This window comes from Pseudomonas sp. ZY71, from assembly GCF_036542145.1.
GTDB lineage: Bacteria > Pseudomonadota > Gammaproteobacteria > Pseudomonadales > Pseudomonadaceae > Aquipseudomonas > Aquipseudomonas koreensis_A.
Genome location: NZ_CP144274.1, coordinates 3,960,706 through 4,018,376, shown reverse-complemented (window position 1 = coordinate 4,018,376; position 57,671 = coordinate 3,960,706). Strand labels below are relative to the sequence as shown.

The 57,671-nt window shown below is 61.5% G+C and carries 29 protein-coding genes (2 of these 29 only partly in view); 19 read left to right on the top strand and 10 right to left on the bottom strand.

Annotation, left to right across the window (positions count from 1 at the left end):
• On the bottom strand, positions 1-307 hold the start of the coding sequence (gene gloB, locus VY732_RS17715; RefSeq protein WP_116029760.1) for a hydroxyacylglutathione hydrolase. Its footprint begins 461 nt before the window's first position; the window shows 307 of its 768 coding nt (coding positions 1-307); the start codon lies at positions 305-307; its stop codon lies beyond the left edge, outside the window.
• 66 nt (positions 308-373) lie between these two features.
• Here gloB and VY732_RS17710 point away from each other — a divergent pair, with 66 nt between their 5' ends.
• The 5 genes from VY732_RS17710 to VY732_RS17690 all read left to right on the top strand — a co-directional run bounded on the left by VY732_RS17710 (position 374) and on the right by VY732_RS17690 (position 5,697).
• A complete protein-coding gene (locus VY732_RS17710; protein ID WP_007910573.1) occupies positions 374-1,132 on the top strand; it encodes a class I SAM-dependent methyltransferase in 759 nt (252 codons plus the stop codon).
• A 91-nt stretch (positions 1,133-1,223) separates the two neighbouring features.
• Positions 1,224-1,694 carry a ribonuclease HI gene (gene rnhA / locus VY732_RS17705; RefSeq protein ID WP_007910572.1) on the top strand — a complete coding sequence of 157 codons (471 nt, stop codon included), beginning with the start codon at positions 1,224-1,226 and terminating at the stop codon, positions 1,692-1,694.
• A 216-nt stretch (positions 1,695-1,910) separates the two neighbouring features.
• Positions 1,911-2,669 carry a DNA polymerase III subunit epsilon gene (dnaQ, locus tag VY732_RS17700; RefSeq protein WP_331691330.1) on the top strand — a complete coding sequence of 253 codons (759 nt, stop codon included), beginning with the start codon at positions 1,911-1,913 and terminating at the stop codon, positions 2,667-2,669.
• Positions 2,670-2,812: 143 nt separating this feature from the next.
• Positions 2,813-5,068 carry an Orn/Lys/Arg decarboxylase N-terminal domain-containing protein gene (locus VY732_RS17695; RefSeq protein WP_331691329.1) on the top strand — a complete coding sequence of 752 codons (2,256 nt, stop codon included), beginning with the start codon at positions 2,813-2,815 and terminating at the stop codon, positions 5,066-5,068.
• A 14-nt stretch (positions 5,069-5,082) separates the two neighbouring features.
• Complete coding sequence (locus tag VY732_RS17690; protein ID WP_077572390.1) at positions 5,083-5,697, top strand: GNAT family N-acetyltransferase; 615 nt, start codon at positions 5,083-5,085, stop codon at positions 5,695-5,697.
• On the opposite strand, the gene VY732_RS17685 is transcribed toward VY732_RS17690, so the two are convergent.
• Both VY732_RS17685 and VY732_RS17680 read right to left on the bottom strand, forming a co-directional pair.
• Entirely contained in the window at positions 5,663-6,556 is an 894-nt protein-coding gene (locus tag VY732_RS17685; RefSeq protein WP_331691328.1) for a LysR family transcriptional regulator, read from the bottom strand. The two genes, VY732_RS17690 and VY732_RS17685, sit on opposite strands and share 35 nt — an antisense overlap.
• A gap of 85 nt (positions 6,557-6,641) precedes the next feature.
• Entirely contained in the window at positions 6,642-6,872 is a 231-nt protein-coding gene (locus VY732_RS17680; RefSeq protein WP_007910567.1) for a hypothetical protein, read from the bottom strand.
• A gap of 184 nt (positions 6,873-7,056) precedes the next feature.
• On the opposite strand from VY732_RS17680, the gene VY732_RS17675 reads away from it, so the two are divergent.
• A complete protein-coding gene (locus VY732_RS17675; protein WP_077572393.1) occupies positions 7,057-7,614 on the top strand; it encodes an NADPH-dependent FMN reductase in 558 nt (185 codons plus the stop codon).
• 153 nt (positions 7,615-7,767) lie between these two features.
• Entirely contained in the window at positions 7,768-9,051 is a 1,284-nt protein-coding gene (locus VY732_RS17670) for an arsenic transporter (RefSeq protein ID WP_016987132.1), read from the top strand.
• A 130-nt stretch (positions 9,052-9,181) separates the two neighbouring features.
• Here the strand turns inward: VY732_RS17670 and VY732_RS17665 are convergent, their stop codons facing one another.
• A complete protein-coding gene (locus VY732_RS17665; protein WP_212621693.1) occupies positions 9,182-10,132 on the bottom strand; it encodes a DUF1853 family protein in 951 nt (316 codons plus the stop codon).
• A 115-nt stretch (positions 10,133-10,247) separates the two neighbouring features.
• Between VY732_RS17665 and VY732_RS17660 the strand changes: the two genes are divergently transcribed.
• From VY732_RS17660 to pepN, 6 genes are read left to right on the top strand one after another with little or no spacing between them, the layout of a single operon-like run.
• Positions 10,248-11,138, top strand: coding sequence for an NAD(+) kinase (locus tag VY732_RS17660; RefSeq protein WP_003224174.1), 891 nt, complete (start codon positions 10,248-10,250; stop codon positions 11,136-11,138).
• Complete coding sequence (locus VY732_RS17655) at positions 11,138-12,109, top strand: metallophosphoesterase (protein WP_007919225.1); 972 nt, start codon at positions 11,138-11,140, stop codon at positions 12,107-12,109. Before VY732_RS17660 ends, VY732_RS17655 begins: the two co-directional genes overlap by 1 nt.
• Positions 12,106-12,975, top strand: a complete 870-nt coding sequence (locus tag VY732_RS17650) for a rhomboid family intramembrane serine protease (RefSeq protein WP_331691327.1) — start codon at positions 12,106-12,108, stop codon at positions 12,973-12,975. Before VY732_RS17655 ends, VY732_RS17650 begins: the two co-directional genes overlap by 4 nt.
• A gap of 34 nt (positions 12,976-13,009) precedes the next feature.
• On the top strand, positions 13,010-13,270 hold the full coding sequence (locus VY732_RS17645) for a YeaC family protein (RefSeq protein ID WP_007919229.1): 261 nt from the start codon (positions 13,010-13,012) through the stop codon (positions 13,268-13,270).
• Complete coding sequence (locus VY732_RS17640) at positions 13,267-14,097, top strand: DUF2797 domain-containing protein (protein WP_007919231.1); 831 nt, start codon at positions 13,267-13,269, stop codon at positions 14,095-14,097. Before VY732_RS17645 ends, VY732_RS17640 begins: the two co-directional genes overlap by 4 nt.
• 10 nt (positions 14,098-14,107) lie before the next feature.
• Positions 14,108-16,765 carry an aminopeptidase N gene (gene pepN / locus VY732_RS17635; RefSeq protein WP_331691326.1) on the top strand — a complete coding sequence of 886 codons (2,658 nt, stop codon included), beginning with the start codon at positions 14,108-14,110 and terminating at the stop codon, positions 16,763-16,765.
• A 281-nt stretch (positions 16,766-17,046) separates the two neighbouring features.
• On the opposite strand, the gene katG is transcribed toward pepN, so the two are convergent.
• The gene (gene katG / locus VY732_RS17630; RefSeq protein ID WP_331691325.1) at positions 17,047-19,317 is read right to left on the bottom strand and encodes a catalase/peroxidase HPI; all 2,271 of its coding nucleotides are present in this window, start codon (positions 19,315-19,317) and stop codon (positions 17,047-17,049) included.
• A 278-nt stretch (positions 19,318-19,595) separates the two neighbouring features.
• On the opposite strand from katG, the gene VY732_RS17625 reads away from it, so the two are divergent.
• Positions 19,596-19,982: a hypothetical protein gene (locus VY732_RS17625; protein WP_077572408.1), complete on the top strand. Its 387-nt coding sequence runs from the start codon at positions 19,596-19,598 to the stop codon at positions 19,980-19,982.
• Positions 19,983-20,096: 114 nt separating this feature from the next.
• On the opposite strand, the gene VY732_RS17620 is transcribed toward VY732_RS17625, so the two are convergent.
• Entirely contained in the window at positions 20,097-22,307 is a 2,211-nt protein-coding gene (locus VY732_RS17620; RefSeq protein ID WP_331691324.1) for an LTA synthase family protein, read from the bottom strand.
• Positions 22,308-22,725: 418 nt separating this feature from the next.
• Between VY732_RS17620 and VY732_RS17615 the strand changes: the two genes are divergently transcribed.
• Together VY732_RS17615 and VY732_RS17610 are read left to right on the top strand one after the other, a co-directional pair.
• On the top strand, positions 22,726-23,742 hold the full coding sequence (locus tag VY732_RS17615) for an ABC transporter substrate-binding protein (protein WP_116029632.1): 1,017 nt from the start codon (positions 22,726-22,728) through the stop codon (positions 23,740-23,742).
• A gap of 126 nt (positions 23,743-23,868) precedes the next feature.
• Positions 23,869-24,366, top strand: a complete 498-nt coding sequence (locus VY732_RS17610) for a hypothetical protein (RefSeq protein WP_331691323.1) — start codon at positions 23,869-23,871, stop codon at positions 24,364-24,366.
• Between the two features lie 79 nt (positions 24,367-24,445).
• Here VY732_RS17610 and VY732_RS17605 read toward each other — a convergent pair whose 3' ends face one another.
• The 4 genes from VY732_RS17605 to VY732_RS17590 all read right to left on the bottom strand — a co-directional run bounded on the left by VY732_RS17605 (position 24,446) and on the right by VY732_RS17590 (position 27,910).
• Positions 24,446-24,925 carry a copper chaperone PCu(A)C gene (locus tag VY732_RS17605; RefSeq protein WP_331691322.1) on the bottom strand — a complete coding sequence of 160 codons (480 nt, stop codon included), beginning with the start codon at positions 24,923-24,925 and terminating at the stop codon, positions 24,446-24,448.
• Complete coding sequence (locus tag VY732_RS17600; RefSeq protein WP_008079652.1) at positions 24,925-25,530, bottom strand: SCO family protein; 606 nt, start codon at positions 25,528-25,530, stop codon at positions 24,925-24,927. The genes VY732_RS17605 and VY732_RS17600 overlap by 1 nt, the downstream gene beginning before the upstream one ends.
• Positions 25,531-25,687: 157 nt before the next feature.
• Positions 25,688-27,082, bottom strand: a complete 1,395-nt coding sequence (locus tag VY732_RS17595; RefSeq protein ID WP_331691321.1) for an efflux transporter outer membrane subunit — start codon at positions 27,080-27,082, stop codon at positions 25,688-25,690.
• Positions 27,083-27,115: 33 nt separating this feature from the next.
• Positions 27,116-27,910 carry a helix-turn-helix transcriptional regulator gene (locus tag VY732_RS17590; RefSeq protein WP_077572420.1) on the bottom strand — a complete coding sequence of 265 codons (795 nt, stop codon included), beginning with the start codon at positions 27,908-27,910 and terminating at the stop codon, positions 27,116-27,118.
• 488 nt (positions 27,911-28,398) lie between these two features.
• Here VY732_RS17590 and VY732_RS17585 point away from each other — a divergent pair, with 488 nt between their 5' ends.
• From VY732_RS17585 to VY732_RS17575, 3 genes are all read left to right on the top strand, one after another.
• Complete coding sequence (locus VY732_RS17585; RefSeq protein WP_331691320.1) at positions 28,399-34,809, top strand: amino acid adenylation domain-containing protein; 6,411 nt, start codon at positions 28,399-28,401, stop codon at positions 34,807-34,809.
• A 259-nt stretch (positions 34,810-35,068) separates the two neighbouring features.
• Positions 35,069-48,091: an amino acid adenylation domain-containing protein gene (locus VY732_RS17580; protein WP_331691319.1), complete on the top strand. Its 13,023-nt coding sequence runs from the start codon at positions 35,069-35,071 to the stop codon at positions 48,089-48,091.
• A protein-coding gene (locus tag VY732_RS17575) for a non-ribosomal peptide synthase/polyketide synthase (protein ID WP_331691318.1) crosses the window boundary here: on the top strand, positions 48,088-57,671 show its 5' portion. The gene runs 8,245 nt beyond the window's last position; the window shows 9,584 of its 17,829 coding nt (coding positions 1-9,584); the start codon lies at positions 48,088-48,090; its stop codon lies beyond the right edge, outside the window. The genes VY732_RS17580 and VY732_RS17575 overlap by 4 nt, the downstream gene beginning before the upstream one ends.

Here is a 57,671-nt window from a genome sequence, read left to right as displayed (position 1 = left end):
CCCAGCCGAGCACGCTGACTGTGTCGTTGTCCTTGAGCGCCACATCGCGCCCCGGAATGCTTTCGCTGGCCGGACCGTAGACTGTCGCGCCGCTCGCGGCTTTCAGGCGTTCGACGCCGCCGACGTGATCATGATGGTGGTGGGTGATAAGGATATCGCTCAGCACCCAGCCTGGATGCGCTTCGAGCCAGGCCTGCACTGGCGCGGCATCGCCCGGGTCGACCACCGCGCAGCGCTGGGTGCGGTGATCTTGTAACAACCAGATGTAGTTATCGGTGAACGCGGGCAGGGCACTGATCTGTATCATCGTCGGAATTCGCCAAGCGGAAAACATTGGCGCATCTTAGTAGTTCCTGGCGCTTTGGAGAATGCGATGAGTGATAAAGCGTTCGCACAGGCTGATCCTGACTGGCTGGCCCTGATCGGTGCAGCCCGTGAATGGCTGTCGGGCCCGCTCGGGCAATTTCTGCTCGATGAGGAGCGGCGCATGCTCGAAGACGAGTTGGGCCGGTTCTTCGGCGGTTATCTGGTGCATTACGGGCCATCGGCCGAGACCCCGCCGGCGGCGCCGCAAGTGCAGCGCAATGTGCGTCTTGGCGCGCCGTTGCCGGGCGTCGAGATTGTCTGCGAAGAGCAGGCCTGGCCGCTGAGCGAGCACGCCGCCGACGTGGTAGTGATGCAGCACGGTCTGGATTTCTGCCTGTCGCCCCACGGGTTGCTGCGTGAAGCAGCGAGCAGCGTGCGCCCCGGCGGGCATTTGCTGATCATCGGCATCAACCCGTGGAGCACCTGGGGCCTGCGCCATGTATTCGCCCATGACGCCTTGCGCCAGGCGCGCTGCATCTCGCCGTCACGGGTTGCCGACTGGCTCAATCTGCTCGGCTTCGCGCTGGAGAAACGTCGCTTCGGGTGCTATCGTCCGCCGCTCGCGTCGCCCAAGTGGCAGGCCCGCCTGGCCGGCTGGGAACGCAAGGCCGGTGACTGGCAACTGTCGGGCGGCGGCTTCTATTTACTGGTTGCGCGCAAGATTGTGGTCGGGCTGCGACCCTTGCGTCAGGAACGGCGCGAGCCGATGGGCAAGCTGATTCCGCTGCCGATGGCCAAGGTCAACCGCCGTCGCATTGAACCGTAAACCTTCTTTTATTCGCGGCCGGACTTGTTCCGGCCGTGGCCATCGTCGATCCGTGATTGGCGAGGCAGGCATTTTTTCTGGATAGAGTGGCATGAGCGAAAGCGTTGAAAGCGTCGACACCGTAGAACTGTTCACTGACGGCGCCTGCAAGGGCAACCCCGGCCCGGGCGGCTGGGGCGCCTTGCTGGTGTGCAAGGGCGTCGAAAAGGAACTGTGGGGCGGCGAAGCCAACACCACCAATAACCGCATGGAACTGCTCGGCGCGATCCGTGGCCTCGAAGCCTTGAAGCGCCCGTGCGAAGTGCTGCTGGTGACCGACTCGCAATACGTGATGAAGGGCATCAATGAGTGGATGGCCAATTGGAAGAAGCGTGGCTGGAAAACCGCAGCGAAAGAACCCGTGAAAAACGCTGATCTGTGGAAAGAACTGGACGAGCAGGTCAACCGCCACAAGGTCACCTGGAAATGGGTGCGTGGGCACATTGGCCATCACGGTAACGAGCGGGCGGACCAGTTGGCCAACCGCGGGGTGGATGAGGTTCGTGGCTACAAGCAGAGCTGATTTCGCTTCTCAACCGTGGTGCGGCCATTCGCGAGCAGGCTCGCTCCCACAGGGAAATGCATTCCAGACCTGATGTATCTTCCTGAATTGGAATGCATTCCAATGTGGGAGCGAGCCTGCTCGCGAAGGGTGCGACACGGTCCACCTGAAACACCCCGCCGAGCGTGCTAACATCCGCGTTTTTTGCAAGATCGACCCGTTGAGAGCTGAACACTGATGGCCACCAGATCCGTTGTACTCGATACCGAAACCACCGGCATGCCGGTGACCGATGGTCACCGGATCATTGAAATCGGTTGTGTTGAACTGATCGGCCGACGCCTCACGGGCCGGCATTTTCACGTTTACCTGCAGCCGGATCGCGAGAGTGATGAAGGCGCCATCGGCGTTCACGGCATCACCAACGAATTCCTGGTCGGCAAGCCACGGTTTGCCGAAGTCGCCGATGAGTTCTTCGAGTTCATCAAGGGCGCGCAGCTGATCATCCACAACGCGGCGTTCGACGTTGGCTTCATCAACAACGAATTCGCTTTGATGGGCCAGCAGGATCGCGCTGACATCACCCGGCACTGCTCAATCCTCGACACCCTGATGATGGCCCGGGAACGTCACCCGGGGCAGCGCAACAGCCTCGATGCGTTGTGCAAACGTTATGGCGTCGACAACTCCGGCCGTGAACTGCACGGCGCCTTGCTCGACTCGGAGATTCTCGCCGACGTCTACCTGACCATGACCGGTGGCCAGACCAGCCTGTCGCTGGCGGGCAATGCGTCAGACGGTAATGGCACGGGCGATGGTGCGGACAACTCGGCGACCGAGATTCGTCGTTTGCCGGCGGATCGCCAACCAGCGCGAATCATTCGTGCGACGGAGGAGGAGCTGGCGGCGCATCTGGTGCGGCTGGAAATTATTGCCAAGTCTGCCGGTGGCCCGGCGCTGTGGACACAGATCGCCGAAGCCGACGCACAGGCTTGAGAGACCAAAAGATCGCAGCCCAGGCTGCGATCTTTGCTTTTGGCGGCATGAAGCCAACTGGCCACCCTCGCCACTTTCGCTGCAACCCTCTACCCTGAGTGCATTGGCAGATTCAAACCTGCCGCCTCAGGACACTGAGCCTCATGTACAAAGATTTGAAGTTTCCGGTGTTGATCGTCCATCGCGATATCAAGGCCGACACGGTCGCCGGTGACCGTATCCGTGGCATCGCCCGGGAGTTGGAGCAGGAAGGGTTCAATATCGTTTCGGCCATCGACTACACCGAAGGGCGGTTGGTCGCGTCGACCCACCATGGCCTCGCGTGCATGCTGATTGCCGCCGAGGACGCCAGTACGAACTCGCATCTGTTGCAGAACATGGCCGAACTGATCGGGCTGGCGCGGGTGCGTGCGCCGGATCTGCCGATCTTCGCCCTCGGCGAGCAAGTCACCCTGGAAAATGCCCCGGCCGATGCCATGGCCGAGCTCAATCAACTGCGCGGCATTCTCTATCTGTTCGAAGACACCGTGCCGTTCCTCGCCCGGCAAGTGGCGCGGGCGGCGCGCAAGTATCTGGATGGCTTGCTGCCGCCGTTTTTCAAGGCACTGGTGCAGCACACCGCCGATTCCAATTATTCCTGGCACACCCCCGGTCATGGTGGCGGCGTGGCCTATCACAAGAGTCCGGTGGGGCAGGCGTTTCACCAGTTTTTTGGTGAAAACACCCTGCGTTCGGATTTGTCGGTGTCGGTGCCGGAACTCGGTTCGCTGCTCGACCACACCGGGCCCTTGGCCGAAGCCGAAGAGCGCGCGGCACGCAATTTCGGCGCCGATCACACCTTTTTCGTGATCAATGGCACCTCGACCGCCAACAAGATTGTTTGGCATTCGATGGTCGCGCGCGACGATCTGGTACTGGTCGATCGCAACTGCCACAAGTCGGTGTTGCACGCGATCATCATGACCGGCGCGATTCCGTTGTACCTGTGCCCGGAGCGTAATGAGCTGGGGATCATCGGGCCGATTCCGCTGAGCGAATTCAGCCGCGAATCGATTCAAGCGAAGATCGATGCCAGCCCGCTGACCAAGGGCCGTGCGCCGAAAGTCAAACTCGCCGTGGTCACCAACTCGACCTACGACGGCCTCTGCTACAACGCCGAGCTCATCAAGCAAAGCCTCGGCAACAGTGTCGAAGTGCTGCATTTCGATGAGGCCTGGTACGCCTATGCGGCGTTTCACGAATTCTTCGCCGGGCGCTACGGCATGGCCACTTCGCGCAGTGACGACAGTCCGCTGGTATTCACTACCCATTCCACGCACAAACTGCTCGCTGCCTTCAGTCAGGCGTCGATGATTCATGTGCAGGACGGCGGCGCGCGGCAACTCGATCGCGATCGTTTCAATGAAGCGTTCATGATGCACATCTCGACCTCGCCGCAGTACAGCATCATCGCCTCGCTGGACGTTGCCTCGGCCATGATGGAAGGCCCGGCCGGGCGTTCGCTCTTACAGGAAACCTTTGATGAAGCGCTGAGCTTCCGCCGCGCGCTGGCCAATCTGCGCCAGCACATCGCCGCTGATGACTGGTGGTTTTCGATCTGGCAGCCACCGGGCGTCGAGGGCATCGACCGCGTACAGACGGAGGACTGGTTGCTGCAACCGAATGCCGACTGGCACGGTTTTGGTGAAGTCAGTGACGATTACGTGTTGCTCGATCCGATCAAGGTCACGCTGGTAATGCCGGGGCTCAATGCCGGTGGCGCGCTCAGCGAGAAGGGCATTCCGGCGACGGTGGTGAGCAAGTTCCTTTGGGAGCGCGGCCTGGTGGTGGAGAAGACCGGGCTGTATTCATTTCTGGTGCTGTTCTCCATGGGCATTACCAAAGGCAAATGGAGCACGCTGCTCACCGAGTTGCTGGAATTCAAGCGCAGCTACGACGCCAACGTGCGCCTCGACACCTGCCTGCCGTGCGTGGCCCAGCAAGACACCGCGCGTTATCGCGGCATGGGCCTGCGCGATCTTTGCGATCAATTGCACGCCTGCTACCGCAGCAATGCCACGGCCAAACACCTCAAGCGCATGTACACCGTGCTACCGGAAATTGCCATGAAACCGGCCTACGCCTACGATCATCTGGTGCGCGGCGAAGTCGAAGCGGTGCCGATCGATGAGCTGGAAGGGCGCATTGCAGCGGTGATGTTGGTGCCGTACCCGCCGGGCATTCCGCTGATCATGCCCGGCGAACGCTTTACCGAGTCGACCCGCTCGATCATTGATTACCTGAAATTTGCTCGCACGTTCGATAGCAGCTTCCCCGGTTTTGTCGCGGATGTGCATGGATTGCAGCACGAAGACGAAGGCAATGGACGGCAATACACCGTCGATTGCGTCAAGGAATGAGGACTTTTCCCAGTATGCAACCGGTCATGAATCCGAAATACCCAGGGCTGTCGGTGCGTGTCGCCGATGAAGGCTTTGCGCCGTATATCTGGGGCAGCGACTTCAGCTTCGAAGTCGCGGCTTATGGCGCGGCCGTGATTGGCCAGCCGGTCGAGCAATGGCGGGTGACGCCGATCGTGCCTTATCGCAAGTGCTACGGCATCGATCCGGAGGAGTTCAGCGCCTTTCACAACGCGCCGGACAGCGCGATTTTCATGGCCTATCTCGACGATGAGCCGGTCGGCCATCTGGTGATCAGTACCAACTGGAACGGTTTTGCGCACATCGATGAGCTGGCGGTGCACGCGCCGGCGCGTCGGCATGGTGTGGCCAAGGCGCTGCTCGATGTCGCGCAGTTCTGGAGCCGCAAGAAAAAACTGCCGGGGATCATGCTCGAAACCCAGAACAACAACCTCGGCGCCTGTCGGTTGTATGAGCGCTGCGGCTACGTGATTGGTGGCGTGGACCAGTTGCGCTATCGCGGCATTGATCCGAACACCGCCGAAGTGGCGCTGTTCTGGTATCGATTGTTCGATAACCCGCTGGAAAACCCGCTCAGCTCGCCAGCATCGCCTCGGCTTGTTCCGTGATGATCGTCAGTAGCGTCTGAATCGCTGATGACGGCGCGGAGTGCTTGAAGGTCAGGGCATAGAGGCTGATCGGCACGGCCGGTGACAGCGGGCAAACATCCAGCCCGGCGGCGCGCGCGCCCAGTGCAGTGAACGGGTCGACGATGGCCAGGCCTTCGCCGGCCTCGACCATGCTGCGCATCATCTGATGGGTTTGCACCCGGGTCTGGATGCTCGGTGCCGGGTGCAGCGCATGGAGTTTGTTTTCCAGCGCCGGGCTCAGTGGGTCCTGGCCTTCGAGGCCGACCATGGCCTGACCGGCCAGATCCTGTAGGGAAATGTATTTCTGTTTGGGTTGCAGCCAGCCGTGGGGCGCGAGCAATTGCAGCTTGCCCTGGGCCAGTGGCCGGCAATCAATGTCGGGGTGTTCAGGATCGTGCAGGCTCAAGCCGAGATCGCTTTCGCGCAATAACAGGCTGCGGACGATGTCGCGGGTCGGCGCACTGAGCAGGCTGCACGGCGCATCGGGCAGACGTCGGCGCAGGGCAGCAAGGCTTTGGGGCAGTAATTGTTGCGCCAGCGGCGGGGTGCCGATGATGCGCAAGGGTGGGGCGAGGTATTGCTTGAGACTGCTGGCCAGCCGTTGCACCGGCTCCAGCGCTTCATAGACATGGGCGATTTCGACCTGCAACGCCCGTGCTTCGGGCGTCGATTGCAGGCGTCCGCGCACGCTGGCGAACAGCATGAACCCCAACTGACTCTCGGCTTCGCGCAAACGCTCTTCGACCTCGGCCACCGGCAACTGCAGCCATTCGGCGGCGGTGCCCAGGTGACCGGTTTGCAAGAGCGCCTGAATCACTTCGATATGACGTAAACGCATGCGTGAAGTCCATGTTCAGCAGGTGGGGTCAGTGGCTGAATCCTACCCCAAGTCTGCGCATATGACTTCTGCTCATAACGGTCGGTTATGAAGCGACCGTTGGCTCGGGTTCGCGAGTCAGGGTGATACCTGACTGGACCAGGAGAAACTCGTTCTCGCTGACCTTGTTGACGCGATCGCCAATCGCCAGTTTGTAAATCGGCTCCGAGCCAGTGGAACCGTCTGCCGACGGGTTGGATTCCTGGAACTCATGCACGGAATAAACGCGGCCTTCCGCATCTCTTGCATGGAACTGACCGACGAGTACTGCTGCCATCTGCTTAGAACCTCTGGAGATAAAACGCTTGATTTGCGGCTTGGTAGACCGCCATCAAGGCCTGTAAGTTTTCCTACAGGAAAAAAATAATCAGCACCCGGGAATTTGCCAACGTGTGCTGGTGGAATCGTCACCGAATCATCTATAACTACTGGCTCCTCCCACGGACCATCGAGAGTCTTCCATGAGCAATGTCTACAACGTCGCTGTAGTGGTCGGTAGCCTGCGCAAAGCATCGATCAACCGCAAGGTCGCCCTGGCACTGGCAGAGCTGGCCCCGGCCAACCTCAAGCTTGAGATTGTCGAAATTGGCGATCTGCCACTTTATAACGAAGACATCGACGGTGATTCACCGCCGGCAGCCTACAGCACTTTCAGGCAAAAAGTGGCGTCATCCGACGCGGTGCTGTTTGTTACGCCCGAGTACAACCGTTCGGTGCCGGCGCCGCTGAAGAATGCCATCGACGTCGGTTCGCGGCCTTATGGCAAGGCTGTCTGGAGTGGCAAACCGGGGGCAGTGATCAGTGTATCGCCCGGTGCCATTGGTGGTTTCGGCGCGAATCAGCATCTGCGCCAGTCGTTCGTGTTTCTCAATGTGCCGTGCATGCAGCAGCCGGAAGCGTATCTGGGCGGGGCGGGTTCGGCGTTTGATGAGGCCGGCAAGTTGAGTGAAACGGTGAAACCTTTTCTGCAGAGTTTTATCAATGCCTACGGACAATTTGTAGAACAACACAAGAAGTAACCTGTACACGGAACAATGTAGGCCTTCGCCTGCTCGCGATAGCGGTGTGTCAGTCGACCAATTGGTAACTGACAGTCCGCTATCGCGAGCAGGCGAAGGCCTACAGGTTTTGTGTTGGCTTCATAACCCCATTTCAATTTAAGGCTGTTGCGGATGCTCGCTGCGTCACTGATTTTCCTGCTGACCATCACCCTTGTGATCTGGCAACCCAAAGGCCTCGGCGTCGGCTGGAGTGCGACGCTTGGCGCCGTGCTGGCGCTGATCTTCGGCGTTGTGCACCTGAGCGATATCCCGCTGGTGTGGCAGATCATCTGGAATGCCACCGGCACTTTCGTCGCGCTGATCATCATCAGTCTGTTGCTCGACGAAGCCGGTTTCTTCAACTGGGCGGCGCTGCATGTGGCGCGCTGGGGACGCGGTAGTGGGCGCAAGCTGTTTGCCTTCATGGTGCTGCTCGGCGCGTTGGTGTCGGCGCTGTTCGCCAATGACGGCGCGGCGCTGATCCTCACTCCAATCGTGATTTCGATGTTGCTGGCGCTGCGCTTTTCCCCGGCGGCGACGCTGGCCTTCGTCATGGGCGCGGGGTTTATCGCGGACACCGCGAGCCTGCCGCTGGTGGTGTCGAACCTGGTCAACATCGTCTCGGCGGACTTCTTTCACATCGGCTTCAACCGCTATGCAGCGGTGATGGTGCCGGTGAACTTCGTCAGCGTCGCGGCGACGCTGGGCATGCTGCTGTGGTTTTTCCGTCGCGACATTCCAGCGGCGTACGACCCTGAGCAACTCGAACATCCGGAAACCGCGATCCACGACAAAGCCACGTTTTATGCCGGCTGGGCGGTGTTGGTGATTCTGCTGATCGGTTGCTTTGCGCTGGAGCCGCTGGGCATTCCGATCAGTGCGATTTCCGCCGTGTGCGCCGCGCTGTTGCTGGGCATCGCCGCCCGCGGGCACAAGATTTCCACGCGCAAGGTGATGAAAGAAGCGCCGTGGCAGATCGTGATTTTCTCGTTGGGCATGTACCTAGTGGTGTATGGCTTGCGTAATGCCGGGCTGACCGGGTATCTGGCCGGTTGGCTGGATGTCTTCGCCGGTCATGGTGTCTGGGGCGCGGCCATGGGCACCGGGGTGCTGACGGCGTTGCTGTCGTCGATCATGAACAACTTGCCGACGGTGTTGATTGGTTTGTTGTCGATCGATGCGAGCCAGGCGAGTGGGGTGGTCAAGGAAGCGATGATTTATGCCAATGTGATTGGCAGCGATCTGGGGCCAAAGATTACCCCGATTGGCAGTCTGGCCACGTTGTTGTGGCTGCATGTGCTGGAGCGCAAGGGGATTCACATTGGCTGGGGGTATTACTTCCGGGTCGGGATTGTGTTGACGGTGCCGGTGTTGTTGGTGACGTTGGCGGCTTTGGCTTTGCGGCTTTCCCTTTAGACCGAGGTGACCCTATCGCGAGCAGGCTCACTCCTACAGGGGAATGTGTTGCCTCTCCCAATATTTGAAATGCGGTCCAAATGTGGGAGCGAGCCTGCTCGCGAAGAGGCCGGGTCAGGCACTGAAATTTTCAGGCCTGGCCGGGGACATTCGGCCAAAGATCCGAGACCAGAAACAACCGCTCAGCCTCTTCCCATTCCCCCTGCGCATTCTCGATCAGGCGCACCATCAACTGCGCCGGGGCCAGCGGTTCCAGATCCTCCAGCCACATCCGTAAATGCTCCAAAGTCCAGGTCTGATCAGCCGGGTAATGCGCCGGTGCCAGCCAGGCATGCCGGGGCAGGGGTTGCCAGCGTCCGGCCGGGCGTTGCGCGACAAACGCCGGCCAATCCTTCTGATGCAACCAGCTCCCGCGCAGATGCTGCGGATGCGCACCGTTCGGTGATTCAGCCTGCCCGGGCCACGGGTACAGCAAATAACCACCGAGCCACAGCTGCGCGCTGAACACCTCGATATCCAGCGCCGCCAGCACTTCGCGGCTTTCCGGGCGCGCCGAGATCGGCAGTTGATGTTCGGCCAGATGCGCCAGTTTGCGATCGAGCCGATCATGGCAACCAGGCCCCAGCCACTGCGCCGCATTACGGCCGTCGCCATTCTGCGGGCCGAGGTAGAGCTTGATCGCCAGTTCGAGGTGATGCACACCGTCGCGGTCACGCAACAACATGTCCAGTTCACCGAGAGTGTGGCCCTCGCGACGGATCGGCAGATTGGCGGCAATCAGTTCAATGCCCGGCGCATGCTCCACGGCAAACTGCCACAGACGCTCGTAATACAGGCCCAGCCGCCGTGTGCGCGCCTGCGACAACCAATGCAGCAAGCCATAACTGTCGCGGTCGAGCTGGCGCAGCCAGTGTTCCAGTCGCTCTGGATCGTGCACCCAATCGCTGCCCGCCAGCGGATGGCGCTGCGGCCACGGCGTAGTAGCAAGCATCGGCGGGGCGAGGATCACCCACGCCAGATCACGCACTTCCGGGTGGCGTAATTGGTGGGGCAACTGCAGCAAGTCGGGAAATAGGATCATCTTGCGAGCATAGCCTTAAACACGAGCACACCCTTGAGGCTGAAAGGATTTTGTCTAACCGGCGCTTTCGCCCATAATCGGGTTTTTCGCGTTTTCGATTGTCCGCAGAGGTCCCATGGAGCAATTTCGTAATATCGGCATCATCGGTCGCCTGGGCAGTTCCCAGGTGCTGGATACCGTCCGCCGACTGAAACGGTTTCTGCTCGATCGTCACCTGCATGTGATCCTCGAAGACACCATCGCCGAAGTGCTGCCGGGCCACGGCCTGCAAACCTCGTCGCGCAAGATGCTCGGCGAAGTCTGCGACATGGTCATCGTCGTCGGCGGTGACGGCAGCCTGCTCGGCGCCGCTCGGGCGCTGGCCAAACACAATATTCCGGTGCTCGGTATCAACCGTGGCAGCCTGGGTTTTCTCACCGATATTCGCCCGGACGAACTGGAAGTCGAAGTCGCCAAGGTGCTCGACGGCCACTATCTGGTGGAAAACCGCTTCCTGCTGCAAGCCGAAGTGCGCCGCCATGCCGAGGCCATCGGTCAGGGCGATGCGCTCAACGACGTGGTGCTGCACCCGGGCAAATCGACGCGGATGATCGAGTTCGAGCTGTACATCGACGGCCAGTTCGTCTGCAGCCAGAAGGCCGACGGCCTGATCGTCGCCACACCGACCGGCTCCACCGCGTACGCGTTGTCTGCCGGCGGGCCGATCATGCATCCCAAGCTCGATGCCATTGTGATCGTGCCGATGTACCCCCATATGTTGTCGAGCCGGCCAATTGTGGTCGATGGCAACAGTGAGCTGAAAATCGTCGTGTCGAAAAACATGCAGATTTACCCGCAAGTCTCCTGTGACGGGCAGAACCATTTCACCTGCGCGCCGGGCGACACCATCACCGTCAGCAAAAAAGCGCAGAAGCTGCGGCTGATCCACCCGCTCGACCATAACTACTACGAAGTCTGCCGCACCAAGCTCGGCTGGGGCAGCAAGCTGGGCGGTGGAGGCGACTGATGCTCGATCCCGCGCGCAGTTATGACCTGATTGGTGACGTGCACGGATGCGCCCTGACCCTCGAACACTTGCTGGACCGTCTCGGTTATCACAAACAGGGCGGGGTCTGGCGGCATCCATCGCGCATGGCCGTGTTCGTCGGCGACATCATCGACCGTGGCCCGCGCATTCGCGAGGCGCTGCACATCGTCCACGACATGGTCGAGGCCGGTCAGGCCTTGTGCATCATGGGCAACCACGAGTTCAACGCACTGGGCTGGAGCACCCCAGCGCTACCGGGCAGCGGCAAGCAGTTCGTCCGCGAACACACGCCGCGCCACGCACGTCTGCTGCACGAAACCCTGACCCAGTTCGAAGACCATCCCGGCGACTGGCACGATTTCCAGCGCTGGTTCTATGAGCTGCCGTTGTTTGTCGACGCCGGGCGTTTCCGCGTCGTCCACGCCTGCTGGGATGCTGGCCTGATCGAACCGCTGCGCGCGCTGTTCCCCAACGGTTGCATCGATGAACACTTCCTGCAGGCCTCGGCGGTGCCGGACAGTTTCGCTTGCACCGTGTTCGACCGTCTGTTGCGCGGCACCGATATGCGCCTGCCGGATGGTCTGACCATGACCAGCGGCGATGGTCTGGTGCGTTCGTTCTTCCGCACCAAGTTCTGGGAAGACGATCCGAAGACCTACGGCGATATCGTTTTCCAGCCGGATGCACTGCCAGACCCGGTGGCGCAGAAGCCGCTGACCTCCAGCGAAAAAAACAACCTGCTGCGCTACGGCGTCGACGAGCCGTTGCTGTTCGTCGGCCACTATTGGCGCAGCGGCAAACCGGCGCCGATCCGCCCGAATCTCGCGTGTCTGGATTACAGCGCGGTGCTCTACGGCAAACTGGTCGCCTATCGTCTGGATCAGGAAACCCGTCTGGATCCGCATAAATTTGTCTGGGTCGATGTCGAGCGGCCGGAGGTGCTGCAATGAGTGCGGTAGCGGTATTGCGTCTGCCGTTGGCGGTGGACTTGAGCGGTTTCGTCAAACTGCTGCAACGCATGCAGGTCCCGCATCGGGTCAGCGAAGAGGCCGGCGAACAGGTGCTGTGGGCACCGGCGGAAATCAGCGACGACGTGCGCTCGCTGTACGAGCGCTTCCCGGCGGGTGATCCCGATCAGCAAATGGACATTCCCGTCGCGCCAACCTTCAAGCGGCCGAGCTTCGCCGAGCAACTGAAATACGCCAAGGCCACCGGGTTCATCCTGTTGCTGTGCCTGATCGTTGGCGGGCTGACCTACCTCGGTGAGAACCTGCAAACGCTGCGCTGGCTGACCTTCCTCGATTTTCAGGTAGTCGGCGAATACATCCATTTCACGTCGTTGGCCGATAGCCTCGCGGCGGGGCAGTGGTGGCGGCTGGTCACGCCGATGCTGATCCACTTCGGCATCCTCCACCTGGCCATGAACGGCATGTGGTACTGGGAGCTGGGCCGGCGTATCGAGTCGCGTCAGGGCAGCATCAACCTGATCGGCCTGACGCTGCTGTTCAGCCTCGTTTCCAACTACGCACAGTTTGTCTGGAGCGGCGCGACCTTGTTTGGCGGTCTGTCCGGCGTACTTTACGGTTTGCTCGGGCATTGCTGGATTTTCCAGCTGCTGGCGCCGAACCCGGCCTATCGCCTGCCGCGCGGCGTGCTGGTGATGATGCTGGTGTGGTTGCTAGTGTGCATGTCCGGGCTGATCTCGATGATCGGTTTCGGCGAAATCGCCAACGCCGCCCATGTCGGCGGGTTACTCATCGGATGCTTCACCGGTTTGTTGGGTGGTTTGTATAACCGCCGTAAACTGGCCGTCTGAAATTTTTCTGTAGATTAAGAGCACGGAGACCCTGATGTCCTCTTTTAACGACATGATCAACAACATTACCCCGGACATCTACGAGAGTCTGAAACTGGCCGTGGAAATCGGCAAATGGTCGGACGGTGGCAAGCTCACCGCCGAACAGCGCGAACTGTCGCTGCAGGCGATGATCGCCTGGGAAATCCAGAACCTGCCTGAAGACCAGCGCACCGGTTACATGGGCCCGCAGGAATGTGCATCGAAGTCGATCGAAGTGCCGAACATCCTGTTCAAGTCGGATGCCATCCATTGATCGAGATTGGCCGCGGTGCAATCAGCAAAATGTCGGCGCGTCTGGACGGGCCGAATGTGCAATACGCGTTTCGTCTGGATGACGTCGAGGTGCCGGTCAACCCGTTGATCGGCACCACGGTGCGTCTGGAATACCTGGGGGCGATCCATTGCACCCATTGTGGGCGTAAAACCAAGACCAGTTTCAGTCAGGGCTACTGCTACCCGTGCATGACCAAACTGGCGCAGTGCGACCTGTGCATCATGAGCCCGGAGCGCTGCCACTATGACGCCGGCACGTGCCGCGATCCTGCGTGGGGCGAGCAGTTCTGCATGACCGATCATGTGGTTTACCTGTCCAACTCGTCTGGCATCAAGGTTGGCATCACCCGTGCAACGCAACTGCCGACCCGCTGGATCGATCAGGGCGCGTGTCAGGCCTTGCCGATCATGCGCGTTTCGACGCGGCAGCAGTCGGGCTTCGTTGAAGATTTGTTCCGCAGCCAAGTGGCCGACAAAACCAACTGGCGTGCATTGCTCAAGGGCGATGCGGCAGCGGTGGATCTGGCGCAGGTGCGTGACCAGTTATTTGAAAGCTGCGCCGAAGGCCTGCAAGGTTTGCAGGAGCGATTCGGCCTACAGGCAATTCAGACCATTGCCGATGTCGAACCGCTGGAAATCCGCTATCCGGTCGAGCAATACCCGGCCAAAATCGTCAGCTTCAACCTGGACAAGAACCCGATTGCCGAAGGCACGTTGTTGGGCATCAAAGGCCAGTACCTGATCTTCGATACCGGCGTGATCAATATTCGCAAGTACACGGCTTATCAGCTCGCCGTGCATCAATAAGGACTCCAGCATGCGCACCGAACAACCGAAGATGATTTACCTCAAGGACTATCAGGCGCCCGAGTACCTGATCGACGAAACACACCTGACCTTCGAGTTGTTCGAGGATCACAGCCTGGTGCACGCGCAGTTGGTCATGCGCCGCAACCCGGCGCGTGGCCCGGGCCTGCCGCCGCTGGTACTCGATGGCCAGCAGCTGGAATTGCTCTCGGTGACGCTGGCCGATCAAGAACTGTCTGACGGCGATTACCAGGTCACCGAAAACCATCTGACTCTGCAGCCGACCAGCGAAACCTTCACCGTCGACACCAGCGTCAAGATCCACCCGGAAACCAACACCGCGCTGGAAGGCCTGTACAAATCCGGCACGATGTTCTGCACCCAGTGCGAGGCCGAAGGCTTCCGCAAGATCACCTATTACCTCGACCGCCCGGACGTGATGAGCAAGTTCACCACCACCGTGGTCGCCGAGCAGCACAGCTATCCGGTATTGCTCTCCAACGGCAATCCGATTGCCAGTGGCCCGGGCGAAGACGGCCGGCACTGGGCAACCTGGGAAGACCCGTTCATGAAACCGGCGTACCTGTTCGCGCTGGTGGCCGGTGACTTGTGGTGCGTCGAAGACACCTTCACCACCATGACCAACCGCAACGTCGCGCTGCGCATTTACGTCGAGCCGGAAAACATCGACAAGTGCCAGCACGCGATGACCAGCCTGAAGAAGTCGATGCGCTGGGACGAAGAGGTTTACGGTCGCGAGTACGATCTGGACATCTTCATGATCGTCGCCGTCAACGACTTCAACATGGGCGCGATGGAGAACAAAGGCCTCAACATCTTCAACTCCAGCGCCGTACTGGCCCGCGCCGAAACCGCCACCGACGCCGCGCATCAGCGCGTTGAAGCGATCGTCGCTCACGAATATTTCCACAACTGGTCGGGCAACCGCGTGACCTGCCGTGACTGGTTCCAGCTGTCGCTGAAAGAAGGCTTCACCGTGTTCCGTGATTCCGGCTTCTCTGCCGACATGAACTCGGCCACGGTCAAGCGCATTCAGGATGTGGCGTACCTGCGTACCCACCAGTTCGCCGAAGACGCCGGCCCGATGGCTCATGCCGTGCGCCCGGACAGCTTCATCGAGATCTCCAACTTCTACACCCTGACCGTTTATGAGAAGGGTTCGGAAGTGGTCGGCATGATCCATACCTTGCTCGGCGCCGAAGGCTTCCGTAAGGGCAGCGATCTGTACTTTGAACGTCATGACGGCCAAGCCGTGACGTGCGACGACTTCATCAAGGCGATGGAAGATGCCAACGGCGTCGACCTGACCCAGTTCAAGCGCTGGTACAGCCAGGCCGGCACGCCGCGTCTGGCAGTGAGCGAGTCTTACGACGCTGCGGCGAAAACCTACAGCCTGACCTTCCGCCAGAGCTGCCCGGAAACCCCGGACAAAGTTGAAAAACTGCCGTTCGTGATTCCGGTCGAGTTGGGCCTGCTCGACAGCAAGGGCAACGAAATTGCCTTGCGTCTGAGCGGTGAAGCGTCGGCGCAAGGCACCACTCGCGTGATCTCGGTGACTGAAGCCGAGCAGACCTTCACTTTCGTTGACATCGCTGAACAGCCGCTGCCATCGCTGCTGCGCGGTTTCTCGGCACCGGTGAAACTGAGCTTCCCGTACAACCGCGATCAATTGATGTTCCTGATGCAGCACGACAGCGACGGCTTCAACCGCTGGGATGCCGGTCAACAACTGTCGGTGCAGGTGCTGCAAGAACTGATTGGCCAACAGCAGAAGGGCGAAAGCCTGAAGCTCGATCCGCGTTTGGTTTCAGCGTTGCGCACGGTGCTGTCGGATGAGTCGCTGGACCAGGCGATGGTCGCCGAAATGCTGTCGTTGCCGGGTGAGGCGTACCTCACTGAAATCAGCGAAGTGGCGGATGTCGATGCGATCCATATCGCCCGTGAGTTCGCTCGTCAGCAACTGGCGGAAGGTTTGTTCGAGGCATTGTGGCTGCGTTATCAGGCCAACCGTGATCTGTCGAAGAAAACCCCGTACGTCGCCGAAGCCGAGCACTTTGCCCGCCGCGCGCTGCAGAACATTGCGCTGTCGTACCTGATGCTCAGCGGCAAGCCGGAAGTCCTGGCGGCGGCGCTGGAGCAGTTCGAAAGCGCCGACAACATGACCGAACGCCTGACCGCGCTGGCCGTGTTGGTCAACTCGCCGTTCGAAGAGCAGAAAGCCTTGGCGCTGGCCAGTTTCGCCGAGCACTTCAAGGACAATCCTCTGGTCATGGATCAGTGGTTCAGCGTACAGGCCGGCAGTACTTTGCCAGGAGGTCTGGAGCGCGTGAAAGCGTTGATGCAGCATCCGGCGTTCAACATCAAGAACCCGAACAAGGTGCGTGCGCTGGTCGGCGCGTTTGCCGGGCAGAACCTGATCAACTTCCACGCGGCGGACGGTTCCGGTTATCGCTTCCTCGCGGATCTGGTGATCGAGCTGAACGGCTTTAACCCGCAGATTGCTTCTCGCCAACTGGCGCCGCTGACTCGCTGGCGCAAATATGACGATGCGCGTCAGGCCTTGATGAAAGGCGAGCTTGAGCGGATTCGGGCGTCGGGGCGGTTGTCGAGTGATGTGTATGAAGTGGTGAGCAAAAGTCTGGCTTGATGGTGTGTTGGAGTCGGTGTTCCAGCTGTGGACCGGCCCTCACCCTAACCCTCTCCCAGTGGGAGAGGGGACTGACCGAGGTGCCTTTGCGCTATACGCCGACCTGAATGACCGAGTCGAACTCAGGTTTTGAACGGCCCCCGATCTGCTCCCTTTCCCCCTCGCCCCTGGGGGAGAGGGCTGGGGTGAGGGGGTAGGATTTATGCATCAACACAACTCCCCAAGCCGTACGCATAAAAAAACGCCGCATTAATCAATGCGGCGTTTTTATTGACTAAAAATTACTTCAGGTCAAAACGGTCCAGGTTGGTGACCTTCGTCCACGCCGCAACAAAGTCCTTAACAAACTGCTCCTTGGCATCCGAACTGGCATACACCTCAGCCAACGCCCTTAATTGCGCATTGGAACCAAACACCAGATCAACCCGCGTCGCCGTCCACTTCACGCTGCCGGTTTTACGGTCGCGTCCTTCGAACTCATCCGCATCCCGTGACGTTGGCTTCCACTCCACCCCCATGTCCAGCAGGTTGGTGAAGAAGTCATTGGTCAGCGCTTCAGTTTGCGAGGTGAACACACCATGCCGGGTCTGCCCGACATTGGTGTTCAACACCCGCAAGCCACCGAGCAACACGGTCATTTCCGGCGCGGTGAGGGTCAGCAGTTGTGCCTTGTCGATCAGCAGCGCCTCGGCCGAAACGGTGTATTTGCCTTTGCTGTAGTTGCGGAAACCATCGGCAATCGGCTCAAGGAAACCAAACGAGTCGACATCGGTTTGCTCTTGGCTGGCGTCCGTACGCCCCGGATTGAACGGCACGGAGACGGAGTGCCCGGCGTTTTTCGCTGCTTGCTCAATCCCGGCATTCCCCGCCAATACGATCAGGTCTGCCAGCGAGACTTTCTTGCCCGCGCCGCCGCCATTGAACTCGCTCTGAATGCTCTCAAGGGTTTGCAGCACTTTGGCCAGTTGCTCAGGCTGGTTGGCCTGCCAGAACTTCTGCGGCGCCAGACGCAAACGACCACCGTTGGCACCGCCACGCTTGTCTGAACCGCGGAACGTCGAGAGTGCCGCCCAGGCGGTGGAGACCAGTTGCGACACCGACAGGCCCGAGGCAAGTACTTTGCTTTTCAGCGCAGCCGCGTCGCTGTCGTCGATCAGCGGATGAGTGACATCCGGAATCGGATCCTGCCACAGCAGTTCTTCGCTCGGCAGTTCCGGGCCGAGGTAGCGCGACAGTGGGCCCATGTCGCGGTGGATCAGTTTGTACCAGGCGCGGGCAAAGGCGTCGGCCAGTTGATCCGGGTTGGCGAGGAAGCGCCGCGAGATCTGCTCGTAGGCCGGGTCGAAACGCAACGCCAGGTCGGAGGTGAGCATAGTCGGCGAAAGCTTTTTGCTCGGATCATGGGCGTGGGGAACGGTGCCGGCACCGGCGCCGTTTTTCGGAATCCACTGGTGGGCACCGGCCGGGCTTTTGCTCAACTCCCACTCGAAACCGAAGAGGTTTTCCAGGTAGTTGTTGCTCCACTTTGTCGGCGTGGTGGTCCAAGTCACTTCGAGGCCGCTGGTGATGGTATCGCCACCCTTGCCGGTGCCGAACGCGTTGCGCCAGCCGAGGCCCTGTTCTTCGAGGCCGGCCGCTTCCGGTTCTGGCCCGACGTTATCGGCAGGGCCGGCGCCGTGGGTTTTACCGAAGGCGTGACCGCCGGCGATCAACGCCACGGTTTCTTCATCGTTCATGGCCATGCGGCCAAAGGTTTCGCGGATGTCATGGGCCGACGCGACCGGATCAGGATTGCCTTCAGGCCCTTCGGGGTTTACGTAAATCAGGCCCATCTGCACCGCAGCCAACGGGTTTTCCAGATTGCGTTCGCCCTGATCGGTGCGGCTCTCTTCTTTGCCATGCAGATCCGGCTCGGCGACCAGCGTGCCGTCACCGGGCTCCTGCATGGCGGACTTGTCTTTGCCGTAACGGCTGTCGCCACCGAGCCACTCGTGCTCGGAACCCCAATAGACATCTTCATCCGGTTCCCAAACATCGGGACGACCACCGGAGAAACCGAAGGTCTTGAAGCCCATGGACTCCAGCGCAACGTTCCCGGTGAGAACGATCAGGTCGGCCCAGGAAATATTGCGGCCATATTTCTGTTTGATCGGCCACAGCAGGCGGCGGGCCTTGTCGAGGCTGACGTTGTCCGGCCAGCTGTTCAGCGGCGCAAAACGTTGCTGGCCGGAGCCGGCGCCACCACGGCCATCGGCGGTGCGATAAGTGCCAGCGCTGTGCCAGGCCATGCGGATGAAGAGGGGGCCGTAGTGGCCGAAGTCGGCCGGCCACCAGTCCTGGGAGTCGGTCATTAGCGCATTGAGGTCTTGTTTCAGGGCTTGAAAGTCGAGGCTCTTGAAGGCTTTGGCGTAGTCGAAATCCTTGCCCAGCGGGTCGGACTTGGGCGAATGCTGGCTGAGAATTTTCAGGTTGAGTTGATTCGGCCACCAGTCACGGTTCGTCGTACCACCACCGGCGGCGTGGTTGAACGGGCATTTCGATTCGTTTGCCATGTTCGGGTCCTTATCAGGTCTGCTACGGCCGGCTCGTGCCGACTTCGGACTAGTAAGGCTAGACCCGACTTGGAGAGTCAGCTAATAGGCCGACTATTGGGTGCTGATAGGTAAAGTCTTTCAGAATCCTATGGTCTTAATAACCAGTTTTTTATTCCCTAATACTCAAAAAGACTGTCATTTATGACAGTTGTTGTCGCCTCGGAGTTGGCTTAAGTTGAGGTTGCAAGATTAATTGTATCTTGCTTTAAATTCGAATATTGGAAGGGTGGTGAGTTATGCATACAATTAATGATTTGAGGATTGATGGGGATCTACATGGGGACTTTGAAGCTTTCGTTGATGGAAAAATGTTTTACTCTGACGCTGGCTATTATAAAGAGTGGCCAGGACACTTTTTTATTGGCGGGACAAGTAACGAGAACTTCGTGATTTTTTCGGTCCCAACCTCTTTAGTTGGTGATGGTCCTCATGATGTGGAACTTTACGATTCACCTGGAATGGTAAAATGGGAAGTAGGCATCAATAGTGAAAGAAGCGACGTAAAAGCTGGTTCGACGACCGTTACATTTGCAAATGATCGAAATAATGCGAAAGGAACGTTTGATTTTGTTTTGGAGAACGGTAAGAAAGTTACAGGAGCTTATCTTCTGTTTATGCGCTGAGGTGCTGCGGGGCCTAAAAGCCCCGCTTTTTTTAAGGTGTGGGTTGAATGTATGTGAACGTGGGAGCGTTCTTGATTATTTCATGTAGGGTTTCAGTTTAATCTTTCCCATCTATCAGCTGGACTGTGCAGCGTCATCCTCAGGCATCTCATCCAATAGATCATCCTGCCCCGGCAATTCAGTAATCACACTGAAATCCGTCACTTCAACCGCACCCAATCCATAACCCAGCAAATGGAAAGAAAACGCTTTGCGTTCTTGCGGGTTGTCGAAGCTGAAGTTCATTTCCAGTGGCTGCTCGGCAGTTGCCACCATCTCTTGCGGCAGACCGATCTGCACGTCCTGTTCAAACTCCTTGGCCTTGAGCTGAATGTACGCCGCCTGCTGCGGATCGACTGAACGTACCGTCAGGCGCACGCGGGTGTGCGAGCCTTTGGGCATTTCCAGGTACTGCGCGCCGATCAGATTGTCGGCCCAGTCATCGTTGATCTGCGCTTGCAGCGGGATGACGTTGGTGCTGCCGAACTGATAGCGATGATTGAGCGGCGTACGCAGCAGCGACAGGTCGAGGGCGTTGGCGCGAGCAGCGATCTGCCGGGCCGGGTGGCCGCTGTAGTTGCCTTTATAGGTGGCGCTTTCGGCGATGAAGCCGGCGCTTTCGTAGTAGCGGCAGCGGCGCGGCATGTCGCACTCGGAGAAGATCCCCTGACCGTTGTGATAACGCAGCTTGCCGTTGGTGAACGACATGATTTCGCGGCCGCTGTCATAGTCGCGAAACAGCGAACGACCGCTTAGCGCCGAAGGCACCGGCAAGTCGAAGTAGTCGAGGATCGAGGTGCTCAGATCGACGTGGCCATACACACCTTTGTTCAGCCGTGGCAGCTGTTCGTGCTCCGGCGCGAGGGTCAGATTGAAACCCCACGACGAGGCCAGGCGCACGCCGTCGATGCCGTGGGATTCATCCGAGGTGAGCACCACCAGCGTGTCTTTCAGAACGCCTTGGCGTTCGAGGCCGTTGAGAAACTGTTGCAGCGCATCGTCGAGATAACCGACGGCCGCCTGTTTTGGCGTTTCGTAGCGCTCCAGATATTCCTCGGGCGCGGAGTAGGGCTGATGCGTGCCGACGGTCAGCAATGTCAGCATCCAGGGCTTTTTCTGCTTTTTCAGTTGGCCGACATAATCCAGCGCGCCTTCGAAAAACGCCTTGTCATCCTTGCCCCACGGGAACTCCAGATAGTTGCTGTTGCTGAACCATTCCAGACCATGAGTCGCATCGAAACCGATGTGCGGCATGATCTTGTCTTTGGCCATGAAGCGCAGCCCGGCACCTTGCAGATAGTGCGTGCTGAAGCCGTGTTCCCGCAGTTGCGCCGGCAGGCAGGCCTGATTGCGCTCGTTGAGGGTGAGCATTTCCACGCCTTTGGGCGTGCCGTTGTTGAGTTTGTCGTAATCGCCGCAGAGCATCGCGTACAGACCGCGAATGGTCTGGTGCGTGTGCAGCACGTAATCCGGAGTGTTCATGCCGCGCTCGGCCCAGCGGCTGAGGTTGGGCATCAGGTCTTCCTGATAATGGCTGCCGATCGCTTCGCGGTTGGCGCGGATATAGGCACCGGGAATGCCTTCCAGGGCGATGATCAGCACATTGCGCGCTTGCCCAGGTGCGGCCAGCAGTTTCTGCCCGTTGAGGTCGACGTCGGTGAGCCCGGCCATGGCCGGCGCGGGTTCTTCGACATCACCGTCCAGCCATTCCTCGCCCCGAATCTGCAGATCGGCGACTTCGGTGGCCAGCAACTGGTGCGGCAGGTTGTACTGGCGCCATGGATCGGCTTCGCTCGGCCACAGGTTCTGCGCGCCCCAGTGCGCGGCGAACAGTACCAGCGGCGCACCCCAGACCGCGCGGGGTAGGGGCGGACGCGGCATGCCACGGCCGGCAAACCGGGTCAGCAGCCAGAACAGCAGGGCCAATAGCAAAGCGATGCCCACCGCAGGGTGGGCCAACCCGCCACCGGTGGAGTTCTCGACGAACTGCGGATCGATCAGGTAATGAATATCGGAAGGCGTCGGCAACCGGCCGACGGCGCTGACCAGTTCAGCGGTTGCTACTGCCAGCAATCCCCAGAACAGCAACACCGGCAGGGCCAGCCACCACGCCCGGCGATGCAGCAACACCACCAACAAGCTGCCAATGGCCAGATCCGACAAATAGCCCAATGGAGCCGACCAGCCGAGGGCCGCACGCAGGCACACCGGCACCACCAGCACGAGAAAGATCAACGAAAAGAGGCGGGCATACGGCTGCCGCAACCGGTTAAAAAGAGCGCTCACAAAAAAGACCTTCCAGCCATTAAATCGTCATAAAAGTGTGCGCGATGATACCAAGGGTGAGCTGTCTGATCGCCCTTTTAAACGCTCGGGTGATGCGTCGGTGCGCGGGCTTTCGAAGGTGATGGCGCGTCTGCAGCCCTGACCGGCCCTCGGGTCACACGGCAATCGGCGATATTGAGGCTGGTAGAATTATTGTTTCAGGCTGTTTAACCCTTCGAGCCGCCACCGAATTCCAATGTAGGAACTGCGGCACGCTGCGATCTTTTGATCTTGTTATCGGAACCCGGAATCAAAAGCTCTCATCCTCATTCCGCTCAACAACCCGTGCTATCGATATGCGATAAAGATATTTAATTTATGTTTTTTATATCTATAAAGTCAGGCCTTTCAGCAAACCACCCCATGCTGCGAGGTTGTCATGGCCACACCGTTCAAACGTTCCGCACTGACTCTGTTGGCCGCTTCTCTGGCCGCGAGTGCGTTGTTCAGCACCGGCGCTCAGGCCGAAGGCAAGATCAGCATCGCCCAGCAATTCGGTATCGGTTATTTGATCCTCGATGTGGTACGCGACCAGAATCTCATCGAAAAACACGGCAAGGCGCAGGGCCTCGACATCAAGGTCGACTGGAACAGCATCTCTGGCGCCACGGCGATGAACGAAGCGCTGCTCACCGGATCGCTCGACGTGGTATCTGCCGGTGTCCCGCCGATGCTCACCGTGTGGGATCGCACCAAGGGCAAACAGAACGTCAAAGCCATCGCCGCACTGGGCTCGATGCCCAACTATTTGCTGACCAACAATCCAAACATCAAGACGCTCAAGGACTTCACTGACAAGGACCGGATTGCCGTGCCGGCCGCCGGCGTCGGCTTCCAGTCACGCACCTTGCAGATCGAAACCGCCAAGGAGTTCGGCGACGCGCAATACAAGAAATTCGACGATATCTCAGTCAGCCTGCCGCATCCCGATGCGACGGCGGCCCTGATTGCCGGCGGCTCGGAAATCAACTCGCACTTCTCCAGCCCACCGTTCCAGTATCAGGCTCTGCAGAATCCCAACGTGCACAAAGTGCTGAGTTCCTACGACGTGCTCGGCGGCCAGGCGACGTTCAACGTGCTCTACACCACGGAAAAATTCCACGACGAAAACCCGAAAACCTACAAGGCGTTCTACGACGCGTTGGCCGAGGCCGAGAAGATTATCAAGGCTGATAAGCCGGCAGCGGCTCAGGCGTACATTCGTGTCGAGCAGTCGAAACTGCCGCTGGCTCTGGTCGAGCAAATCGTCAAGGACCCGGAAATCGATTTCACCGTGGTGCCGCAGCGCACCTTTATCTATGCCGAGAAATTGCAGGAACTGGGCGTGCTGAAGAACAAGGCCGACAGCTGGAAGGATTACTTCTTTGAAGAGGCGCATAGCGGCGCGGGGAGTTGATAATGCGTCGTCGGAAGGGAACGCCGTGGGTTGTTTCTGGACAGCGTAATAGCCACTCAGTAGCATTCGACTCCAACGGATTATCCCTTCGCACGTCGTCCGACGTGGAACGCTCAAGGAATCGACATGCGCGACACCCCCATCGACCAAAAACGAACGGTCGTGACCCAGGTCAACGGCGAGATTCGCTATGAAACCCAGATCAGTTTCAGCTCGATGTCGCTCGTCGATGGCGAAATTCGTGTGCATCGTGCTGAAGGCAATCAGCTAGACGTTCCGGTGGCCGGGGCGGACTTCGCTTGGCGCATTGATCTGGATGGGGTGCACAGAGTACCGGTGACGCAGGCAGCGGTTGAACCGGTTGAACCGGTGCGTGCTGATGACAGCTTGAAGCTGTTCACCTCGAAAACCGTGTGGATCACCCTCGGGCTGTGGTTCTTCGTCAGTTCGGTGTTCGGTTGGCTGGGGATTGTGGCGGCAGGCGGATATCTCGGTTACCAGTGGCGTGAGGTGCAAAAGCGCAAGGGACAGTTGGCCAAGGCGCCCGTAGAGCAAGCCGTGACCCGTTCCGGCTCGGGGATGTCACGGGAAAGCGTGCGCAAGGCATTGGCCCGCAGGCGTTAATTCGGCACAGATCAAAAACAAAAAAGGGGCGGTCTGATCATCGATCAGGCCGCCCCTTTTTTATTGCCGCTCAGTCAGATCAATGCATTTTGCTGTGATCGTGACCTTCCATGTTGGTCAGCGCGCGAACCGGCGCTTTGACTTCGATGGTCTCTTTCTCGCCTTTGGCGTTTTCCACGGTCAGGGTCAGCGGCACGCTGTCGCCTTCCTTGAGCTGACCGGTCAGGCCCATCAGCATCACGTGGTAGCCGTTCGGATCCAGCTTGACGGCTTTGCCCGCCGGCAGCTCGACGAACTTCACCGGGCCCATGCTCATGACGTCGTTCTTCATGGTCATTTCGTGGATCTGCACGTCTTTGGCCGCTGGCGTCGCGACGCTGAGCAACTTGCTGTCGCTGTCGGCGGTGAGGGTCATGAACGCGCCGCTGGCGGACTGGGTCGGCACGGTGGCACGCACCCAGGCGTCGTCGACTTTGGTCTGCGCCGAGACCTGCGAGGCCAGGCCAAGCAGGGACAGAGCGAGTACGGCGCGTTTGATGTGGTTCAAAACAGGTTGCATCAGCAAACCTCCATAACAGTAAGCAAATCTTCCGTGCATTGTTCTGCCGAAAGCGAGGTGGACAGACCCAGGCGCAAGCCGCCATTGGAGTCGTAAACGTAACTGGTGGCGGTGTGCGAGATGGTGTACGTGTCGCCGGCCGGGACTTTCTCGTAGAACACGTCGAATTCCTTGGCCGTGGCTGCGGTTTCCTCAAGCGTGCCGTACAGCGCAACGAACGTCGGGTCGAAGGCTTTCATGTAGGCGTCGAGGATTTCCGGGGTGTCGCGCTCGGGATCGAGGCTGATGAAGATCACCTGCAAGCGGTCGCCATCGGCGCCCATCAGTTTCTTGATTTTCGCCGCGCGGGCGAGGGTGGTCGGGCAGACTGCCGGGCACTGGGTGAAGCCGAAGAACACCATCGGCATCATGCCGCGAAAGCTCGACAGCGTCATGGTTTCGCCATCGGTGTTCTTCAGTTTGAAGGTGCGCCCCATGATCTTGTTACTCAGATCCTTGCCGTACTTGTACGACAGTTGGCCACGGGTGTCGCAGCCGGCGAGCAGGCCTAGCCCGAGCACGCCCATTCCCGCAAGCACCTTGCGGCGAGTCAACAAAGCCGTCATCTAATACCGCCTTTTGCAGCCCGTCAGTCGGCAGGACTGGCGGGGGGTTAACCGTAAAAGCGGCGCATGATACCAAACTGAGGGCAGAGGCCGGCCACGGATCGCCGCACGGCAGAGGATCGAGCGACAAAAGGTGTAAGAAAAAGTGACGACGGACTCACTGCAGCCGTGAATCCTCAACGCTCCAGCCGCCGCCCAGCGCGGTGTACAGATTGACCTCGGCGACCAGTTGCGCGAGGCGATCGGTGATCAGAACTTGCTGCGAACTGAACAGCGAGCGCTGCGCATCAAGGAACGTCAGGCTGCTGTCGACGCCATTCTGATAGCGGTTTTGCGCCAGGTTGTAGTAAGTCTGCGTGGCCGCGACCAGATCGCGCTGCGCCTGCAATTGCTGCTGATACGTGCTGCGCGCGGCGAGGCCGTCGGCGACTTCCTGAAACGCGGTTTGAATGGATTTTTCGTATTCGGCCACCGCCACGTCTTTCTGCAACTTCGAATAATCCAGACTCGCGCGCAGGCTGCCGGCATTGAAGATCGGCAGGCTGATCTGCGGCTGAAAGGTCCACGCGCCAGAGCCGCCAGCGAACAGTCCGGACAGGTCACGACTGGAGGTGCCGGCATTCGCCGTCAGGCTGACGCTGGGGAAAAACGCCGCGCGCGCTGCACCGATATTGGCGTTGGCGGCCTTGAGTTTGTATTCGGCCTGGAGAATGTCCGGACGCCGTTGCAGCAGATCCGATGGCAAACCGGCCGGCAGTTGTTGCACCAGATCGCTGGCCAGCGGACGGGCGGGCAGGGCGTCCGGCACCGGTGCGCCGACCAGCAAGGTCAGGCTGTTGAGGTCCTGGGCGACTTGACGTTGATAGCGCGCCAGATTGGCCCGTGAGCTGTCGACGCTGGTCTTCGCTTGCGCCTGCTCCAGCGCCGACGATTTGCCGGCCTCGCGGTTGCGCGTGGTCAGGTGCAGGCTCTGCTCATCGGCAGCGAGGGTGTCACGGGTCAGTTCCAGCAGCTCCTGATCGGCACGCCAGGTCAGGTAGGCGTTGGCGACGTTGGCGACCAGACTCAGCTCGGCACTGCGCCGCGCCTCTTCGGTCGAGAGCCAGGTTTGCAACGCCTGCTCACTGAGGCTGCGCACGCGCCCGAAGAAATCCAGCTCATAGGCGCTGATACCGAGGTTGGCCGAGTACGTCGAATTGATCAGCGCTTTGCCTTGGGTCACGCTCGGCGGCATGCGCTGGCGCAACTCGTTGGCGTTGGCCGACACCGCCGGGAACAGGTCGGCGCGCTGAATGCGGTATTGCGCCTGGAACGCTTCGACGTTGAGTGCCGCCACGCGCAGGTCGCGGTTGTTGACCAGCGCGCTTTCGATCAACTGTTGCAGCGCCGGGTCAGTGAACAGTGTGCGCCAGTCCTCGCTGCCCGTTGCAGCCTGCGTTGCTGTCGGATACTGCGCGGCGGTGGGGGAAGCGGGGCGCTGATACTCGGGAATCAATGAACAGCCGCCCATCAGCACCGCGATGGACAGCAGGGAAAGTCGCAACGTCAACATCGAACTGCCTCATGCATTAAAAGAGCGTTGTGCTCAGGCGCCGGCCATCCATTTCGCCAGACCATGGCGACCACTGACCCCGAGTTTGGCCGTGGCGCGTTTCAGGTACGTCTCGATCGAACTGTTCTTGACCCGTAGCTTTTCCGCCATTTGCGGCACGGTGCCGCCGGTCAACAGGCCGAGGCAGACTTCTTTCTCACGCACCGACAAGGCGATGTCGCTGATCGCCAGGCGCTCGTCGAACACCTGTGCCAGCGGCGCCTGGTCCAGTTCGGCCAAGGGCTGACGCGGTTGTCTGGCGAGGAGTTGCCGGCTGATCTGCGCGTGGCGTTCGATCAGTGGCAGCAAGGTGTCGGACAGGCGCTTGAGAAACGACAGCTCGGGCAGGGAAAACACCCGTTGGGTATGCGGTCGGTAAAACGAGATGACACAGCGGCGGTTGGACGTGCGCGAGACCAGATTGCATTGGTGAGCACTGTGTTGCGGATGGCGAGGCTGCAGCGAGGCCTTCAGTTGAATCAGCAGCGAGTCGTTCATCTCGATCATCTTCTGCAACAGCGGATGATCGTCGGGGCTTTCCAGCGGCTCGGCCGGTGCACAGGTCTGCGTCAGCCCGGCGCTGCCCAGCGGTTTGATATCGAGCACGCTGGCCTGACGCTCATCCAGCGTCCACTCACTGAGATCCACCCGATTGACCGGCACCAGCGTGTCGACCAACTGGAACATGTTCGTGGCGAAGTGATCATCGCCGGTGCTTGCAATCAGCTCACCCAGTTGCCAGTAGAAATGCGGGTTTTCCATATTGCGAATACTGCCGGTCAGATTCATATCCTTGTCATCCCTGGTTCAGAACCATCACTGAATCGTCTGCCGATTATGCAAAAGCCACCCACGCCGTCATTTCTCCTTGAACACGATCTGGAGCGGGATTTAAGCCTATGGATTTGTCCTACGTCTGTAGGGGAAAACAGGGACACAAAGTGCCACTATTTCTGATTGTTGGCGCCGGGGTTCTGACGCTGTTGAACACCGGCGTAACGGCGAGCGTGACTGTTCAGTCACGCTCAAGCCCCGGAAAACCGGGCGATGGTGAAATGTGATCGGCAGCGCTCGGGCAAATGGCGGCGCTGGTATGTGGTTTTTTTCCTACAAGCTTTTCAGTATTTCCTCTCAGAACTTTTAGACAGAGCCCGCGATAAACACGCCCGCAACGTCAGACAGGCGCCTACGAGTCTAGTGATTGTCCGGGTTTCAGGTGTCATGTCGGCGTCGGGGCCGATGCTTGAATACCGGCAAAATTTCATGAGAAGGATCTTATGCAGCCTACTTCTGCCAACGTGGCGGGCGATCTGTCCGTGCCTGTCGAGACATTCGCGCTGACTGCCGCCCAACGGGATATCTGGCTGGACCAACTGAGCCGCGGAGATTCGCCGCTGTATAACATTGGTGGATATGTCGAACTGAACGGGCCGCTGGATCCGGCATTGCTGCAATCGGCACTTGAATATCTGGTTGAAGCCAATGATGCCTTGCGCATTGTTCTGCGATCGGACGTTGGTCACGACGGGTTGCCGTTGCAAGGGTTTGCCCAGGCGTTGCCGGTGGCCATGCCGCTGCATGATGTCAGCAGCCAACCTGATCCCCAGTCGGCTGCCCGGACACTGGTCGAAGCGCAGATGGCGCAGGCCTTTGTGTTGAGCGGGCAAGCGTTGTTCCGCTTCAGTCTGATTCGCCTCGATCGCCATCGCCACTGGCTGGCGGCCCAGGCCCATCACTTGATCATCGATGGCTGGGCGTTCGCGCTGCTGTTCAAGTCGGTAGGGGAGATCTACAGCGCGTTGTGCCGTGGCGAGCATCCGCGCAGGGCGGCACCGTCCTATGTCGGCTTTATCGAAGATGACGTGCGCTACCATCAGTCACCTCGCTACGAGCGCGATCAACGCTACTGGCTGGACAAGTACCGCCGCTTGCCCGAACCCTTGTTGACCCCCCGTCATCGCGAATTCCTTGACGCTGAAGCAGCGCCAAGTCGCATCCACGTCGAGGCTTTTCCAGCCGTGCTGCATGAGCGCATGAAAGACTGCGCGCGACGATTCGGTGGCTCGGCCTTTCATGTGTTGCTGGCGGCGCTGCATGTGTATTTCAGTCGTACCGCCCAGCGTGACGAGTGGGTGGTCGGCTTGCCGATTCTCAATCGCTCCGGTGCCCGCTTCAAAAGCACCTTGGGCTTGTTCACCCAGGTCAGTGCGATGCGCATGGGTTTTGGCCGGGCGCTGTCATTTGGCGAATTGATCAAGGCGATCGGCGATAGCCTGAAACAGGATTTTCGCCATCAACGCTACCCGCTGAGCGAGATGAACCGCGCGCTGGGCCTGTTGCGTGAAGACCGTGCGCAACTGTTCGAGCTGTCGGTGTCCTACGAACAGGACGACCATGATTACCGTTACGGTGAGGCGTCGGGACACTCGGTCAAGGTCTCCAACCAGCACGAGGCGACACCGCTGGCCCTTCACCTGCGCAGCAACCGTTACACCGACAAGGCCTGGCTGCATCTGGTGTACTCGCCGGCCTATTTCACGGCAGACGAGATGGCGTCGTTGACCGAGCGCTTGTTGCTGATACTGGAGCAGGGTCTGGAATGTCCGGAACTCGCGATCGCCGATTTCAACCTCAATAGCCCGGCAGAGCTGGCCCTGCTCGATGAGTGGAACGACACCCGTATCAGTTATCCGCAAGGCCCACTGATTCATCAGCGATTCGTATCCCGAGTGGCCGAACAACCGGACGCCGTGGTCGCGACGTATCAGGGACGAACCCTGAGCTATGCCGAACTGAACCAGCAAGCCAATGCGCTGGCCCATCATCTGCTGGGCCTCGGTGTGAGGCCGGATGACCGGGTGGCAATCGTCGCGCGCAGGGGCCTGGAGACATTGGTCGGGCTGCTGGCGGTTCTCAAGGCTGGCGCCGCTTATGTGCCGATTGACCCGGCGCATCCGCCCGAGCGCCTGAGTTATCTACTCAGCGACAGTGCTCCGGTCGCGCTGCTGACGCAAAGTGATTTGCGTGATCGCTTGCCCGCCACAGCGCTGCCCGTGATCGAGCTTGATCGCCGAGAATGGTCGCTCGACAACTTGGCCGATCCCGACGTGCCGGAGTTGAACACCAGCCACCTGGCTTATGTGATTTACACCTCCGGCTCAACCGGCTTGCCCAAAGGCGTGATGGTCGAACACCGCACGTTGGGCAATCTGGTCGACTGGCATTGCGCGGCATTCGGACTCGTTCCCGGGCAGCACACCTCGAGTCTGGCCGGCTTCGGTTTTGACGCGATGGCCTGGGAGGTCTGGCCGGCGTTGTGTGCCGGGGCGACGCTGCATTTGTCACCCGCGAGCGAAGGCAACGAAGACATCGACGCGCTGCTCGTCTGGTGGCGGGCGCAGCCGTTGGATGTCAGCTTCCTGCCAACGCCGATTGCCGAATATGCCTTCAGTAAGCAACTCGATCACCCGACCTTGCGCACCTTGCTGATCGGCGGCGATCGTCTGCGCCAGTTCAACCGTGCGCAGTCTTTTGCGGTGGTCAACAACTATGGCCCGACCGAAGCCACGGTGGTCGCCACGTCGGGGTTGATCACACCGGGGCAGGCGTTGCACATCGGCAAACCCGTGAGCAATGCCACGGCGTATTTGCTCGATGATCAGCTGCGTCCGGTGCCGATCGGCATCATTGGTGAGCTGTATGTCGGTGGTGCCGGGGTTGCCCGGGGTTACCTGAATCGTCCGGATCTGACGGCCGAACGCTTCCTCAACGATCCGTTCAGTGCACAGCCGGATGCGCGCATGTATCGCACCGGTGACCTCGCACGCTGGCGCGCCGATGGCAACCTTGAGTACATCGGTCGTAATGATGACCAGGTGAAGGTTCGCGGTGTGCGTGTCGAACTGGGCGAAATCGAAGCCGCTCTCGCCAGCCATGATGCGGTGCAGGAAGCCGTTGTACTGGTGCGTGACGGCCAGCTGTTGGCGTGGTTCACCGAGCGTGAAGCGCTGGACATCCTGCAACTGCACGCGCACCTGACCTCGCGTTTGCCAGCCGCCATGCTGCCGGCTGCCTATATTCAAATGGCGAGTTTGCCGCTGACGGCCAACGGCAAACTCGACCGTCAGGCCTTGCCGGCGCCGGGGCCGGACGCGTTGATCCGTCGTCAATACGAGGCGCCACAAGGTGACGTCGAAATCGCCTTGGCGCAGATCTGGGCCGAGGTCCTGCAAGTCGAGCGGGTAGGGCGTCACGACCATTTCTTCGAGCTGGGCGGCCACTCTTTGCTCGCCGTCGGCCTGATCGAACGCATGCGCCAGATTGGCATGAGCAGCGATGTTCGCGTGCTGTTCAGCCAACCAACACTGGCCGCATTGGCTGCAGCGGAGGGCAGCGGTCGCGAAGTCGAGGTGCCGGCCAATCGCATTGCCGCCGATTGCACGCACATCACGCCAGAGCTGCTGCCACTGGTGCAACTGGATCAGGCGATGATCGAACGCATCGTCGCGACGGTGCCCGGCGGTGCCGCCAATGTGCAGGACATCTATCCCTTGGCGCCGTTGCAGGAAGGCATTCTCTATCACCACATCACCGCTGCGCAGGGCGATCCGTACCTGCTGCAATCACTGCTGGCGTTCGACAGCCTTGAGCGGGTCGAAGCCTTCGCCGCTGCGTTGCGCGCGGTTATCGCACGGCACGACATCCTGCGTACGGCGGTGGTTTGGGAAGGGCTGACGTCACCGGTTCAGGTCGTTTGGCGCGAGGCCATTTTGCCGGTGCAGGAAGTCGAGCTTGACCCTGCTGGCGGCGCAATCATCGATCAGTTGCACGCACGCTTCGACGCGCGGCGTTATCGCCTCGACATCAGTCAGGCGCCGCTGCTGCGCCTGATGGTTGCCCGTGATCCCGCGCACAACCGGGTGGTCGGCATCCTGTTGTTCCATCATTTGGCGATGGATCACATTGCGCTGGAGGCGATGCGCGAAGAAATCCACGCCTGCCTGTCCGGGAGCGCTGAACCGCTGGCGGCACCGGTGCCGTACCGCAATTATGTGGCGCAGACGCGATTGGGTGTCAGTGAACAGGAGCATGAAGCGTTTTTCCGCCAGATGCTCGCCGACATCGACGAGCCAACCTTGCCGTTCGCTTTGCAGAATGTGCAGGGCGACGGCAGCAACATCGAGGAGGCCGAGCAAACCCTGACGAGCGATCTGTATCAACGTCTGCAACAGCAGGCGCGTCTGGCCGGCGTCAGCGTCGCCAGCCTGATCCACCTCGCTTGGGCGCAAGTATTGGCGGCGACATCCGGCCAGCACAGCGTGGTGTTCGGCACGGTGTTGATGGGACGCATGCAGGGCGGCGCCGGTGCCGACCGGGCGCTGGGGGTGTTCATCAACACCTTGCCGCTGCGGGTCGATGTCGGCGAAGGCGCGCGCGCAGCGGTGAAGTCCACCCATGCACGCCTGACCGCGTTGCTTGCCCATGAGCACGCTTCTTTGGCGCTGGCTCAGCGTTGCAGTGGCGTCGCTGCGCCGGCGCCGCTGTTCAGTGCCTTGCTCAACTATCGGCACAGCGATGATGTCGAGCAAAAAACCTCCCGGCAAACGTGGCAAGGCATCGAGACCCTGGCCAGCGAGGAGCGCACCAATTACCCGTTTACCCTGAGTGTCGATGACCTCGGCACGGGCTTGCGTTTGACCACCCGAACCCTGTCGAGCATTGGTGCGCAGCGCATTTGCAGTTATGTGCAGTCGGCGCTGAACGGTTTGGTCGAAGCTTTGGAGACTACGCCGCAGCGGCCGCTGAATAGCCTGCTGCTGTTACCGCAGGAAGAACTGCAACGGCTGCTGATCGAGTTCAACGATACGGCAGTCGACTGCCCGATGGAGCAACCGCTGCAGGCACTGTTCGAACAACAGGTGCAGCGCAAACCGAATGCCATCGCCGTGCAATTCGCCGAACAGCGTCTGACCTATCGTGAGCTGAACGAGCAGGCCAACCGCTTGGCCCATCATCTGCGCGGGCTCGGCGTACAACCGGATTCGCGAGTCGCAATCTGCGTCGAGCGTGGGCCGGAACTGGTGATCGGTCTGCTGGGCATTCTCAAGGCTGGCGGTGCTTATGTGCCGCTCGATCCGGATTATCCGCTGCAACGCCTGAACTACATGTTGCAGGACAGCGCACCGGTCGCGCTGCTGGTGCACGCCGCGACGCGCGATCTGCTTGGCGAACCCGGCGTGCCGCTGATCGATCTCGACCTCGGCGTCTGGCAGGAGGCGCCGCACGACAATCCGCAGGTTCCGGGTCTCGGCGCGTTGAACCTGGCCTACATGATCTACACCTCCGGCTCCACCGGTACGCCGAAGGGCGTGATGATCGAGCACCGCAGTGCCTGCAACATGGTGCACTGGGGCTCGCAGTTGTCGCCGCCGACTGAAACCGGCGCGTTGCTGCAAAAGGCCCCGTACAGTTTCGACAGTTCGGTGTGGGAGATCTTCTGGCCGCTGTGCTCGGGCATGCGCCTAGTGCTGGCGCGGGCCGACGGTAATCGCGATTCGGCTTATGTCACGCAAGTGATCCGCGAACAGAACATTACCGTGGTCAAGTTCGTGCCGGCCTTGTTGCAGCAGTTCATCGAGCAGGACGATGTCAGCCAGTGCACCAGCCTCACCGACGTGCTTAACGGTGGCGGCGAGTTGACCGTTGCGCTGGCCCGGCAAGTGCGCGAGCGCCTGCCGTGGGTGCGTCTGCACAACGTCTATGGGCCGACCGAAACCACGGTCGACAGCAGCGGTTGGACGCTGGAGCCCGGCGAGCCGGTGCCGCCGACGCTGGTGCCGATCGGCAAGGCGCTGAGCAACACGCGGCTGTATGTCCTCGATGGCTGCGATCAACCGGTGCCGATTGGCGTCAGTGGGCATTTGCATATTGGTGGAGTGGGCGTTGCGCGCGGCTATCTGGGCCTGCCGCAATTGCAGGCCGAACGCTTTATCGACAGCCCGTTCGTGAACGGTGACCGCTTGTACCGCACCGGTGATCTGGTGCGCTACGGCGCCGATGGCAACCTCGAATTCCTCGGTCGCAACGACTTTCAGGTCAAGTTGCGCGGGGTTCGTCTTGAGCTGGGCGAGATTGAAGCGCGGCTGCTCGAACATCCGGCCATTCGGGAAGCGGTGGTGCTGGTGCGCGATGAGCGGCTGGTGGCTTATTACAGCGTGCGTGCCGAGCAGGCTGCACCGACGCTTGAAGCATTGCGAGCGCATGTATTGGCGCAGCTACCGGAGTTCATGGTGCCCGGTGCCTATGTGATGCTGGCGGCATTGCCGTTGACGCCCAACGACAAAATCGATCGCAAGGCGTTGCCGGAACCAGGGGCGGAGGCGCTGCTCAGCCGTCCTTACGAGGCACCCGAAGGTGACGTGGAAAGTGCTTTGGCGCAGATCTGGGCGCAGGTGCTCAAGGTCGAGCAGGTGGGGCGCCACGACAACTTCTTCGAGCTGGGCGGGCATTCGCTGCTGGCGGTCAGTCTGGTGGCGCGCATGCGTCTGGTCGGTTTGCATGTCGACGCGCGCACGCTGTTCAGTCAGCCGACGCTGGCAGCGCTGGCGGCACAGACCTCGCGGCAGGCCACGCACGTCGAGATCGCCCAGACCACCATCCCCAACCTCAACCGCAAACGCCGCCTCTAACGGCGACCACAATCCCTGTAGGAGTGAGCCTGCTCGCGATTGCGGTGGGTCAGTCACGAACATATTGCCTGACCTGACACCATCGCGAGCAGGCTCACTCCTACAGGGGAGGTTGTGTGGCCCCTGTCCGGTATGGCTTGTCCCCGCTTCCCATGTCAGACACCCACGCCCCGATGTTTTAGTTTTTCCAGGCTGCGCGCCGCGTGCACGGACTCGCTGCTGCGCGCTCCTTTTTTCCGTATTTACAGCAGGTTACCTCATGCATTTCAGCGAACTGATGGCTGCCATTTCCACCCATGCGATCCGCCTTCAACAGGAAGATGAAGACCTGGTCATTCTGGGCAGCGACGACGCGCTGGATGACGCGTTGTGGGACAGCCTCGCGGCGCACAAGGCGCAACTGCTGGAGCTGGTCGCCGAACACGGCGGCGACTGGCTGAGCCCTGCGTTTCGCATCACCCCGGACATGCTGCCACTGGTGAATCTGCAGCAGGATGCCCTTGACCGCATCGTTGCCACGGTGCCGGGTGGCGCCGCCAACGTGCAGGACATCTATCCGTTGTCCGCATTGCAGGAGGGCATGCTCTATCACCACCTCTCGGCCGCTGCCGGTGACCCTTACATCTCGCAGGCGCGCTTCGTATTCGACAGTCAGGAACGGCTGGACGCCTTTGCTGAGGCGCTGCGTTGGGTGGTCAAGCGTCACGACATCCTGCGCACCTCGTTTGTCTGGGAATACCTCGACGAAGCGGTGCAAGTGGTCTGGCGCGAGGCGCCGCTGATGTGTGAGGAAATCAGCGTCGACAGTGGCGCCGACGTGCTCACGCAGTTGCTCGAACGCCATGACCCGCAGCACTTCCGCCTCGACATGCAACAAGCGCCGCTGCTGCGCATGGTCTATGCGCAGGACCCTGCCCAGGGCCGCGTGGTCGCGCTGTTGCTGTTTCATCACATGATCATGGATCACGTGGCGCTGGATGTGCTGCGTCGGGAAATCCAGGCCTGTCTGCTCGGGCAGACTGCGCAAGTACCGGCGGCGGTGCCGTATCGCGATCACTTGGCCAAGGCACGCGGTGCCGGCAATGAGCAGGCGCAGGAAGCGTTTTTCCGCGAGATGCTTGCCGATATCGACGAGCCGACGCTGCCGTGTGGTTTGCAGGATGTGCAGGGTGACGGCCACGCCATCGAGGAAGCCTCGCTGATGCTCGACAGCGGCTTGAGCCGGCAGTTGCGCGAGCAGGCGCGGCAGCACGGCGTGAGCGTTGCGAGCCTGACGCATCTGGCGCTGGCGCGGGTGTTGGGGCAATTGTCCGGGCGCACGGCGGTGGTGTTTGGCACCGTGCTGCTGGGGCGGATGGACGCGGGCGAGGGTGGCGAGCAGGCGTTGGGCATGTTCATCAACACCTTGCCGCTGCGCGTTGATGTCGGCGCGCAAAGCGTGCGTGCCGGCGTGCGCACGACCCATCAGCGTCTGACGGCGTTGCTGGCGCATGAGCAAGCTTCGCTGGCGTTGGCGCAACGCTGCAGCGCCGTCGCGGTACCGACGCCGTTGTTCAGCGCGATCCTCAACTACCGGCACAGCAGCGTCGAAGAAGTCGCTGACGTGGTCGACATTGCCCCCGGTGTGCAGGTGCTCGGCGCGCGCGAGCGCACCAACTACCCGCTGACGATCAACATCGATGACCTCGGCGCAGACTTGCGCGTCACCGCGCTGGCGGATCCGGCATTGGGTGCCGAGCGCATGGCAGCTTATCTGAACACGGCGCTGGAAAGTCTGGCGGCAGCCCTGCAATCCAGCGCCGATGTGGCGCTGCAAGCGCTGCAAATCCTCCCGGTCAGCGAACGCGAACACCTGCTGCACGGCAGTAATTTGCCGCTGACGCAGTTCCCCGACACCCCGCTGATCCACCAGCAATTCGAAGCCCATGCACAGGCCCGACCGGACGCCACAGCGCTGATCTTCGAAGGACAGACGCTCAGCTACGGCGAGCTCAACCGTCGCGCCAATCAGCTCGCCCATCATCTGTTGGCGCTGAACATTCGTCCCGATGACCGCGTGGCCATCTGCGTCGAGCGCAGCCCGCAAATGATCATCGGTCTGCTTGGCGTGCTCAAGGCTGGTGCCGGTTATGTGCCGATCGATCCGGCCTATCCGCTGGACCGTATCAGCTTCACCTTGCAGGACAGCGCCCCGGCAGCGCTGCTGATGCAGGCGGCGACCCACGATCGCGTGGCCGCTCTCGAGGTGCCGCAGATCGACCTCGACAGCGCTCACCTCACGGCCGAACTCGACAGCAATCCGCAGATCCCCGAGCTGACCCCGGCGCATCTGGCGTACGTGATCTACACCTCGGGCTCCACCGGTTTGCCCAAAGGCGTGATGGTCGAGCACCGCAACGTGGCGCGGCTGTTTTCTGCCACCCAGGACTGGTTCCAGTTCAACCAGCAAGATATCGGAGTGCTGTTCCATTCCTTCGCGTTCGACTTCTCGGTCTGGGAAATCTGGGCCGCGCTGGCGTTCGGTGGGCAATTGCTGCTGGTCCCGCAAGCCGTCAGCCGCTCGCCGGACGACTGCTATGCACTGCTCTGCGAAACCGGTGTGACCGTGCTCAACCAGACGCCGAGCGCGTTCCGCCAACTGATCGCCGCCCAGGGCCGCAGCACCTTGCAGCATTCCTTGCGGGAAGTGGTTTTCGGCGGCGAAGCGCTGGAACCGGGCCTGCTCAAACCGTGGTATGCGCGGGTCGGCAATGCCGGCACGCGGCTGGTGAACATGTATGGCATCACCGAAACCACGGTGCACGTGACCTATCGGCCGTTGCAGGCCGCCGACGCGCAGTTGCTCGGCGTCAGCCCGATTGGCGTGCGCATTCCCGACCTGCAACTGTATGTCCTCGATGCGCAGCGCGAACCGGTCCCCGTAGGCGTGATCGGTGAGCTATATGTCGGTGGCGCCGGGGTGGCGCGCGGTTATCTGAATCGCGAAGCGCTGACGGCCGAGCGTTTTATCAATGATCCGTTCAGCGACAACGCCGATGCGCGTTTGTATAAAACCGGTGACCTCGCGCGCTGGGCCGCCGACGGCAGCCTCGATTACCTGGGGCGCAACGACGATCAGGTGAAAATTCGCGGTTTCCGCATCGAACTGGGCGAGATCGAGGCGCGCCTGTCTACTTGCGAAGGTGTGCGCGAAGCCGTGGTGATCGCCCGTGAGGACAGCCCCGGTGACCAGCGGCTGGTTGCCTACTGGCTGGCCGACGCCGACGCCGGTGCCGCGCCTGACGTGGCGCAGTTGCGTGATCATTTGCTGGCCACGTTGGCCGACTACATGGTGCCGAGCGCGTTCGTTCGCCTGGAAGCCTTCCCGCTGACCACCAACGGCAAGCTTGACCGCAAAGCCTTGCCGCAACCGGACAGCGAGGCCTTCGCCCGGCGTGGTTTCGAAGCGCCGGTCGGAGCAGTAGAGAATCTGATCGCCGGGCTCTGGCAGACATTGCTCGGTGTCGAGCAGGTCGGCCGCCATGACAATTTCTTCGAACTCGGTGGTCATTCGCTGCTGGCAGTGAAGCTGATCGAACGCATGCGCCAACAGGATCTGCATTGCGACGTGCGCGTACTGTTCGGTCAGCCGAGCGTGGCCGCGCTGGCGGCGACCTTGAGCAACGAGCGTGTAATTGTCGTTCCAGGCAATCTGATCGAGTCAGGTTGCACGCGCATTACCCCGGCCATGCTGCCGCTGGCCAATCTCGATCAAGCCGCGATCGACCGCGTCGTTGCAACTGTGCCGGGCGGCATCGCCAATGTGCAGGACATCTATGCGCTGGCGCCGTTGCAGGCAGGGATTCTCTATCACCACCTGGCCACCAGCGCTGGCGATCCGTATGTGTTGCAGGCGCAATTTGCCTTCGACGGTCTGGCGCAGATCAAAACCTTCGTCCGCGCCTTGAACGGCGTGATCGCGCGCCATGACATTCTGCGCACTGGCATCTTCTGGGAGGGTCTTGAAGAGGCGGTGCAAGTGGTTTGCCGTGAGGCAACACTGGCGCTGGAACGCGTCGATGCCGACGAACTCGACGGCGACGTACTCGAGCAGATGCAGGCGCGTTTCGATCCACGCCATTATCGTCTGGACCTCAATCGCGCGCCGCTGATGCGCTTTGTCTACACCGAAGATCAGCCGCGCAACCGCTGGATCGGCATTCTCCTGCTGCACCATATCGTCCTCGATCACACCGCGCTGGACGTGCTGGTGGCGGAAATGAACGACGTCATGCGCGGCGTCAGCAGCGATCTGCCGCCGCCGGTGCAGTACCGTAATTTCGTCGCGCAGGCGCGGCTCGGCGCCGATGATCAGGCCCATGAGGCGTTCTTCCGCGAGATGCTCGCCGACATTGACGAGCCGACCGTGGCCTTCGGTTTGCAGGACGTGCACGGTGACGGCAGCGATATCCTCGACAGTCATGCGGAGCTGGACGTCAACCTCGGCCAACGTCTACGCGAGCAGGCGCGGCGGCTGGGTGTCAGCGTGGCCAGTCTGGTGCACCAGGCCTGGGCTCAGGTGCTGTCACAAGTTTCCGGCCAAGAGAACGTGGTGTTCGGCACTGTGCTGCTCGGCCGCATGCAGGGCGGAGAGGGCGCAGATCGGGCCTTGGGCATGTTCATCAACACCTTGCCGTTGCGCGTCAGCGTCGGTACGGATTCGGTAGAGAGCGGCGTGCGTGCCACCCATGCACGCCTGGCGCAGTTGCTCGGCCATGAGCAAGCCTCGCTGGCACTGGCCCAGCGTTGCAGCGGTGTCGCCGGGTCGCAGGCGCTGTTCAGCACCTTGCTCAACTTCCGCCACAGTGCGCCGGAGTCGGCCGCTGTGACGTGGGACGGCGTGCAGATTCTCAGCTCGCGCGAGCGCAGCAATTATCCGCTGGTCGTCAGCGTCGACGACCTCGGCGAAGGTTTCCGCTTGAGCGTGCAAGCCGTGCCGCAGGTGGATGGCGCGCGGGTCTGCGACTTCTTGCAAACTGCGTTGCACAGTCTGGTCACGGCGCTGGAGTACACACCGCAGGCGCCGTTGCAGCAACTGACGATCGTGTCGCCGGGCGAGCGGCAACGGGTGCTGGTCGGCTTCAACATCAGCGGTCGTGAATACCCGTCCGCGCAGACAGTGCCGCGGCTCTTTGAAGCGCAAGTCTTGGCGCATCCCGAAGCATTGGCGGTGGTGCAGGGTGAGCAACAGTTCAGCTACCGCGAACTGAATCAGCGCGCCAATCGTCTCGCTCATCACTTGATTGGCCTCGGCGTGCAAACCGATGACCGCGTCGCGCTGTGCCTGCGTCGCGGCCCGAACATGCTTGTTGGAATGCTGGCGATTCTCAAGGCCGGCGCCGGTTATGTGCCGATTGATCCTGATTACCCGGCAGAACGCATCGCCTACCTGTTGCAGGACAGCGACCCGATCGCGGTGCTGGCGCAGGCCTCGACGCGCGACCTGCTTGGCGCTGTCCCCGTGATCGATCTGGGCACCAACGATTGGCGGCACTTGCCTGAGCACAATCCGCAACTGCCGAAGTTGACCCCGGCGAATCTGGCCTACGTGATCTACACCTCGGGCTCTACCGGGCAACCAAAAGGCGTGATGGTCGAGCACCGCACCCTGGAAAACCTCGTGCACTGGCACGCTGAAGCCTTCGATCTGCATGCCGGCAGCCACACCGCCAGTGTCGCCGGTTGCGGTTTCGATGCCATGGCCTGGGAAGTCTGGCCAGCGCTGTGCGTCGGCGCCACCGTGCATCTGCCACCGACCTCGATCAAAAATGAACACCTCGACGAACTGCTTGAGTGGTGGCGCGCGCAGCCGTTGCAGGTGAGCTTTCTGCCGACCCCGGTCGCCGAATACGCATTCAGCCGTGAACTGGGCCATCCGACCTTGCGCACGCTGCTGATCGGTGGCGACAAGTTGCGCCAGTTCCCGCGTGATCAGACGTTCGATGTAATCAATAACTACGGCCCGACCGAAGCCACGGTGGTGGCGACGTCCGGGCGCATCGAACCCGGGCGGGTTTTGCACATTGGCCGGCCGATTGCCAATGCGCGGATTTATCTGCTGGACCGTCTGCAACAACCGGTGCCAACCGGTGTGCAGGGCGAGTTGTATGTCGGTGGCGCCGGGGTTGCACGCGGTTACCTGAATCGCCCGGAACTGACCGCCGCACAATTTCTCGATGACCCGTTCAGCGATGAACCGCAGGCGCGCATGTACCGCACCGGTGACCTCGCGCGCTGGCTGGACGATGGCAACATCGAATACCTGGGGCGTAACGATGATCAGGTGAAATTGCGCGGTGTGCGTATTGAGTTGGGCGAAATCGAAGCGGCGCTGAACGCTCACGATTCGGTCCAGGAATGCGTGGTGCTGGTCCGTGACGGGCGTCTGGTGGCTTGGTTCACCGCCATCGAATCTGTCGAGATCGGCGACTTGCATCAGCATTTGCAAGCGCGACTGCCGGACACTTTGGTGCCGGCCGCCTATGTGCGACTGGACAGCCTGCCGCTCACGGCTCACGGCAAACTCGACCGCAAGGCCTTGCCCGAACCGGATCAGGACGCGTGGCTCAGCCGTGAATATGCAGCGCCGCAAGGCCCGGTCGAGATCGCGTTGGCGCAGATCTGGGCCGACGTGCTGAACATCGAACAGATCGGCCGTCACGACAATTTCTTCGAACTCGGCGGTCATTCGCTGTTGGCGGTGAGCCTGATCGAACGCATGCGTCAGGCTGGTCTGAACGCCGATGTACGGGTGCTGTTCAACCAGCCGAGTCTGGCCGCGCTGGCGCGGGCCTTGGGCAGTGGCCGGGAAATCGAGGTGCCGGCCAATCTGATTGCGGCCGATTGCACCTGCATCACGCCCGACATGCTGACTCTGACAACGCTGGATCAAGCCAGCATTGATCGTATTGTTGCGACGGTGCCGGGCGGTGCTGCCAATGTGCAGGATATCTACCCGCTGGCACCGTTGCAGGAAGGCATTCTTTATCACCATCTGAGCGCCGAGCAGGGTGATCCGTACCTGCTGCAATCACGTCTGGCCTTCGACAGCCTCGAGCGTTTACAAACCTTCGCCACGCATTTGCAGCAGGTCATCGCCCGTCACGACATTCTGCGCACCAGCGTGGTCTGGGAAGGTTTGCCGAGCCCGCAGCAAGTGGTCTGGCGCGCGGCGCAGATGGTCGTGCAGCCAGTGCCGCTTGATGCGCAGGACGGCGACATCCTCGAACAGTTGCACGCGCGTTTCGATGCCCGGCATTTCCGCCTCGACCTGAATCAGGCTCCGCTGATCCGCATGGTCTACGCCGAGGATCCGGCGCAACAGCAAGTCGTCGCCATCGTGCTGTTCCATCACTCGATTCTCGACCACACCGCCATGGACGTGATCGGCCGGGAAATGCATGCGTTGATGTTCGACCAGCTCGACACGCTGACGCCGCCGATGCCGTACCGCAACTACGTGGCGCAGGCACGCTTGGGCGCCGATGCGCAGGAACACGAAGCGTTCTTCCGCGAGATGCTCGGCGATATCGATGAGCCGACCTTGCCCTTCGGTCTGCAGGATGTGCAGGGCGACGGGCGTGGCATCGAAGAAGCGCTGCAACCGGTCGATGCCGCGCTCAATCTGCGCCTGCGTGAACAGGCGCGACAGTTGGGCGTCAGCCCGGCGAGCCTGATGCACATGGCCTGGGCGCAGGTGCTGGGCGTAGTCTCCGGCCGCCGCGACGTGGTCTTCGGCACGGTGTTGATGGGGCGGATGCAGGGTGGCGAGGGCGCCGACCGCACGCTGGGGGTATTCATCAATACCCTGCCACTGCGCGTTGATCTCGCTGAAGGCGTGCGCGTCGGGGTGAAAACGACTCATGCGCGGCTGACAGCGCTTTTGGGTCATGAACACGCCTCGTTGGCGCTGGCTCAACGATGCACTGGCATGACCGGTTCGGCGCCGCTGTTCAGCGCGTTGCTCAACTATCGACACAGTGCTGCCGAGCAGCAGCCGCGCGACGGCCAGGGCATATGGCAGGGCGTGCGCATGCTTGGCGGCGAGGAGCGCAGCAATTATCCGCTGACCTTGTCGGTGGATGATCTGGGCGAGGGGTTTGCCCTCGACGTGCTGGCGGTCGCTGAGATCGGTGCGCAACGGATCTGCAGTTACATGCACACCGCACTCGAACATCTGGTGACCGCACTGGAAGAAACGCCGCAACGTCCGCTCAACCGTTTGCCGGTACTCTCGGTGGCGGAATACGAACACTTGCTGGTCGGCTTCAACCAGCACTCAGCAGCCTATCCGCGTGGCGCGACGATTCAGCGGTTGGTCGAGGCTCAGGCCGAACAGCAGCCGGAGGCACTGGCGGTGGTGCAGGGCGCGCAGCAACTGACCTACGCGCAGCTCAATCAGCGTGCCAATCGCCTGGCCCATCACTTGCTCGGGCTCGGCGTGCAGCCCGATGACCGCGTCGCCGTGTGCCTGCGCCGCAGCCCGGACATGCTCGTCGCGTTGCTGGCGATCCTCAAGGCTGGGGCCGGTTATGTACCGGTCGATCCGGCGTACCCGACGGAACGCATCGCCTATCTGTTGCAGGACAGCGCGCCGATGGCGGTGCTGGCGCAAGCTGCGACGGCTGACTTGCTCGGAAACGTGCCGCTAATTGATCTGGACAATCCCACCTGGCAGCAGTTGTCCGAGAGCAATCCGCATTTGCTGACGCTGACCCCGGCGCATCTGGCCTACGTGATCTACACCTCCGGCTCTACCGGCCAGCCAAAAGGCGTGATGGTCGAACACGCGACGCTGGAAAACCTCGTGCACTGGCATTGCGAGGCCTTCGACCTGCGCGCCGGCAGCCACACATCGAGCGTCGCCGGCTTCGGTTTCGACGCCATGGCGTGGGAGGTCTGGCCGGCGCTGTGCGTGGGCGCGACCCTGCACCTGCCGCCGCAAACGGTGAGCAACGAGCACCTCGATGAGTTGCTGGAATGGTGGCGTGCGCAGCCGTTGCAGGTGAGTTTCCTGCCGACGCCGGTGGCCGAATACGCGTTCAGTCGCGACCTCGGCCACCCGACCTTGCGCACGCTGTTGATCGGTGGCGACAAGCTGCGCCAGTTCCCCCGCGAGCAGACCTTCGCGGTGATCAATAACTACGGCCCGACCGAAGCCACGGTGGTTGCCACTTCTGGCGCGGTCGAGGCCGGGCAGGTGCTGCATATCGGCCGGCCGATGGCCAACGCGAAGATTTACCTGCTCGACGACCAGCAGCGCCCGGTACCAATCGGCGTCGCTGGCGAGTTGTATGTCGGCGGCGCCGGTGTGGCGCGCGGGTATCTGCAGCGCCCCGAGCTGACTGCCGAACGCTTCCTCGACGACCCGTTCAGCGACGAACCGCAGGCGCGCATGTACCGCACCGGCGACCTCGCGCGCTGGCTGGCTGACGGCAGCGTCGAATACCTGGGGCGCAACGATGATCAGGTCAAACTGCGCGGCGTGCGCATCGAACTGGGCGAAATCGAAGCGGCATTGAGCGCTCACGCGGCCGTACAGGATTGCGTGGTACTGGTGCGCGACGGCCAGTTGCTGGCGTGGTTTACCGAACGCCGGAACGTCGAGATCGAGGATTTGCGCAGTCATCTGCAAGCGCAGTTGCCGCAAGCCCTGGTGCCCGCCGCTTACGTGCGCCTGCAAGCACTGCCGCTGACCGCCAACGGCAAACTCGACCGCAAGGCGTTGCCGGAGCCGGATCAAACGGCGTGGCTGAGCCGCGAATATGCCGCGCCGCAAGGTTCGGTGGAAATCGCCCTGGCGCAGATCTGGTCGGACGTCTTGAACGTTGAACAGGTCGGCCGCCACGACAACTTCTTTGAACTGGGCGGGCATTCATTGCTGGCGGTGACGCTGATCGAACGCATGCGTCAGGTCGATCTGAGCACCGACGTGCGCGTGCTGTTCAGCCAGCCGACTCTGGCCGCGCTGGCGGCAGCGGTGGGCAGTGGCCGCGAGGTTGCAGTACCGGACAATCTGATTCCCGCCGATTGCACGCACATCACCGCGGACATGCTGACGCTGGTGCAACTGGATCAGGCCAGCCTCGAGCGCATCGTTGCTACGGTGCCGGGCGGGGCGGCCAACGTGCAGGATATTTATCCGCTGGCGCCGTTGCAGGAGGGGATTCTGTATCACCACCTCAGCGCCGTGAAAGGCGATCCGTACCTGCTGCAATCGTGTCTGGCATTCGACAGTATCGAACGTTTTCAAGGGTTCGCTGCGGCGCTGCGTCAAGTCATGGCGCGCCACGACATCCTGCGTACTGCGATAGTCTGGCAAGGCCTGGCGGCGCCGGTGCAAGTGGTCTGGCGCCAGGCGGAGCTACCGGTCCAAGCCGTGGCGCTGGAGCCTGCGCAGGGCGAAGCCATCGATCAGTTGCGGGCGCGCTTCGATGCGCGGCACTGGCGTCTGGACCTGGATCAGGCACCGCTGCTGCGTCTGGTGTATGCCCTCGATCCGGACAATCAGCGTGTCGTCGCCATGCTGTTGTTCCATCACATTGCCATGGACCACACCGCGCTGGCGGTGGTCAGCGAAGAAATGCAGGCGATTTTGCGCGGCGATGAACGATTGCCTGTGCCCGCAGTGCCGTACCGCAATTATGTCGCGCAGACCCGCCTTGGCGTCAGCGAACAAGAGCACGAAGTGTTCTTCCGCGAAATGCTCGGCGATATCGACGAACCGACCCTGCCGTTCGGCTTGCAGGACGTGCACGGCGACGGCAATGACATCGAGGAAGTCTGCCAGCCGCTGCCTGCTGCGGTGGCGCAGCGTTTGCGCAGTCAGGCGCGGTTGCTCGGCGTCAGCGTCGCCAGCCTGTTCCATCTCGCTTGGGCACAGGTGCTGGCGGCAACGTCTGCGCAGGAACGCGTGGTCTTCGGCACCGTGTTACTCGGGCGTATGCAGGGCGGCGCGGGCGCGGATCGCGGGTTGGGTATGTTCATCAACACCTTGCCATTGCGCGTGGATGTCGACGAAACCGATGTGCGCGCCGGGGTCAAGGCGACCCATGCGCGGCTCAGTGCGCTGTTGGCTCACGAACATGCGTCGCTGGCGCTGGCCCAGCGTTGCAGCGGTGTCGCGGCGCCGTCGCCACTGTTCAGCGCGATGCTCAACTACCGCCATAGCGACAGTGAAGCCCGACAAGAGGCCAAGCGTGAATCCTGGCAGGGCATCGAATCCCTTGCCGGCGAGGAGCGCACCAATTACCCGTTGACCCTCAACGTCGACGATCTGGGCAGCGGTTTTGCACTGACAGTGATGACCCCGTTGCGCATTGGTGCGGCACGCCTCGGCCAGTTCATGCAAAACGCGCTGCTTGCACTGGTTACAGCACTGCAACAAACACCACAGCAACCGTTGAACCGCTTGACGGTGTTGCCGGAGGAGGAGCGGCAGGCGTTGCTGTTCGGCCTCAACGACACCAACGTCGATTACGATTTGCAGCAGACGCTGCATGGCTTGTTCGAGGCGCAGGTGCGGCGTACGCCAGAGGCTGTGGCCGTCGTTGCCGGCGAACAGGCATTGAGCTACACGCAGCTGAACGAGCGCGCCAATCGCTTGGCCCGGCACTTGATCAGCCTTGGTGTGCAAGTGGATTCGCGGGTGGCGATCTGTGTCGAACGCAGCCTGGAAATGGTCGTCGGTCTGCTGGCGATCAACAAGGCCGGCGCCGCTTATGTGCCGCTCGATCCGGCTTATCCGCCGGAGCGCCTGGCCTACATGCTCGAGGACAGCGCGCCGGTCGTGGTGTTGGTACACGGGGCTACCAGCGGGTTGCTGGGGGATGTCAAAGCGGCAGTGGTCGATCTTGACCAGAACACTTGGCAATCCCTGTCTGCCGACAATCCGCAAGTCGCGACGCTGACGCCACAGCACAGCGCGTACGTGATCTACACCTCCGGTTCCACCGGCCAACCGAAAGGCGTGGTCAACGAACACACCGGTGTGGTCAACCGCTTGCTGTGGATGCAGGACGCCTATCAGCTGACGGCGGCCGATTCGGTATTGCAGAAAACCCCATTCAGTTTTGACGTGTCGGTGTGGGAGTTCTTCTGGCCGCTGATGACCGGCGCGCGACTGGTCATGGCGCAGCCCGGCGGGCACAAGGACCCGCAGTATCTGAGCGGCGTGATCGAGCGTGAACACATCACCACGCTGCACTTTGTGCCGTCGATGCTCGATGTGTTCCTCGCCAACAGCGACACCACACGCTGCGATAGCCTGCGTCAGGTGATGTGCAGCGGTGAGGCGTTGCCGGGCAGTCTGGTGCGACGTTTCAAACTTCAGTTAACGGGCAGCGAGTTGCATAACCTCTACGGCCCGACTGAAGCCGCCGTCGATGTCACCGCGTGGAATTGCGCCGGGCCTGTCGAGCAGACCCCGGACAACACGCCGATCGGCAAACCGATCGCCAACACCCGCCTGTACATCCTCGATGCGCAGCAGCAACCGGTGCCGCAAGGCGTGGTCGGCGAGTTGTACATCGCAGGCGTACAGGTGGCGCGCGGTTATCTGAACCGACCTGAGCTGAATGCCGAGCGCTTCCTCAACGATCCGTTTCAGGCCAACGGGCGGATGTATCGCACCGGTGACGTCGCGCGCTATCTGGCGGACGGCAATATCGAATACCTGGGGCGTAACGATGATCAGGTGAAGATTCGCGGTCTGCGTATTGAACTGGGCGAAATTCAGGCACGGCTTGCCCGGATCGAAGGTGTGCAAGAGGCCGTGGTGGTCGCCCGTGAAGACGTGCCGGGCGACAAACGTCTGGTCGCGTATTACACCGGTGAACGCCTGGAAATCGATGTGCTGCGCAGTCATTTGCTCGAACACTTGCCGGACTACATGGTGCCCGCGGTGTTCGTGCATCTCGCCGCGTTGCCGCTAAGCCCCAACGGCAAACTCGACCGCAAGGCGTTGCCGGCGCCGGATCAGCAATCGCTGAAAACCCGCGAATACGAAGCCCCGGTCGGAGAAGTGGAAATCACTCTCGCTCGGCTCTGGGCCGAACTGCTCAACGTCGAACGGGTAGGGCGTCACGACCATTTCTTTGAGTTGGGTGGTCACTCGCTGCTGGCGGTCAGTCTGATCGGCCGGTTGCGTCAGGAAGGCATGGAAGCCGATGTCAGGTCGCTGTTCGAACATCCGACCCTGGCCGGCTACGCCGCAATTACCGAAAGAATGGAGATCGTCCTGTGAACGTGATCGAACTGTTGGCCACATTGAAGGCTAAAGACATCCAACTGGCGGTCACCGATGATCAGCTGCGGGTGAACGGCAACAAGCAGGCCTTGAGCGATCCGGCATTGCTGGCGCTGTTGCGCGAACATAAACCGGCGCTGATCGAACTGATCAAGGCCGGGCAATACTCGGCCACCAAGGCCGGTCAGGTCGAAGTCCCGGCCAACGGCATCGCGGCCGACGCCAAGCAGATCACCCCGTCGATGCTGACCCTGGTCGAGCTGGATCAGGCCAGCATCGACCACATCGTGGCGCAAGTGCCCGGCGGCGCGGCGAATGTGCAGGACATCTACCCGCTGGCACCCTTGCAGGAAGGCATTCTTTACCACCATGTCAGTGGTGGTGAAGGCGATCCGTATGTCATGCAGTCGCAATTCGCCTTCGCCAGTCGCGAACGTTTTCAGGCGTTCGCGCAAGCGTTGCAAGCGGTGATCGATCGCCACGACATTCTGCGCACTTCGGTGCACTGGCAAGGCCTGGACGCACCGGTGCAAGTGGTCTGGCGCCGCGCCGATCTGCCCGTGGATGAAGTCGTGGTGCCTGACGCTGACAGCGATGTGCTGGCGTACCTGCACGAGCGTTTCGACGCCCGACACTTTCGCCTCGACGTCAGCCGCGCGCCGCTCATGCGCCTGGCCCATGCCTGGGATGACGCCGGGCAACAGGTGATTGCGACGTTGCTGTTCCATCACATGGCCCTCGACCACTCGGCCCTCGATGTGGTGCGGCATGAAATGCGCGCCTGCCTCAGCGGGCAGCGCGAGTTGTTGGGGCGACCGGTGCCGTTCCGCAATTACGTGGCGCAGGCGCGTCTGGGTGTCAGCGAAGCCGAGCACGAGGCGTTTTTCCGCGACATGCTCGGCGACATCGACGAGCCGACGTTGCCGTACGGCTTACAAGACGTGCAGGGTGACGGCAGCGAGATTGTTGAATTGAGCCAGCCGATCGAGCCGCTGCTGGGCCAGCGCTTGCGTGCTCAGGCACGCCAGCTCGGGGTGAGTGCCGCGAGCCTGTTTCACCTCGGCTGGGCGCAGGTGCTGGCAGCGTTGACCGGCAAGCAGCAGGTGGTGTTCGGCACGGTGCTGATGGGGCGCATGCAGGGCGCCGAAGCCATTGACCGCGCGCTGGGGATCTTCATCAACACCTTGCCGTTGCGGGTGAATGTCGACAGCGCCGACGTGCGTGCCGCCGTCAACGCCACCCATGCGCGGCTGACCTCGCTGATGCGCCATGAATACGCGCCGCTAGCCTTGGCCCAGCGCTGCAGCAACGTGGTCGCACCGACGCCGCTGTTCAGCACGCTGCTCAATTACCGCCACAGCCACAACGTCAGCACGGCCAGCGCTGAAACGCTCGCGGCGTGGGAGGGCATTGCCACCCTGCACTCCGAGGAACGCACCAACTATCCGCTGACCCTGAGCGTCGATGACCTCGGCGACGCGTTCAGTCTGACGTTGCTGGCAAGCACGCAAATCGACCCGCAGCGGATCTGCGCCTACATGCACTGCGCACTGGAAAATCTGCTGCTGGCACTCGAGCAGGCGCCGCAAACACCGATCAATCAACTGCCGGTTCTGCCGGCAGCGGAGCTTGAGCAACTGCTGGTCGGCTTCAACGCTACGCAAATGAGTTTCCCGCCGGCCCAAACCCTACAGCAACGCTTTGAAGCGCAGGTTGCCGAGCGGCCGGAAGCGCTGGCCGCAGTGTTTGCCGACGCACAGTTGACCTACGCCGAGTTGAACCGCCACGCCAATGCCCTGGCGCATCACCTGATCGAACGCGGGGTAAAACCCGACGACCGCGTGGCCATCGTCGCCCGCCGGGGGCTCGATACGCTGATCGGGCTGGTCGCGATTCTCAAGGCCGGCGCCGGTTACGTGCCGGTCGATCCGGCGCACCCGGCCGAGCGCTTGAACTATCTGCTCGGCGACAGCGCGCCGGTGGTCGTCCTCACCCAAACCGATCTGCGTGAGCGCTTGCCGGCGCTGGACGTGCCGGTGATCGACCTTGACCGCTGCACCTGGCCACTGACCTGCACGTTCGACCCGCACGTGCCGGGCCTGACCGCTTCACATCTCGCGTATGTGATCTACACCTCCGGCTCCACCGGCCTGCCCAAGGGCGTGATGGTCGAGCATCACACCTTGAATAATCTGGTCGATTGGCACTGCACGGCATTTGACCTGTGCGCCGGTCGCCACACCTCGAGCCTCGCCGGTTTCGGTTTCGACGCGATGGCCTGGGAAGTCTGGCCGGCGCTGTGCGCAGGTGCGACGCTGCACTTGGCGCCGACCCACAATGGCAATGAAGACATCGACGCGCTGCTTGAGTGGTGGCGGGCGCAGCCGCTGGACGTGAGCTTTCTGCCGACGCCGGTGGCTGAATACGCCTTCAGCCAGAACCTCGAACACCCGACCCTGCGCACGCTGCTGATCGGCGGCGACCGCTTGCGCCAGTTCAATCGCAACCAGCATTTCGACGTGATCAACAACTATGGCCCGACCGAGGCCACGGTGGTCGCGACATCAGGCCGGGTCGACAGCGGCGACGCGTTGCACATCGGTCAACCGGTGAGCAACGCCACGGTGTACCTGCTTGATGAACAGCAACGCCCGGTGCCGATGGGCGTGGCGGGCGAGCTGTACGTCGGCGGTGCCGGTGTCGCTCGTGGTTACCTCAATCGAGCGGAAATGACCGCCGAGCGCTTTCTGCATGACCCGTTCAGCCGCTTGCCGAACGCGCGCATGTACCGCACCGGTGACCTTGCGCGCTGGCGCGAGGACGGCACCCTCGAATACCTGGGTCGCAACGACGATCAGGTGAAAATCCGTGGCGTGCGCATCGAGCTGGGGGAAATCGAAACCTGCCTCAATCAGTTGCCGGGGATTCAGGAAGCTGTGCTGCTGGCCCGCGAAGACCAGCCCGGCCAACCACGACTGGTGGCGTATTTCACCGAGCAGGCGCAGGTTGAAGCACTGCCGGTCGGCGAGTTGCGTGCGCAATTGTTAAGCCGCTTGCCGGAGTACATGGTGCCGGTGGCCTTCGTCAAACTCGCCGCGTTACCGTTGACCGCCAATGGCAAGGTCGACCGCAAAGCCTTGCCGGCGCCGGAGCTGTCGGCGCTGTTCACCCGCGAATACGCGGCGCCCGAAGGCGAGGTGGAAACCGCGCTGGCGCAGATCTGGGCCGATGTGCTGCAGGTCGAGCGGGTCGGTCGTCAGGATCACTTTTTCGAACTCGGCGGTCATTCGCTGCTGGCGATGCGCATGGTCTCGCAAGTGCGCCAACGACTCGGCGTCGAACTGGCACTGGCTGAGCTGTTTGCCAACGCCGAACTGGCGGCGGTCGCTGCGGTACTGAGCGAGGCGGGGCGCTGCACGCAACCCGAGATTGTGCCGGTGCCGCGTGACGGCGCCTTGCCGCTGTCGTTCGCCCAGCAACGCCTGTGGTTTCTGGCGCAAATGGAAGGTGCCAACACCGCGTACAACATTCCTGTGGCCCTGCGTTTGCGTGGCCGCCTCGACGACGCTGCGCTCCAGCGTGCACTGGCGCGGATCGTTGCCCGCCATGAAACCCTGCGCAGCCGTTTCGCCCAGTACAACGACGACGCGCAAGTGCTGATCGCGCCGGTCGACAGCGGCCTGTTGCTGCGCGTCGAAGACTTGCGCCAACACCCGCAACCCGAGCAAGCGTTGCAGGCGCTGATTCAGGGCGAAGCTTCAGGGCCGTTCGATTTGCAGGACGATGCGCTGATTCGCGGACGGCTGGTGCGTCTGGCCAACGATCATCACGTGCTGTTGCTGACGATGCACCACATCATTTCTGATGGTTGGTCGATGGGCGTTTTGACCCGCGAACTGATGGCGCTGTATCAGGCGTTCAGCCAGGGGCAACCGGATCCACTGCCGCCGCTGACGCTGCAATACACCGATTACGCGGTGTGGCAGCGGCGTTGGCTCAGCGGTGAGTTGTTGCAGCGCCAGAGTGAGTTCTGGCAGCAGAACCTCGCGGGGGCACCGGCGCTGTTGCTGTTGCCGACCGATCGCGTGCGGCCGGCGCAGCAGGGCTATGCCGGCAGCAGTGTCGACGTGGTGCTCGATGAGCGGTTGAGTGCCGGCCTCAGGGCGCTAGGCCAGCGCCATGGCGTGACGCTGTACATGACGCTGATGAGCGCCTGGGCCATGCTGCTCAGTCGTTTGTCCGGTCAGTCTGAGGTGGTGATCGGCTCGCCCGTGGCCAACCGCAGCCGCGCCGAGATCGAAGGTTTGATCGGCATGTTCGTCAACACCCTGGCCTTGCGCATCGACACCTCGGGCGAACTCAGCGTCGAAGCGCTGCTGGCCCGAGTCAAGGCGCTGACGCTGGCGGCGCAGGCGCATCAGGATCTGCCGTTCGAGCAAGTGGTGGAAATCACCCGACCATTGCGCAGCCTGGCGCACAGCCCGGTGTTCCAGACTTTGCTGAGCTGGGATGGCCTGCAAAGCCCGGCGCTGGCCCTCGGTGATTTGACCCTGGAAGGCGTGGCGGAGCCGAGCCACTTCGCCAAGTTTGATCTGTCGCTGAACCTGAGCGAGTCGAACGGTGTGATTCGCGGTTCGCTGGAGTACGCCACGGCGCTGTTCGACGAGGCGACGGTGCTGCGTTTTGCCGGCTATTTCCAGCGTCTGTTGCAGGCGATGGTCGCCAATGATCAAACGGTGCTGGAACACGCACCGCTACTGGCAGAGGACGAACAACAGCGGCTGCTGAATGAGTTCAATGCCACGGCAGTGGATTACGACCTAGAGCAGACCCTCCACGGTCTGTTCGAGGCGCAAGTGGCGCGCACGCCACAGGCGCCGGCGGTGCTCGCTGGTGAACAGCGCTTGAGCTATGCCGAGCTGGACGCCAAGGCCAACCAACTGGCGCGGCACCTGCGTGGCTTGGGTGTGCAGGCGGATTCGCGGGTGGCGATCTGTGTCGAGCGCGGTCTGGACATGGTTGTCGGTCTGCTGGCGATCCTCAAGGCTGGCGGTGGTTATGTGCCGCTGGACCCGGCGTATCCGCTGGAACGTCTTGGCTACATGCTGGACGACAGCGCGCCGCTGGCGGTGCTGGTACAAGGCTCCACTCGCGGGCTGCTGGGTGACGTCGCCGTGCCGCTGATCGATCTCGATCAAGCGCACTGGCAGTCGCTGCCGAGCGACCCTCTGCCCACCGCCGAGTTGACCCCGCAACACATGGCGTACGTGATCTACACCTCCGGTTCGACCGGCCAGCCAAAAGGCGTGATCAACGAACACACCGCGGTGGTCAACCGCTTGCTGTGGATGCAGGACGCCTATCCACTGACAGCGGCGGACACGGTGTTGCAGAAGACGCCGTTCAGTTTCGACGTGTCGGTGTGGGAGTTTTTCTGGCCGCTGATGACCGGCGCACGTTTGGTCATGGCGCAGCCCGGTGGTCACAAGGACCCGCTGTATCTCAGCGAAATCATCAAGCAAGAACGGATTACCACGCTGCACTTCGTGCCATCGATGCTCGACGTGTTCCTTGCCCATGGCGACACCGAGCGTTGCTCGGAGCTGCGTCAGGTGATGTGCAGCGGCGAAGCGTTGCCGGGCAGTCTGGTGCGACGCTTCAAGCGGCAATTGCCGGGCACTGCGTTGCACAACCTCTACGGCCCGACCGAAGCCGCTGTTGACGTGACCGCGTGGAATTGCGCCGGGCCGCTGGAGCGAACCCCGGACAACACACCGATCGGCAAACCGATCGCCAACACCCGCATGTACATCCTTGATGGCCAACAACAACCGGTGCCGCAAGGCGTTGTCGGTGAGTTGTACATCGGCGGCGTGCAAGTGGCCCGTGGTTACCTCAATCGACCTGAACTGAGTGCCGAGCGCTTTCTTGATGATCCGTTCCAGGCCAATGGCCGTATGTACCGCACCGGCGACGTCGCCCGCTATCTGGCCGACGGCAATATCGAATACCTGGGCCGCAACGACGATCAGGTGAAAATTCGCGGCTTGCGTATCGAACTGGGCGAAATCCAGGCGCGCCTGACCCAGATCGAGAGGGTGCAGGAAGCGGTGGTGCTGGCCCGCGAAGACGTGCCCGGCGACAAGCGTCTGGTTGCGTATTACACCGGGGAACGGCTGGACATCGAAGCGCTGCGCAATGATCTGCTGGAGCATCTACCGGACTACATGGTGCCTGCGCTGTTTCTGCACCTCGATGCGCTGCCACTGAGCCCGAACGGCAAACTCGACCGCAAGGCATTGCCGGCGCCGGATCTGGCGGCATTGGCTGCACGTGAATACGAGGCGCCGGTCGGCGAAGTGGAAACGCTCCTCGCCGCGCTCTGGGCCGAATTGCTCAATGTCGAGCGGGTAGGGCGCCACGACCACTTCTTCGAGCTGGGTGGGCACTCGCTGATGGCGGTGAATCTGCTGGCGAAAATGCGTCGTGCCGGTCTCAGCGCCGACATCCGCGTGCTGTTCAACCAGCCGACACTCGCCGCACTGGCGGCGGCCGTTGGTGGCGAGCCGCAAGCCGAGGTCCCGGCCAACCGCATTACGCCGGACTGCACGCGCATCACCCCGGAACTGCTGCCACTGCTGACGCTCGATCAAGCGACCCTTGACCGTATCGTTGCCAGCGTCCCCGGCGGCGTGACCAATGTGCAGGACATTTATCCGCTGGCGCCGTTGCAGACCGGCATTCTGTTCCATCACCTTTCGGCCGCTCAGGGTGACCCCTACGTGTTGCAGGCACAGTTTGCGTTTGCCGACGAACAACGCCTGAACGCCTTCACCGAGGCTATGCAAAAGGTCATTCAGCGCCATGACATTCTGCGCACCTCGCTGTTCTGGGAAGGCCTCGCAGACCCGGTGCAAGTGGTTTGGCGCCAGGCGTCGCTGGCCTGCGAAAATATTGCGCTGGAGGGCGCGAGCGGCGACGCACTGGAGCAGTTGCGCGCTCGCTTCGATGCCGGCCATTACCGCATGGCCGTCAACCAGGCACCGCTGATGCGCGTGGTCCACGCGTGGGACGCGGTCAATCAGCGGGTTGTCGCGTTGCTGCTGTTCCACCATCTGGTGATGGACCACGTCGCGCTCGAAGTGCTGCAACAGGAAATGCAGGCCTTCCTCAGCGGCCAGCCACAACGTCTCGCCGAGCCGGTGCCGTATCGCAATTACGTGGCGCAGACCTTGACCGGGATGACCGATCAGCAGCATGAAAGCTTCTTCCGCGACATGCTCGGCGATGTCGACGCGCCAACCTTGCCTTACGGCCAGGCCCAGGCACAGGAAGGGCTTGCTGAGCAGGCGCGGTTGACCCTCGACCTCGGTCTGAGTCGCGACATCCGCCAGCAGGCGCGGCGTCTGGGCGTCAGCGCCGCGAGCCTGATGCACCTGGCCTGGGCGCAGGTGCTCGGGCAGTTGTCGGGCCGCGACGACGTGGTGTTCGGCACGGTGTTGCTCGGCCGTTTGCAGGGCGGTGAGGGCGCCGAGCGTGCGCTCGGGGTGTTTATCAATACCTTGCCGCTGCGCATCGATCTGACCGCGCACAGCGTCAAAGGCGCGGCCCTGGCTACCCATCAACGGTTGAGCCAATTGCTCCAGCACGAACACGCGCAACTGGCGCGCATCCAGCATTGCAGTGCGATGGCGCCGACCACGCCGCTGTTCAGCACTTTGTTCAACTATCGTCACGGCGCTGCGGCGTCGTCGAGTTCGGCCGAGGCTGCATCGGCGTGGCAGGGCATGCAATTGCTGGAAGCCGAGGAACACAGCAATTATCGCCTGACCCTCAGCGTCGACGATCTCGGCGAAGGTTTCAGCCTCAGCGCATTGGCCGCTGCCGGCATCGACGCACGGCGTACTTGCGACTATCTGCAATGTGCTTTGCACAGCCTTGTGCAAGCGCTGGAACAGGCACCGCATCAAGGCTTCGAACGCTTGTCGATCCTGCCGGCCGCTGAGCGCGAACAGCTATTGATCGGCTTTAATGCCACCCACGCCGATTTCCCTCAGGAGCTGACGATCGGCCAGCGTTTCGAGCAGCAAGTGGCTGCGCGACCGCACGCGCCGGCGGCGATTTTTGCTGGCGCGAGCCTGAGTTACGCCGAACTCGACCAGCAGGCCAACGCCTTGGCGCATCACCTGATCGAAGCGGGTGTGCGGCCTGATGATCGTGTGGCCATCGTTGCCCGTCGCGGCCTCGATACGCTGGTCGGGCTGGTGGCGATTCTCAAGGCGGGCGCCGGTTATGTGCCAGTGGACCCGGCGCATCCAGCGGAGCGTCTGAACTATCTGCTGGAGGACAGTGCGCCGGTTGCGGTGTTGACCCAAAGCGCACTGCGCGCACGTCTGCCCGAGCTGCAAGTGCCGCTGATCGATCTCGATTTGCATCAGTGGCCGAGCGCCAGAATCGAAACTCCGTCAGTGCCCGCGCTGACACCGCAACACTTGGCGTATGTGATCTATACCTCTGGTTCCACCGGGCTGCCCAAAGGCGTGATGGTCGAGCACCGCACCCTGAGCAATCTGGTCGATTGGCATTGTGCGGCGTTCGATCTGCATGCCGGCAGCCACACCTCAAGCCTCGCCGGCTTCGGTTTCGACGCCATGGCCTGGGAAGTCTGGCCGGCGTTGTGCGTTGGCGCGACGCTGCATCTGGCGCCGGCCCACGACGGTAACGAAGACATCGATGCGCTGCTCGATTGGTGGCGTGCGCAGCCGCTGGACGTAAGCTTCCTGCCGACCCCGGTGGCCGAGTACGCCTTCAGCCAGGAGCCGGTGCATCCAACCCTGAAAACCCTGTTGATCGGCGGTGACCGGCTGCGCCAGTTCAACCGCAACCAGTCCTTCAAGGTGATCAACAACTACGGCCCGACCGAGGCCACGGTGGTTGCCACGTCCGGGTTGATCGAGGCCGGGCAAGTGCTGCACATCGGCAAGCCGCTGAGCAATGCCAGCGTCTACCTGCTCGATGAGCAGCAGCGTCCGGTACCACTGGGAGTGATGGGCGAGTTGTACGTTGGCGGTGCCGGCGTCGCCCGTGGCTACTTGAATCGCCCGCAAATGACCGCCGAGCGCTTTCTGCGCGACCCGTTCAGCCCTTTGCCAAACGCGCGGATGTACCGCACCGGTGACCTTGCGCGCTGGCGCGAGGACGGCACGCTGGAATACCTGGGGCGCAATGACGATCAGGTGAAAATCCGTGGCGTGCGCATCGAACTCGGCGAAATCGAGACCTGCCTCAATCATTTGCCGGGGATTCAGGACGCTGTGCTGCTGGCCCGTGAAGATCAGCCCGGCCAGCCGCGACTGGTGGCGTATTTCATCGAGGCGGCGCAAGGCGAGGCGCTGAGCGTCGGACAAATACGTGCGCATCTGGCGGAGCAACTGCCGGAGTACATGCTGCCGGCGGCTTTTGTCCGGCTCAACGCTTTACCGCTGACGGCCAACGGCAAAGTCGACCGCAAGGCGTTGCCGAAACCGGATCTGGCCGCGTTGTTCACCCGCGACTACGCCGCGCCGCAGGGCGAGAC

What these genes read in the sequence shown, in the direction of transcription:
- VY732_RS17710 (WP_007910573.1), top strand. Translation starts at nt 374, where the DNA reads ATGAGTGATAAAGCGTTCGCACAGGCTGATCCTGACTGGCTGGCCCTG.
- rnhA (WP_007910572.1), top strand. Translation starts at nt 1,224, where the DNA reads ATGAGCGAAAGCGTTGAAAGCGTCGACACCGTAGAACTGTTCACTGAC.
- dnaQ (WP_331691330.1), top strand. Translation starts at nt 1,911, where the DNA reads ATGGCCACCAGATCCGTTGTACTCGATACCGAAACCACCGGCATGCCG.
- VY732_RS17695 (WP_331691329.1), top strand. Translation starts at nt 2,813, where the DNA reads ATGTACAAAGATTTGAAGTTTCCGGTGTTGATCGTCCATCGCGATATC.
- VY732_RS17690 (WP_077572390.1), top strand. Translation starts at nt 5,083, where the DNA reads ATGCAACCGGTCATGAATCCGAAATACCCAGGGCTGTCGGTGCGTGTC.
- VY732_RS17685 (WP_331691328.1), bottom strand. Translation starts at nt 6,556, where the DNA reads ATGCGTTTACGTCATATCGAAGTGATTCAGGCGCTCTTGCAAACCGGT.
- VY732_RS17680 (WP_007910567.1), bottom strand. Translation starts at nt 6,872, where the DNA reads ATGGCAGCAGTACTCGTCGGTCAGTTCCATGCAAGAGATGCGGAAGGC.
- VY732_RS17675 (WP_077572393.1), top strand. Translation starts at nt 7,057, where the DNA reads ATGAGCAATGTCTACAACGTCGCTGTAGTGGTCGGTAGCCTGCGCAAA.
- VY732_RS17670 (WP_016987132.1), top strand. Translation starts at nt 7,768, where the DNA reads ATGCTCGCTGCGTCACTGATTTTCCTGCTGACCATCACCCTTGTGATC.
- VY732_RS17665 (WP_212621693.1), bottom strand. Translation starts at nt 10,132, where the DNA reads ATGATCCTATTTCCCGACTTGCTGCAGTTGCCCCACCAATTACGCCAC.
- VY732_RS17660 (WP_003224174.1), top strand. Translation starts at nt 10,248, where the DNA reads ATGGAGCAATTTCGTAATATCGGCATCATCGGTCGCCTGGGCAGTTCC.
- VY732_RS17655 (WP_007919225.1), top strand. Translation starts at nt 11,138, where the DNA reads ATGCTCGATCCCGCGCGCAGTTATGACCTGATTGGTGACGTGCACGGA.
- VY732_RS17650 (WP_331691327.1), top strand. Translation starts at nt 12,106, where the DNA reads ATGAGTGCGGTAGCGGTATTGCGTCTGCCGTTGGCGGTGGACTTGAGC.
- VY732_RS17645 (WP_007919229.1), top strand. Translation starts at nt 13,010, where the DNA reads ATGTCCTCTTTTAACGACATGATCAACAACATTACCCCGGACATCTAC.
- pepN (WP_331691326.1), top strand. Translation starts at nt 14,108, where the DNA reads ATGCGCACCGAACAACCGAAGATGATTTACCTCAAGGACTATCAGGCG.
- katG (WP_331691325.1), bottom strand. Translation starts at nt 19,317, where the DNA reads ATGGCAAACGAATCGAAATGCCCGTTCAACCACGCCGCCGGTGGTGGT.
- VY732_RS17625 (WP_077572408.1), top strand. Translation starts at nt 19,596, where the DNA reads ATGCATACAATTAATGATTTGAGGATTGATGGGGATCTACATGGGGAC.
- VY732_RS17615 (WP_116029632.1), top strand. Translation starts at nt 22,726, where the DNA reads ATGGCCACACCGTTCAAACGTTCCGCACTGACTCTGTTGGCCGCTTCT.
- VY732_RS17610 (WP_331691323.1), top strand. Translation starts at nt 23,869, where the DNA reads ATGCGCGACACCCCCATCGACCAAAAACGAACGGTCGTGACCCAGGTC.
- VY732_RS17605 (WP_331691322.1), bottom strand. Translation starts at nt 24,925, where the DNA reads ATGCAACCTGTTTTGAACCACATCAAACGCGCCGTACTCGCTCTGTCC.
- VY732_RS17600 (WP_008079652.1), bottom strand. Translation starts at nt 25,530, where the DNA reads ATGACGGCTTTGTTGACTCGCCGCAAGGTGCTTGCGGGAATGGGCGTG.
- VY732_RS17595 (WP_331691321.1), bottom strand. Translation starts at nt 27,082, where the DNA reads ATGTTGACGTTGCGACTTTCCCTGCTGTCCATCGCGGTGCTGATGGGC.
- VY732_RS17590 (WP_077572420.1), bottom strand. Translation starts at nt 27,910, where the DNA reads ATGAATCTGACCGGCAGTATTCGCAATATGGAAAACCCGCATTTCTAC.
- VY732_RS17585 (WP_331691320.1), top strand. Translation starts at nt 28,399, where the DNA reads ATGCAGCCTACTTCTGCCAACGTGGCGGGCGATCTGTCCGTGCCTGTC.
- VY732_RS17580 (WP_331691319.1), top strand. Translation starts at nt 35,069, where the DNA reads ATGCATTTCAGCGAACTGATGGCTGCCATTTCCACCCATGCGATCCGC.